The 56,727-nt window shown below is 61.1% G+C and carries 44 protein-coding genes and 21 pseudogenes (1 of these 65 only partly in view); 34 read left to right on the forward strand and 31 right to left on the reverse strand.

Annotated elements, in window-relative coordinates:
• Positions 1-114 precede the first annotated feature (114 nt).
• The 6 genes and pseudogenes from ABIF91_RS45115 to ABIF91_RS45140 form a co-directional block, all read left to right on the forward strand.
• A pseudogene (locus ABIF91_RS45115) lies at positions 115-318 on the forward strand (helix-turn-helix domain-containing protein); the annotation flags it as partial.
• Between the two features lie 95 nt (positions 319-413).
• Positions 414-1,682, forward strand: a complete 1,269-nt coding sequence (locus ABIF91_RS45120) for an IS256 family transposase (protein ID WP_014497957.1) — start codon at positions 414-416, stop codon at positions 1,680-1,682.
• Positions 1,683-1,713: 31 nt separating this feature from the next.
• Positions 1,714-2,256 (forward strand): annotated as a pseudogene (locus tag ABIF91_RS45125) (IS630-like element ISRj1 family transposase); the annotation flags it as partial.
• Positions 2,257-2,363: 107 nt separating this feature from the next.
• On the forward strand, positions 2,364-4,121 hold the full coding sequence (istA, locus tag ABIF91_RS45130) for an IS21-like element IS1631 family transposase (protein WP_424579917.1): 1,758 nt from the start codon (positions 2,364-2,366) through the stop codon (positions 4,119-4,121).
• 4 nt (positions 4,122-4,125) lie between these two features.
• Positions 4,126-4,893 carry an IS21-like element IS1631 family helper ATPase IstB gene (gene istB / locus ABIF91_RS45135; protein WP_038952109.1) on the forward strand — a complete coding sequence of 256 codons (768 nt, stop codon included), beginning with the start codon at positions 4,126-4,128 and terminating at the stop codon, positions 4,891-4,893.
• A gap of 74 nt (positions 4,894-4,967) precedes the next feature.
• A pseudogene (locus ABIF91_RS45140) lies at positions 4,968-5,300 on the forward strand (transposase); the annotation flags it as partial.
• A gap of 45 nt (positions 5,301-5,345) precedes the next feature.
• Here the strand turns inward: ABIF91_RS45140 and ABIF91_RS45145 are convergent.
• A pseudogene (locus ABIF91_RS45145) lies at positions 5,346-5,903 on the reverse strand (integrase core domain-containing protein); the annotation flags it as partial.
• A gap of 247 nt (positions 5,904-6,150) precedes the next feature.
• On the opposite strand from ABIF91_RS45145, the pseudogene istA (ABIF91_RS45150) reads away from it, so the two are divergent.
• Both istA (ABIF91_RS45150) and istB (ABIF91_RS45155) read left to right on the forward strand, forming a co-directional pair.
• Positions 6,151-6,852 (forward strand): annotated as a pseudogene (gene istA, locus ABIF91_RS45150) (IS21-like element ISFK1 family transposase); the annotation flags it as partial.
• Between the two features lie 18 nt (positions 6,853-6,870).
• On the forward strand, positions 6,871-7,632 hold the full coding sequence (istB, locus tag ABIF91_RS45155) for an IS21-like element ISFK1 family helper ATPase IstB (protein WP_011090937.1): 762 nt from the start codon (positions 6,871-6,873) through the stop codon (positions 7,630-7,632).
• Positions 7,633-7,722: 90 nt separating this feature from the next.
• On the opposite strand, the pseudogene ABIF91_RS45160 reads toward istB (ABIF91_RS45155), so the two are convergent.
• The 5 genes and pseudogenes from ABIF91_RS45160 to ABIF91_RS45180 all read right to left on the reverse strand — a co-directional run.
• Positions 7,723-8,252, reverse strand: a pseudogene (locus ABIF91_RS45160) (transposase); the annotation flags it as partial.
• Positions 8,253-8,308: 56 nt separating this feature from the next.
• Positions 8,309-8,470, reverse strand: coding sequence for a hypothetical protein (locus tag ABIF91_RS45165; protein WP_424579939.1), 162 nt, complete (start codon positions 8,468-8,470; stop codon positions 8,309-8,311).
• Between the two features lie 33 nt (positions 8,471-8,503).
• Positions 8,504-8,949: pseudogene (locus ABIF91_RS45170) on the reverse strand (IS6 family transposase); the annotation flags it as partial.
• A gap of 301 nt (positions 8,950-9,250) precedes the next feature.
• Entirely contained in the window at positions 9,251-10,027 is a 777-nt protein-coding gene (locus ABIF91_RS45175) for an acetoacetate decarboxylase family protein (RefSeq protein WP_100213563.1), read from the reverse strand.
• Between the two features lie 1,101 nt (positions 10,028-11,128).
• Positions 11,129-12,472: an IS1380-like element ISBdi2 family transposase gene (locus tag ABIF91_RS45180; protein ID WP_208086440.1), complete on the reverse strand. Its 1,344-nt coding sequence runs from the start codon at positions 12,470-12,472 to the stop codon at positions 11,129-11,131.
• A gap of 567 nt (positions 12,473-13,039) precedes the next feature.
• Here ABIF91_RS45180 and ABIF91_RS45185 point away from each other — a divergent pair.
• The 5 genes and pseudogenes from ABIF91_RS45185 to ABIF91_RS45205 all read left to right on the forward strand — a co-directional run.
• The gene (locus ABIF91_RS45185; RefSeq protein WP_038952271.1) at positions 13,040-14,308 is read left to right on the forward strand and encodes an IS256 family transposase; all 1,269 of its coding nucleotides are present in this window, start codon (positions 13,040-13,042) and stop codon (positions 14,306-14,308) included.
• Between the two features lie 66 nt (positions 14,309-14,374).
• Positions 14,375-15,643 (forward strand): IS256 family transposase, encoded by a 1,269-nt coding sequence (locus ABIF91_RS45190; RefSeq protein WP_038952271.1) that lies wholly within the window; start codon positions 14,375-14,377, stop codon positions 15,641-15,643.
• A 525-nt stretch (positions 15,644-16,168) separates the two neighbouring features.
• Positions 16,169-17,298, forward strand: a protein-coding gene (locus ABIF91_RS45195; protein ID WP_129557670.1) for an IS3-like element ISRj2 family transposase whose coding sequence is annotated in 2 segments (ribosomal slippage) — positions 16,169-16,421 and positions 16,421-17,298 — 1,131 coding nt in all. Because the reading frame shifts where the segments join, the coding sequence is not laid out codon by codon here.
• Positions 17,299-17,418: 120 nt separating this feature from the next.
• Positions 17,419-18,120, forward strand: a complete 702-nt coding sequence (locus tag ABIF91_RS45200; RefSeq protein WP_424579936.1) for an SDR family oxidoreductase — start codon at positions 17,419-17,421, stop codon at positions 18,118-18,120.
• A 45-nt stretch (positions 18,121-18,165) separates the two neighbouring features.
• A pseudogene (locus ABIF91_RS45205) lies at positions 18,166-18,312 on the forward strand (oleate hydratase); the annotation flags it as partial.
• A 15-nt stretch (positions 18,313-18,327) separates the two neighbouring features.
• On the opposite strand, the pseudogene ABIF91_RS45210 reads toward ABIF91_RS45205, so the two are convergent.
• The 4 genes and pseudogenes from ABIF91_RS45210 to istB (ABIF91_RS45225) all read right to left on the reverse strand — a co-directional run.
• Positions 18,328-18,484, reverse strand: a pseudogene (locus ABIF91_RS45210) (IS6 family transposase); the annotation flags it as partial.
• Between the two features lie 30 nt (positions 18,485-18,514).
• Complete coding sequence (locus ABIF91_RS45215) at positions 18,515-19,783, reverse strand: IS256 family transposase (protein WP_014497957.1); 1,269 nt, start codon at positions 19,781-19,783, stop codon at positions 18,515-18,517.
• Positions 19,784-19,879: 96 nt separating this feature from the next.
• Positions 19,880-20,488 (reverse strand): annotated as a pseudogene (locus ABIF91_RS45220) (IS6 family transposase); the annotation flags it as partial.
• 28 nt (positions 20,489-20,516) lie between these two features.
• Positions 20,517-21,038, reverse strand: a pseudogene (gene istB / locus ABIF91_RS45225) (IS21-like element helper ATPase IstB); the annotation flags it as partial.
• 92 nt (positions 21,039-21,130) lie between these two features.
• On the opposite strand from istB (ABIF91_RS45225), the gene ABIF91_RS45230 reads away from it, so the two are divergent.
• A complete protein-coding gene (locus tag ABIF91_RS45230; RefSeq protein ID WP_038952271.1) occupies positions 21,131-22,399 on the forward strand; it encodes an IS256 family transposase in 1,269 nt (422 codons plus the stop codon).
• A gap of 32 nt (positions 22,400-22,431) precedes the next feature.
• Here ABIF91_RS45230 and ABIF91_RS45235 read toward each other — a convergent pair.
• Positions 22,432-22,677: pseudogene (locus ABIF91_RS45235) on the reverse strand (ATP-binding protein); the annotation flags it as partial.
• 14 nt (positions 22,678-22,691) lie between these two features.
• Entirely contained in the window at positions 22,692-24,080 is a 1,389-nt protein-coding gene (gene istA, locus ABIF91_RS45240) for an IS21 family transposase (RefSeq protein WP_424579937.1), read from the reverse strand.
• Here istA (ABIF91_RS45240) and ABIF91_RS45245 point away from each other — a divergent pair.
• Entirely contained in the window at positions 24,015-25,283 is a 1,269-nt protein-coding gene (locus tag ABIF91_RS45245; protein ID WP_038952271.1) for an IS256 family transposase, read from the forward strand. The genes istA (ABIF91_RS45240) and ABIF91_RS45245 overlap by 66 nt on opposite strands.
• 31 nt (positions 25,284-25,314) lie before the next feature.
• Here ABIF91_RS45245 and ABIF91_RS45250 read toward each other — a convergent pair whose 3' ends face one another.
• From ABIF91_RS45250 to ABIF91_RS45265, 4 genes and pseudogenes are all read right to left on the reverse strand, one after another.
• A complete protein-coding gene (locus ABIF91_RS45250) occupies positions 25,315-25,635 on the reverse strand; it encodes a helix-turn-helix domain-containing protein (RefSeq protein ID WP_424579918.1) in 321 nt (106 codons plus the stop codon).
• Between the two features lie 197 nt (positions 25,636-25,832).
• A pseudogene (locus ABIF91_RS45255) lies at positions 25,833-25,943 on the reverse strand (IS6 family transposase); the annotation flags it as partial.
• 266 nt (positions 25,944-26,209) lie between these two features.
• On the reverse strand, positions 26,210-26,500 hold the full coding sequence (locus ABIF91_RS45260; RefSeq protein WP_028181949.1) for a DUF2274 domain-containing protein: 291 nt from the start codon (positions 26,498-26,500) through the stop codon (positions 26,210-26,212).
• Positions 26,497-26,899 (reverse strand): annotated as a pseudogene (locus ABIF91_RS45265) (TrbI/VirB10 family protein); the annotation flags it as partial. The gene ABIF91_RS45260 and the pseudogene ABIF91_RS45265, both read right to left, overlap by 4 nt.
• A 335-nt stretch (positions 26,900-27,234) precedes the next feature.
• On the opposite strand from ABIF91_RS45265, the gene ABIF91_RS45270 reads away from it, so the two are divergent.
• The gene (locus tag ABIF91_RS45270; RefSeq protein ID WP_026192128.1) at positions 27,235-28,299 is read left to right on the forward strand and encodes an IS630-like element ISRj1 family transposase; all 1,065 of its coding nucleotides are present in this window, start codon (positions 27,235-27,237) and stop codon (positions 28,297-28,299) included.
• On the opposite strand, the gene ABIF91_RS45275 is transcribed toward ABIF91_RS45270, so the two are convergent.
• The 10 genes from ABIF91_RS45275 to ABIF91_RS45320 all read right to left on the reverse strand — a co-directional run bounded on the left by ABIF91_RS45275 (position 28,286) and on the right by ABIF91_RS45320 (position 37,231).
• Complete coding sequence (locus tag ABIF91_RS45275) at positions 28,286-28,846, reverse strand: amino acid ABC transporter permease (RefSeq protein WP_424579919.1); 561 nt, start codon at positions 28,844-28,846, stop codon at positions 28,286-28,288. The genes ABIF91_RS45270 and ABIF91_RS45275 overlap by 14 nt on opposite strands.
• Positions 28,843-29,160, reverse strand: a complete 318-nt coding sequence (locus ABIF91_RS45280; RefSeq protein WP_424579920.1) for an ABC transporter permease subunit — start codon at positions 29,158-29,160, stop codon at positions 28,843-28,845. Before ABIF91_RS45280 ends, ABIF91_RS45275 begins: the two co-directional genes overlap by 4 nt.
• Complete coding sequence (locus ABIF91_RS45285; RefSeq protein WP_424579921.1) at positions 29,157-29,510, reverse strand: ABC transporter permease subunit; 354 nt, start codon at positions 29,508-29,510, stop codon at positions 29,157-29,159. The genes ABIF91_RS45280 and ABIF91_RS45285 overlap by 4 nt, the downstream gene beginning before the upstream one ends.
• Before the next feature lie 53 nt (positions 29,511-29,563).
• Positions 29,564-30,439: a transporter substrate-binding domain-containing protein gene (locus ABIF91_RS45290; RefSeq protein WP_028181945.1), complete on the reverse strand. Its 876-nt coding sequence runs from the start codon at positions 30,437-30,439 to the stop codon at positions 29,564-29,566.
• A gap of 44 nt (positions 30,440-30,483) precedes the next feature.
• Complete coding sequence (locus ABIF91_RS45295) at positions 30,484-31,233, reverse strand: amino acid ABC transporter ATP-binding protein (RefSeq protein ID WP_028181944.1); 750 nt, start codon at positions 31,231-31,233, stop codon at positions 30,484-30,486.
• Positions 31,234-31,250: 17 nt separating this feature from the next.
• Positions 31,251-32,267: a glutamate cyclase domain-containing protein gene (locus ABIF91_RS45300; protein ID WP_028181943.1), complete on the reverse strand. Its 1,017-nt coding sequence runs from the start codon at positions 32,265-32,267 to the stop codon at positions 31,251-31,253.
• Positions 32,264-33,577 (reverse strand): hypothetical protein, encoded by a 1,314-nt coding sequence (locus ABIF91_RS45305; protein ID WP_028181942.1) that lies wholly within the window; start codon positions 33,575-33,577, stop codon positions 32,264-32,266. Before ABIF91_RS45305 ends, ABIF91_RS45300 begins: the two co-directional genes overlap by 4 nt.
• Before the next feature lie 206 nt (positions 33,578-33,783).
• The gene (locus tag ABIF91_RS45310) at positions 33,784-34,752 is read right to left on the reverse strand and encodes a glutamate cyclase domain-containing protein (RefSeq protein ID WP_157783820.1); all 969 of its coding nucleotides are present in this window, start codon (positions 34,750-34,752) and stop codon (positions 33,784-33,786) included.
• A 104-nt stretch (positions 34,753-34,856) separates the two neighbouring features.
• Positions 34,857-36,362, reverse strand: a complete 1,506-nt coding sequence (locus tag ABIF91_RS45315) for an aldehyde dehydrogenase family protein (protein WP_245285563.1) — start codon at positions 36,360-36,362, stop codon at positions 34,857-34,859.
• 23 nt (positions 36,363-36,385) lie between these two features.
• Entirely contained in the window at positions 36,386-37,231 is an 846-nt protein-coding gene (locus tag ABIF91_RS45320; protein ID WP_424579922.1) for an NAD(P)-dependent oxidoreductase, read from the reverse strand.
• Positions 37,232-37,323: 92 nt separating this feature from the next.
• Here ABIF91_RS45320 and ABIF91_RS45325 point away from each other — a divergent pair.
• The 10 genes and pseudogenes from ABIF91_RS45325 to ABIF91_RS45370 all read left to right on the forward strand — a co-directional run bounded on the left by ABIF91_RS45325 (position 37,324) and on the right by ABIF91_RS45370 (position 45,616).
• Positions 37,324-38,453 (forward strand): IS3-like element ISRj2 family transposase gene (locus tag ABIF91_RS45325; RefSeq protein ID WP_129557670.1). Its coding sequence is split into 2 segments (ribosomal slippage): positions 37,324-37,576 and positions 37,576-38,453, totalling 1,131 coding nucleotides; the frame shifts between segments, so codons are not numbered across the junction.
• Positions 38,454-38,834: 381 nt separating this feature from the next.
• Entirely contained in the window at positions 38,835-39,752 is a 918-nt protein-coding gene (locus tag ABIF91_RS45330; protein WP_028181902.1) for a LysR family transcriptional regulator, read from the forward strand.
• Between the two features lie 27 nt (positions 39,753-39,779).
• Complete coding sequence (locus ABIF91_RS45335) at positions 39,780-40,724, forward strand: transporter substrate-binding domain-containing protein (RefSeq protein WP_341878356.1); 945 nt, start codon at positions 39,780-39,782, stop codon at positions 40,722-40,724.
• A 24-nt stretch (positions 40,725-40,748) separates the two neighbouring features.
• Entirely contained in the window at positions 40,749-41,414 is a 666-nt protein-coding gene (locus ABIF91_RS45340) for an amino acid ABC transporter permease (RefSeq protein ID WP_424579923.1), read from the forward strand.
• Complete coding sequence (locus ABIF91_RS45345) at positions 41,411-42,061, forward strand: amino acid ABC transporter permease (RefSeq protein WP_028181903.1); 651 nt, start codon at positions 41,411-41,413, stop codon at positions 42,059-42,061. Before ABIF91_RS45340 ends, ABIF91_RS45345 begins: the two co-directional genes overlap by 4 nt.
• A gap of 8 nt (positions 42,062-42,069) precedes the next feature.
• Complete coding sequence (locus tag ABIF91_RS45350; RefSeq protein ID WP_028181904.1) at positions 42,070-42,876, forward strand: amino acid ABC transporter ATP-binding protein; 807 nt, start codon at positions 42,070-42,072, stop codon at positions 42,874-42,876.
• A gap of 234 nt (positions 42,877-43,110) precedes the next feature.
• Positions 43,111-43,873 (forward strand): annotated as a pseudogene (locus ABIF91_RS45355) (IS6 family transposase).
• 103 nt (positions 43,874-43,976) lie between these two features.
• Positions 43,977-44,804 (forward strand): MFS transporter, encoded by an 828-nt coding sequence (locus tag ABIF91_RS45360; RefSeq protein ID WP_051394030.1) that lies wholly within the window; start codon positions 43,977-43,979, stop codon positions 44,802-44,804.
• Positions 44,805-44,806: 2 nt separating this feature from the next.
• Positions 44,807-45,106 (forward strand): hypothetical protein, encoded by a 300-nt coding sequence (locus ABIF91_RS45365; RefSeq protein WP_424579924.1) that lies wholly within the window; start codon positions 44,807-44,809, stop codon positions 45,104-45,106.
• Positions 45,107-45,130: 24 nt separating this feature from the next.
• Positions 45,131-45,616 (forward strand): PaaI family thioesterase, encoded by a 486-nt coding sequence (locus ABIF91_RS45370; protein ID WP_049802050.1) that lies wholly within the window; start codon positions 45,131-45,133, stop codon positions 45,614-45,616.
• A 21-nt stretch (positions 45,617-45,637) separates the two neighbouring features.
• Here the strand turns inward: ABIF91_RS45370 and ABIF91_RS45375 are convergent, their stop codons facing one another.
• On the reverse strand, positions 45,638-46,276 hold the full coding sequence (locus tag ABIF91_RS45375; protein ID WP_028182028.1) for a TetR/AcrR family transcriptional regulator: 639 nt from the start codon (positions 46,274-46,276) through the stop codon (positions 45,638-45,640).
• Positions 46,277-46,546: 270 nt separating this feature from the next.
• Here ABIF91_RS45375 and ABIF91_RS45380 point away from each other — a divergent pair, with 270 nt between their 5' ends.
• From ABIF91_RS45380 to ABIF91_RS45390, 3 genes are all read left to right on the forward strand, one after another.
• A complete protein-coding gene (locus ABIF91_RS45380) occupies positions 46,547-47,485 on the forward strand; it encodes a fumarylacetoacetate hydrolase family protein (protein WP_424579925.1) in 939 nt (312 codons plus the stop codon).
• 76 nt (positions 47,486-47,561) lie between these two features.
• Positions 47,562-48,095: a cupin domain-containing protein gene (locus tag ABIF91_RS45385; RefSeq protein WP_028182026.1), complete on the forward strand. Its 534-nt coding sequence runs from the start codon at positions 47,562-47,564 to the stop codon at positions 48,093-48,095.
• A 23-nt stretch (positions 48,096-48,118) separates the two neighbouring features.
• On the forward strand, positions 48,119-48,994 hold the full coding sequence (locus ABIF91_RS45390) for a 3-keto-5-aminohexanoate cleavage protein (RefSeq protein ID WP_028182025.1): 876 nt from the start codon (positions 48,119-48,121) through the stop codon (positions 48,992-48,994).
• 117 nt (positions 48,995-49,111) lie between these two features.
• Here the strand turns inward: ABIF91_RS45390 and ABIF91_RS45395 are convergent.
• Positions 49,112-49,863: pseudogene (locus tag ABIF91_RS45395) on the reverse strand (IS6 family transposase).
• Positions 49,864-49,872: 9 nt separating this feature from the next.
• Positions 49,873-50,070 (reverse strand): annotated as a pseudogene (locus ABIF91_RS45400) (transporter); the annotation flags it as partial.
• A 68-nt stretch (positions 50,071-50,138) separates the two neighbouring features.
• Between ABIF91_RS45400 and ABIF91_RS45405 the strand changes: the two are divergent.
• Positions 50,139-50,923: pseudogene (locus tag ABIF91_RS45405) on the forward strand (IS5-like element ISBj2 family transposase).
• A gap of 243 nt (positions 50,924-51,166) precedes the next feature.
• Here the strand turns inward: ABIF91_RS45405 and ABIF91_RS45410 are convergent.
• Entirely contained in the window at positions 51,167-52,510 is a 1,344-nt protein-coding gene (locus ABIF91_RS45410) for an IS1380-like element ISBdi2 family transposase (RefSeq protein ID WP_424578699.1), read from the reverse strand.
• A gap of 123 nt (positions 52,511-52,633) precedes the next feature.
• On the opposite strand from ABIF91_RS45410, the pseudogene ABIF91_RS45415 reads away from it, so the two are divergent.
• The 4 genes and pseudogenes from ABIF91_RS45415 to ABIF91_RS45430 form a co-directional block, all read left to right on the forward strand.
• Positions 52,634-52,975: pseudogene (locus tag ABIF91_RS45415) on the forward strand (helix-turn-helix domain-containing protein); the annotation flags it as partial.
• Between the two features lie 63 nt (positions 52,976-53,038).
• Positions 53,039-54,271 carry an IS256 family transposase gene (locus ABIF91_RS45420; protein ID WP_424579926.1) on the forward strand — a complete coding sequence of 411 codons (1,233 nt, stop codon included), beginning with the start codon at positions 53,039-53,041 and terminating at the stop codon, positions 54,269-54,271.
• Between the two features lie 65 nt (positions 54,272-54,336).
• Positions 54,337-54,885 (forward strand): annotated as a pseudogene (locus tag ABIF91_RS45425) (IS630 family transposase); the annotation flags it as partial.
• Positions 54,886-54,972: 87 nt separating this feature from the next.
• Positions 54,973-55,616 (forward strand): annotated as a pseudogene (locus ABIF91_RS45430) (IS3-like element ISRj2 family transposase); the annotation flags it as partial.
• A gap of 34 nt (positions 55,617-55,650) precedes the next feature.
• Here ABIF91_RS45430 and ABIF91_RS45435 read toward each other — a convergent pair.
• Positions 55,651-56,727, reverse strand: partial view of an IS256 family transposase gene (locus ABIF91_RS45435; protein ID WP_014497957.1) — the 3' portion only. It continues 192 nt past the right edge of the window; only the last 1,077 of its 1,269 coding nucleotides appear in the window; the start codon falls outside the window, past its right edge — the gene reads right to left on this strand; the stop codon is at positions 55,651-55,653.

Genomic DNA, 56,727 nt, shown 5'->3' on the forward strand with positions numbered 1-56,727 from the left:
AGAGTCCCGGTTGAATATGAGCCCAAGGGGCTCGGTGAAGCAACGGGGCGGGGCGCGGAGCCCTCGGCATAGTACCCACTTTTCTTGGAACGTGAGTCGTGATTCAAGGTCGGGATGATACCCGAAGCAAGAGAAGTCCACCTTTCGAGGAAAGATCGCAAGGTGCTTGAGGCGTGCTGTCGCTCACCGGTGACGTTGCAGCGCGATTTGAAGCGGGCGCGGATAGTTCTGTTGGCGGCGGATGGGCGCAGCACCCGGTCGATCGCCAAGGAAGTTGGGGTCCAGCCGCGGATTGTCAGCCTTTGGCGGCATCGCTATGAGCTATGCGGGAAACTGGGTGATGACGGAATGAGATAGGCGGCGTATCGAGGCGGGTGTCGAGCCTGCCAGAACCTCAAGGAGAGCGATACGCCATGAACGAGCATAGCAACATTGTCCCACTGCGTCAGCCCGATGAGATCGACGATCCACTGACGAATATTTTGCGATCTGGAGCTCGGCAGCTGCTTGCGCAGGCTGTCGAGATGGAAGCCGAGGCGTTTCTCGCCGCGATGAAGGGCTTGAAGCTTCCCGATGGCCGCGACCGCCTCGTGCGACACGGCCATGGTCCAGTGCGGACGATCCAGACGGGGATCGGCGCCGTCGAAGTCGCCCGGGTAAAGATTCGCGATCGCGCGGTGACCAGCGATGGCGAGCGGATCCGCTTCACCTCGGCGATCCTGCCGTTGTGGGCACGGCGCACGAAGAGCTTGGATGCACTTTTGCCGGTTCTGTACCTGCGAGGCATCTCGACGGGCGACTTCCAGGAGGCGCTGGCGGCGCTCTTGGGCAAGGATGCGCCGAATCTTTCTCCGGCGGTGGTTTCCAGACTGACGACGGAGTGGCAGCTCGAGTACGAGCGTTGGCAGAAGCGCGATCTGTCGGCGCGCCGGTACGTATACGTGTGGGCGGACGGCGTCTTCCTGCAGGCTCGCATGGAAGACCACAGCGAATGCATGCTGGTGCTGATCGGCGCGACGCCGGAAGGCAAGAAGGAACTCATCGGCTTCCAGGTCGGCGTGCGCGAGAGCACGCAGAGCTGGCACGAACTGCTCGTCGAGGCGAAAACCCGAGGGCTGAAGATCGCCCCGGAAATCGCCGTCGGTGACGGCGCGCTCGGCTTCTGGAAGGCGCTCGACGAGGTCTTTCCCGCCACGCGACATCAGCGGTGCTGGGTGCACAAAACCGCGAATATCTTGAACAAAGTCGCAGTGTCGGTACAGGCCAGCATGAAGAAGGATCTGCGCGAGGTCTATTTGGCGTCCAACCGAGCTTCGGCCGAAGTGGCGATCGATGTCTTTGCCGAGAAATACGGAGCGAAGTACGACAAGGCGGTCGAGTGCCTGACGAAAGATCGCGACGCAATGCTTGCGTTCTACGAATTCCCCGCCGAGCATTGGGACCACTTGCGGACGACGAATCCCATCGAAAGCGTGTTCGCGACGGTCCGGCACAGAACGGTGCGCACGAAAGGTTCGTTATCGTCAACGACTGCCAAGTTGATGGTGTTCAAGCTGCTCTGCGCCGCATCAAAGACCTGGCGGCGGCTGAAAGGCACAAATCAGTTGCCGAAGGTCAGCGCAGGTGTCAGATTCGAAAACGGCATCGAGGTCATCCAAGTGCCGGAAAACCACGCCGCCTGATCGCCTCGTCACCCAAAATCCCGCATAGCTCCATCGCTATGCCGACCATGGCCTTGAAGGGCTGCAAGACAAGCCGCGGCCTGGCAAGCAGCCGATCTATACGAAGACGACCGACAAGCGGATTCTGAAGCTGCTGGATAAGCCGCCACCGCAAGGGTTTGCGCGCTGGACCGGCCCCCTGCTGGCCGAGGCGCTGGGCGATGTCGATGTCCAATATGTCTGGCGGTTCCTGCGCAGCCACAAGATTGACCTGGTGGCTCGCAAGTCCTGGTGCGAGAGCAACGACCCGAACTTTACGGCCAAAGCCGCCGATGTTGTCGGCCTCTATGTCGCGCCGCCGGCGAAGGCCATTGTGCTGTGCGTGGACGAGAAGCCCTCGATCCAGGCTTTGGAGCGAGCGCAGGGTTATCTGAAGTTGCCCAATGGCCGCGCCTTGACCGGCCAAAGCCACGATTACAAGCGGCATGGCACCACAACATTGTTTGCGGCGCTCGAAGTCGCCACCGGAAAGATCATCGCGACCCATTCAAAACGCCGGCGCCGCGTCGAGTTTCTCGATTTCATGAACAGCGTCCCCCGTGGGTCGGTCAAAATCCCCCGGGTATGGTCACTTGAAACTCCCCCACCTGATGATCGCCGTCAGCGCCGCTGAACAGCAGTAGCCGGTCAGGCAGGACGTTTATGTTCGACCCCTTTAGCCAGCAAGGGGCCGGGGAGTTGAACGTCTTGAAGCGACATCTGCAAAGCACCGTACTTACATTACTTGATCGCAACACCAGCCAGCGCGAGATTCACCGGCTGACGGGTGTCGATCGCAAGACGATCCGGCGTTATCAGGCGCTGCGGGCCGGTGCGGAGGCAAATTCCCCCGGGGAAGTGACCACCGGCTCGGTGAGCGCGGACGGCCAAATTCCTCCACCCCGACCACCGGCTTTTGGGACATCGGAAGCGACGGTCACCAGCAGCCTGGCCCGTTCGGCTTGCGAAGCGCATCGGACGTGGATCGAAGAACAGGTCCGGCTGAAGCGGAACGCGCAGGCGATTTACCAGGACCTGGTTGATCAATTTGGCTTTCCGTCCAGCTACCAGAGTGTCAAGCGGTTTGTGCGCCGGTTGCGGCACGCTGATCCTGAGCAGTTTGATCGTCTTGAGTTCCTCCCCGGCGAGGAAGCTCAGGTCGACTATGGCGAGGGCGCGCCGACGGTTGATCCGAAGAGCGGGCGGTACCGTCGTCCCCGCCTGTTCGTGATGACGCTACGCTACTCGCGGCGCAGCTTCCGGCGGGTAGTCTGGAAGTCCAGCCAACAAGTCTGGGCGCAGCTCCACGAAGAGGCGTTCCGGTATTTTGGCGGGGTCCCCAGCTATGTCGTGCTCGACAACCTGAAGGAAGGCGTCCTCAAGCCGGATTTGTACGAGCCCCAGCTCAACCCGATTTACAGCGCGATGCTGGCTCATTACGCCGTGGTCGCCGATCCCGCGCGCGTGGCCGATCCAAATCGGAAAGGATGCGTCGAGAATGCGATTCAACATACCCAGGGCACTGCGCTGGCCGGACGGCGCTTCGAGACGCTGGAGGCGCAAAACGAGTTCTTGAGGCACTGGGAGGAGAACTGGGCTTCCAAACGCATCCACGGCAGCACGCGCCGTCAGGTCGAGGCGATGTTCCAGGAAGAGAAGCCGCACCTGCGGCCGCTGCCTGTCGCTCCCTTCCGCATCTTCACCGAAGTCGTCCGGACTGTCTGCGACGACACCACCGTACGCGTCGACAACAGCTATTACGCCGCGCGGCCCGCGCCGATCGGCAGCCAGGTCGTCGTGCGCATCTACACCACCACGATCGAGATCCGTGATCGCCACACCCGTGCGCTGCTGCGTGTTCATTCCCGGATGGCGCACCCCGGTTCTGTCGTCCTGCCGACCAGCGAACGGCCGTTCAACCCGTCGCGGCAAACCGCCGTGCTGCTGGCGAGCGCCGAGCGCATCGGATCGCAGACCAGGGCCTTGTGCCAGCAGGTGTTCGACACCGAAGGGCGCCCCGGACAGCGCGCGATGTGGGGCATTGTCGGGCTGGGCCGGAAGTATCCGGCGCGGCTGGTCGAGCAGGCCTGCGCGCACGCCATCGACAACCGCATCTACCGCTACAAGCACGTGCGTGCGACCGTCGAGCGGTTGTTCGAACAGGCGATCGAGCAGGTTGGAGTGACGCCACAGCCGGCATCGCCGCTCACCCAGGATCATCCGCTGATCCGTACCCCCGCGGAATACGGCGACCTCTTCAGCCGCGCTGTGCGGCGCGACGCCGACGACAATGGTCGGCAGGCCGAGGCTCACGACGATCACGCCACGGCAATCCGCGCTCGTGTCGCCTGCGCAACCCCGGCCAACTCCGGCGCCACGAGCGCTCCCGCTGCACCTTCTCACCTTAAACTGGAGACCTAGCCACATGATGACCATGCCGGAAATTGAGCGTTGCCTACGACAGCTGCGCCTGTCGGGTGTCCGCGACACGCTGCAGACGCGCGTGCTCCAGGCGCAGGGCGCCAACCAGCCCTTCCTCGAGACCTTCTCCCTTATCCTGCAGGATGAACTGGACCGTCGTCAGTCCCGTCTTATCGAGCGGCGATACCAGCAATCCGGGCTCGACGAAAAGCTGACGCTCGCCGAGTTCGACTGGTCCTTCAATCCCAAACTGCCACGTCAGACCTGCTTCCAGCTCCACACCCTGGCGTTCATTGCCGCTGGCGAGAACGCTCTGCTTGTTGGCAAACCTGGCACCGGGAAGTCGCACATCGCCAAGGCGATTGCCTATCAGGCGATCCTGCAAAGCCACAAGGTCCAGTATCTTGAGACCGACGACTTCTTCCACCGCTACGCCCTGAACTCTCCGGCACAACGCGAGGTCCGGCTGCGAACCATCATCGACTGCGATCTCCTCGTGCTGGACGATCTATTCCTCGCACGCGCCATCCCCGACGACGCCGGCACTTTGCTGCAGACCCTGATCCATCAGCGTTACAAACTGCGCCGCAGCGTCATCGTCACCTCCAATCGCGTCGTGCAGGATTGGGGGGCATACCTTGGGGACAACACTATGAGCACGACGATCCTCGATCGCCTTATGCATCATTGCCATCTGCTTGAGTTCGACGGACGCAGCTATCGGCTCAAAGAAGCCGCTGAAGCTCTTGCCCGGGAAACAAACTCAAACTAACAGTCCCTTGTCCTGCCTCGCGGGTGGAGGAATTTGACTGACCACACCCGGAGGAATTTGAAGTGACCCGCGGGGGCGTCACCGCGGCTTTTCCGAACCGCAAGCTTCACGTCATCCTCGACAACCTCAACACCCATAAAAAGAACGAGGACTGGCTCAAGGCCCACCCCAACGTGCAATTTCATTTCACGCCGACAAGTGCGTCATGGCTCAATCAGGTCGAAGTATGGTTTTCCATCTTGCAGGGGCAGTCGCTCAGCGGCACCTCCTTCACGAGCCTCAAGCAGCTTCAGGAACACATCGATGCCTACGTCAACGCATACAACGACAGAGCCGAGCCCTTCGTCTGGACCAAGAAAAAGGTCCGTCAACGCCGTTTCAAAGGCCGCCGTATCACTCAGCTCTGATTCCGGGTAATAGCGCAGCGTCCCGTCCCGTTGCGGCCCAAGAGCGTTGCGTTTGGCGTATTCGGTCGGCGTGAGGTTGCCCAGGGCGCTGTGCGGCCGGGCGTTGTTGTAGTCGTCTTTCCAGGCCGCCAGCACGGCTCGCGCCTGTGCGAGCGAAGTGAACAGCGTCTCATTGAGAAGTTCATCGCGCAGGCGGGCGTTAAAGCTCTCGATGAAGGCATTCTGGGTCGGTTTGCCGGGCGCGATGTAGTGCCACTCGATCTGCCTCTCTTGGCTGAAGCGCAGCACGGCCATTCCGGTCAGCTCAGTGCCGTTGTCGGACAGGCACATCGCCGGCCGGCCGCGCCAGGCAATGATGACATCGAGCTCGCGTGTGACCCGCAGGCCCGACAGCGAAGTATCGGCGACGAGCGCCAGGCATTCGCGAGTGAAGTCGTCGACCACAGCCAGAATCCGGAACCGTCGGCCATCGGCGAACGCATCCGACAGAAAGTCGAGACTCCAGCGCTGGTTGGCGCCTTGCGGGATCGCCATTGGCGCCCTGCTGCCGAGCGCCCGTTTACGGCCGCCACGCCGGCGGACTTGCAGCCGTTCCTCGCGATACTGCGCGTTTCGGGGGATCGTGAGCGCGGATTTCAGGGGATCGTGAGCAGAGATTTCAGACGATCGTGAGCAACGATTTCGCGGGATCGTGAGCAAGGCTTTCGGAGCCTTGCAGCGCTTCGGCCGACAACTCAACCGGCTTAGGGATGACCTCGTGGTTAACGAGGAAGTCCAATGCCTACCCAGAGATTGTCGATGCGCCGGATCAAGGAAGTCCTTCGGTTAAAACATTTTCAAGGCCTGCCAGAGCGGGCCATCGCTCAACGCCGCCATCAAGACACTCGTCGACGAACTCAATGCTCGTCAAATGCGTGGCTTCGGCTCAAGCCGCGCCGAACTGTTTGCCGAACTCGACAAACCCAAGCTAACCCCGCTGCCAGATCAGCCTTATGCCTTCGCACGCTGGAAGCGCTGCCGCCTCGCTCCCGATTATCATGTCGAGGTCGACGGCCATTGGTACTCCGCGCCGTATCGTCTGATTGGCGAGCTGGTCGATGCCCGTATCGACGATCGGACGGTCGAGATCTTCCACAAGGGCCAGCGGATCGCCAGCCATGCCCGCGCGCCCAACCGACGCGGACACACCACCATCGCCGACCACATGCCCAGCGCCCATCGCCGCTACGGCAAATGGACCCCCGCCGCGGTGATCGCCGCCGGCGAGCGGATCGGTCCTTCGACAGCAGCGTTTTTCCAGGCCGTGATCGACGCCCGCCCCCATCCAGAACAAGGCTTTCGAACCTGCCTTGGCATTCTGGCGCTCGTCAAAAGCTACGGCGCCGAACGCCTCGACGCAGCCTGCCGGAGGGGCATCCTCATCAAGGCGCGCTCCGTCGCCTCGATTAGATCGATCCTCCAGAACGGCCTCGATCGCACGTTCTTCGACGAATCTTTCGAGCACCAGCCCCTGCGCCACGGCAACATCCGCGGACGCGACTACTTCCACTGAAGCAAGGAGAGACCCGGCATGCTTAACCACCCAACCCACGAACGGCTGATCGAGCTTGGCCTGACCGGAATGGCCAAGGCCTTCGAGGAGCAGCGCCGATCGCCCGATCTCGAAGCCCTGCCGTTCGAAGATCGCATCGGCCTGTTGGTCGACCGCGAAGCCGCCGAACGCGACACCAGGCGGCTCACCACGCGCCTCAAGATCGCCGCACTGCGCCAGACTGCTTGCGTCGAGGACGTCGATCTGCGCACCCCGCGGGGCATCGACCGCGCCGTTTTCGCCAAACTCGTCGAAGGTCGCTGGATCGATCGCCACGAGAATTTGCTCGTCACCGGGGCAACCGGCCTGGGCAAAAGTTGGTTAGCCTGCGCGCTCGGCCACAAGGCCTGCCGCGACAACCGATCAGTCCTCTATCATCGCGTTCCAAGGCTGTTCGAGGCGCTCGCGCTCGCGCGCGGAGACGGACGTTACGCCCGGCTCCTCAAAAGCCTCGGCCGCGCTCAGCTTCTGATTTTGGATGATTGGGGACTATCGGTGCTCACCGCCGCGGAACGCCGCGATCTGCTCGAAATCCTCGAGGACCGCCATGGCCGCGCATCCACCATCGTCACAAGTCAGCTCCCCGTGGACACCTGGCATGGAGCCATTGGGGACCCCACGGTCGCCGACGCCATTCTCGATCGCCTCGTCCACAACGCCCACCGCCTCCAGCTCACCGGAGAAAGCATGCGAAAACGCAGCGCCAAAACCATCACCCTTGACGGCCAACCAGAACACTGACTCTATCTCCCATCGGCCGTAGCGGGCTGCTCACGATCGTCTGAATTCAGTGCTCACGATCGCGCGAAATCGATGCTCACGATCCGTGAAATCCGCACGATACAGACGTCGAAACTTCTTGTGGTTCATGACCAGCCCCTCGCGGCGCATCAGCACCAGCAGACGACGGTAGCCGAACCGGCGGCGGATGGCCGCCAGCTCGCGCAGGCGGGCGCGTACGGCCGCATCATCGGCTCGCCCGTTGCGATAGCGCACCGATGCGCGATCTGCCCCCAAGGCTTTGCACGCCCGCCGTTCGCTCACTTCGAAGTTGGTCCGCAGATGAGCGACGGCCTCTCGCCTCGCGGCGGGCGTCACCATTTTTTTGACGCAACGTCCTTGAGCATGGCGTTGTCGAGCATTGCCTCGGCCAGGAGCTTCTTCAGCTTGGCGTTCTCGTCCTCCAATGCCTTCAGCCGCTTGGCATCGGATACCTCCAGGCCACCGTACTTGGCCTTCCATTTGTAGAATGTTGCGCTCGAGATCCCGTGTTTGCGGCAGACATCAGCCGTCGCCACACCCGCCTCCTGCTCCCGCAAAATCCCGATGATCTGCTCTTCCGTGAACCGACTTGGCTTCATGGTCCATCTCCTCAGAGGTGACGGACTCTACCCATTCTTGGAGGAGTTTGCGGGGCTCAGACCACTTGCGCCAGCTCCGCCAGTGTCTTGTCGCCTTTGACCGCAGCCAAAGCAACCTTCGCCTTGAATGCCGGAGAATGCGTCCGGCGGCTCTTCTTCGTCATCTTCGCTCCTGATTCGCAGCAAGAATCCTCGCCGCTGTCAGGCAGAAAATCCACTCAAGCTACTGTCCGAATTTGCGGGGCCAGCTCTCCCATCTTCGCCCTCGCAGCGCCGTACGAACGGAGCTTGTCCGTGATCATCACGCGCGGCGGCGTGCCGGCGGATTTCAAGAGCTTCTTCATGAGCCGCTGGGCAGCGGGCGAGTCTCTTCGGCGCTGGATCAAGACGTCGAGAACGAAGCCATTCTGGGTCGACAGCAATGTTGTTCGCCCGCGATCGAGATAACGACTTCGTCCAGATGCCATTTGTCACCGCGAGCGGGTGCACGCTGGCGGATCCGATCGGAGAACGGCTTGCCGAATTTCCGTCCCCACTGGCGCACGGTTTCATAGGTCACGCCAATGCCACGCGCCGCCAGCATTTCCTCGACCATGCGCAAGCTTAAGGGAAACCGGAAATACAACCAAACGGCATAGCTGATCACTTCCGGTGGGAAGCGATGGCGGCGATAAAGAGGGTCCTTGGCAGTCCGCATGCCGCTCGTCTACCCCCTCCGCCGCTCCAATTCGTTAACTTGACGGTACCGCTGTGACTATTCTCCAGCCATCATGGCCGATACGACCACCACCCCCGGATGGGCCACTCATCATGCAGGCGCCTGGTGCGAGCATGCCTGTTACATATGGCACACGCGGCAGGCGAGGCGTCGTCCCTGCTTTGCGATGTCATGCAGTGAGTCAAGGACTTTAGCTCACATTGCAATAACCGCCCGTGAGCCGGCAAACCGACAGCCCTGGCAGCAGTTTAGGATTGGATGAATTCTTCAAGCTCGTCGATCATCTGTTTACCGGGTTTGATTCCTCCGAAAGGATATCAATGGCCTCGAGCCTTGCGTCATACTCCTCGTATGTGCCGAGCAGGGCTTGGCCAACTGTCAAGTTGTGCACGGGATCGATAATCGAGGGGGAGTCGTAAGTTAGGGAGGTTGGTCCAGTAAATAGAACTTCTTCGCCACGCTCGTCGCGTCGCAGCGTTCGGTCCGTACACCATTTGACGAGTTGCGTGACCTCTCCCTTCCCGGACTCAATAATGGGCGGCAGCTGCCGAACCGAGTAGAAATTCGTCCGCGCAGCATATATCTGTCGCGAATCCGAGCTCATGCGCTCGTCTGGTTGAGCGGTAAGGGTCAGCAGGCGCTTGCCTTTCGGACGCTCGAGCGTACCCTGAATTAGACCGCCTTCTCTGATCAGTCTAATGTGCGCCAGCTTTTTTGGAGCACCAAGAACCTCTCGTCCCGAGGCGAGAGCTGCATCATTTACCGTCACGTAAATGTAAGGGATGTAGTAGCCAGTCTCACCGCCGGGATCACGAACTTGAATTCCTGAATAGCACTCCAAGTATGGCCCGACAGTGCTTGAGCGATAGCTCGCGACCCCCACAATGGCGATTGCAGGGTTTGCTGCAGGTGCTAGCTCCTTCGGCAATAAACAATTCGCCTCGTGCCCCACGCTGAACATAAGGTTTATGGCTTGGCAGCCGAGAAACGCACTGCCACGATTTTTGCCCCCATGGTAAAGCGGCGCATCAAGCGGAATGCCTTTGACGTCGGGCATCGCATCCTCCTCGATCTCAGAACAATTTCGCGCGGTTGGAGATTGAGCTATTCATCTCACCTCGCCTCTCCGGTTGTTGAAGCGCCCCTGAAGCGACTGTACTGCGCTGGCAGCGATGTGGGTTCGGTAGTCCGTACGGCACATCGATCCGGTGATAGCGATCTGCGCTACGCGAGGCCGCAGTGCCGTTTCTGCGCCTTGCACCTCAATCCGCCGGATTAAACGATCCGAAAACATCCAACACGCTTGACCTTTTCCATTCTAGAAGCCGGCAGCTGTCCTGTGCTGCCGAATGCGCCTGATTGTCCATCCATTCCGGCGGAGCGTGCTCACCGATGATGACGTCAAGGCGAGTGGGTGATTCCTATTTGTCTATCAGTCGTTATGCAACGTCGATGCCAGGCACCTCGTGCGGTTATACGGCTCACCGGCTGACGTCAAATTGGGTACGAGTGACCCGACAACTTTCGACTCTTGTTCTGTTGTCTTCCTCGCTCGTCCGATTGACGACGCGATGTCGAAAGCCCGACATGATCAAGTATCCGGACAGAAAGTTGATGAGGCTCTCTCACGAGTTTTCGCAACAGCATGGCTATCGCCATTGTGTCTCGATTAAACCAGATCAGCGTAACATTATCGCTGCGGATGGTAGAAAACGCAGGCCCTGACATCACCGTCTCGGTAGAGAGTCGGAAGACCTCCAGCGCCTGTGCAAGAGTCACGTGAGGCTGACTTCCCATCAGAGTCTCGGCGCGCCGATTGCACGGAATGGATACTCCAATTCGCAAGACTTAGGAGAACCTCATGCGTTCTGCGCCCCACTTTTCGATCCACAAGGAGCTCAGCACCGTTCGGCACCGGTATCGCTCCGCTCGCGGGTACCGATCCTATCTCCGAAACCGGAGGAAATTCGGTCGCAAATTGTCGGCGTCTAGCCCGTCCTATTCGTGAGAGTGCGGCTTTTGGGCCCGATTGATGCGGCCGCACATCTTGTCTGACGAGGCGCACAGGATTGCCTTCGGCTTTTCGCCGCCTGACGACCGGTACTTTGCAACGCGCTTGAGGGATGGGTTGGGCGAACGGGGGCGGACGCCCCGCCGGTCAAGGACCGAGCGGCAGCAGCGCGCCGGGCAAGCCGCAGATCAGGTCGGCTTCGGGACATGCCGCGGCAAACGCAAGGCGAATGCGGCTCGTGGTCTCGACGACACGGGCGGCGATTTTCAAGAGCCGAAGACGCAGCGTCGCGAACTCGGCAGCGGCCAATTCCCGGGCTTTGGGAATGGCGTCGCGCACGGTCAGCATCAGCCAATAAGCGGCCGTATGGAGCACGAGACGGACCTGGTTGGCGAGCGCCGAACGGCAGCTGGTGCGATCGGAGGCGAGCTGCGTCTTATGCAGCTTGATCAGATTCTCGGCTTGGCCGCGCGCGCAATACAGGCTGTCGTAGATCCACTCGGCCGAGCCGACATCGAGGCTGGTGACGACGAAGCGGATGTCGAGGCCGAGCATCGTCGCCTCAATACGGGCGACAGTGCGCCGTTCGCGATCCCAGGACTTTGCCTTGTGGCGCGTCTCGGTATAGCCACGCAGAACCGGCAGGTTCTCGATGGCGCGTCGCGTGCGGATGTCGTCGGCGACCTCGTCGACTTTTCTGGCGAGAGGCTTGGTGCCGGACAGACCGAAGATGTAGTCGATGCCGTTGGTCTCGCACCACGCCATTGCCTCCGGCCGGGCATAGTGCCCGTCGCCACGGAACGTAATTTGCGTGTTGTGCCATCGCGTCCGGATATGCCGTACCAGGCGGCGCAGATGGGCACGCACCTCGACGCCGCCCGGCGTCTTGCCGGGCCGCAGCACGACGGCCACGGGCCGGCTCTTCTCCGTGTCGTAGACGTGGATCGGCAGGAAGCAGCGTTCGTCATAATGAGCGTTGAACAGCGAGAGCTGCTGATGGCCGTGGACGACGTCGCAGGTATCATCGATGTCGAGCGTGACGGATGCCGGCTCGCGCGGGTAGCTATCCATCCATGCGTCGACCAAAGTGTAGGTCAGCCGGATCACGTCGCGCAGGCGCGGAGCATTCTCCAGCCGCGACAGCGTCGGCTGGGAACACAAATCCCGGCCCGTGTCCGGCAGCCGTCCGCAGGCCAGCTTGAATGCCGGATCGGACCTCAGATGATCGAGGTCGTCGGCGTCCTCGTAGCCGCAGCAGATCGCGAACATGCGAGCGCGGAACATATCGACCAGGCTGTGCACGACCCGCGTCGGATCGCGCCGATCCGGGAACACCCGGGCCAGATTGTTGGCCAAGCCGAGACGCCGCTCGGCCATCGCCAGAAGCATCACGCCCCCGTTCGAGGTCAGGCGACCGCCATCGAAGGCAGCTGTGACTTTCTTGGCGTGAACGGCTGGAAACGAGAAGGGCGGAATCGTATCGTCGGTCATGGCGGGCGTGGCGTTCGCGGTTGAAGGTGATGGGGTGGCTTCGCAACCGAATCCTACGCCGCATCAGCGCTTTACCCCTCAGGCGCACTCTTACGAATAAGACGGGTTAAGTTGAAGAAAGATTGAGTGACTCCCGATCATTTCTGTGCCGAAACGTGGAGTCGCGGTCGTGCCGCGTCCAAAGAAACCGGCGCGAGCGGCCTATTAGACGCGGTAGGTGCTCAGCCTCCGAAACGAGACTATCAAGCATGAAGAGATCGAGCGCGAGGCAGAGGTTTTATTTGTGTTGAATTCTTGCTTCTCGATAGTGGTCTGAAATCGTATCATCGGTCATGGCGGGCGTGGCGTTCGCGGTTGAAGGTGATGGGGTGGCTTCGCAACCGAATCCTACTCCGCATCAGCGCTTTACACCACGCTCGCCAGCCTCTCAGGCGCCCTCTCGCGAATAAGACGGGCTAGAAGGTGGGGTAGAGCTATGGCGGAATCTGGGTGATGACGGTGTGAGGAAGGCGGCGTATCGAGGCGGGTGACGAGCCTGCCAGAACCTCTCGAGGAGAGCGATACGCCATGACCGAGACTACCAATGTTCTTGCTTTCCGTCAGCCGTCCGCGGTTGATGATCCACTGACCGATATCGTTCGTGCCGGCGCGCGGGACCTGCTTGCCAGGGCGATCGAGATCGAGGTTGGCGCGTTTCTGGCCAGCACGGCCAATCTGACGCTGCCCGACGGTCGAGCGCGCCTGGTCCGACATGGGCACGGTCCGGTGCGCGAGATTGCGACCGGCATCGGTCCGGTGGAGGTCGCTCGTCCCAAGGTCCGCGACCGCGGAGCGAGCGGGCCAGGCGACCGCCTCCGCTTCAGTTCGGCAATCCTGCCGCTATGGGCGCGGCGGACGAAGAGCCTGGATGCCTTGATCCCGGTCCTCTATTTACGCGGCATCTCGACCGGCGACTTCCAGGAGGCGCTCTCGGCGCTGCTCGGCAAGGATGCGCCGAACCTGTCGCCTTCGGTGATCGCCGGCCTGAAGGCCGATTGGCAGGTCGAGTACGAACGCTGGCAGAGACGCGATCTGTCGGCGCGTCGCTATGTCTACATCTGGGCCGATGGCGTGTACCTGCAGGCCCGCATGGAAGATCACAGCGAATGCATGCTGGTGCTGATTGGCACCACGCCGGAAGGCAAGAAGGAGCTGATCGGCTTCCAGGTCGGCGTGCGCGAGAGCGCGCAGAGCTGGCGCGAACTCCTGATCGACCTGCGGCAACGCGGGTTACGGATTGCCCCGCAACTCGCCATCGGCGACGGCGCCCTCGGCTTCTGGAAGGCACTGGACGAGGCCTTTCCCGGCACGCGGCACCAACGATGCTGGTGCCATAAAGTGAGCAACGTACTCGACAAGGTCGCCAAATCCGTGCAGGGCCCCATGAAGAACGACCTGCGGAACATCTATCTGGCCCCACACCGGGCCGAAGCTGAAACCGCGATCGACGTCTTCGTCGAGAAATACCACGTCAAATACGGACGTGCGGTGGAGTGCCTGATCAAGGATCGCCATGCGCTGCTCGCCTTCTTCGACTTCCCTGCTGAGCACTGGATCCACCTACGCAGCTCGAACCCGATCGAGAGCGTCTTCGCCACGGTGCGCCACCGAACGGTGCGGACCAAGGGATCGCTGTCGCAACAAACTGCGAAGCTGATGGTGTTCAAGCTCATCGACGCCGCATCGAAGACCTGGCGGCGATTGAAGAGCACGAACCAGTTGCCGAAAGTCATCGCCGGTGTAAAGTTCATCGACGGAATCGAAGTCATTCCGAACACTGAAAGCCACGCCGCCTGATCAGGCCGCGTCACCCAAAATCAGCCATAGCTCCCTGCCAGAACCTCTCGAGGAGAGCGATACGCCATGACCGAGACTACCAATGTTCTTGCTTTCCGTCAGCCGTCCGCGGTTGATGATCCACTGACCGATATCGTTCGTGCCGGCGCGCGGGACCTGCTTGCCAGGGCGATCGAGATCGAGGTTGGCGCGTTTCTGGCCAGCACGGCCAATCTGACGCTGCCCGACGGTCGAGCGCGCCTGGTCCGACATGGGCACGGTCCGGTGCGCGAGATTGCGACCGGCATCGGTCCGGTGGAGGTCGCTCGTCCCAAGGTCCGCGACCGCGGAGCGAGCGGGCCAGGCGACCGCCTCCGCTTCAGTTCGGCAATCCTGCCGCTATGGGCGCGGCGGACGAAGAGCCTGGATGCCTTGATCCCGGTCCTCTATTTGCGCGGCATCTCGACCGGCGACTTCCAGGAGGCGCTCTCGGCGCTGCTCGGCAAGGATGCGCCGAACCTGTCGCCTTCGGTGATCGCCGGCCTGAAGGCCGATTGGCAGGTCGAGTACGAACGCTGGCAGAGACGCGATCTGTCGGCGCGTCGCTATGTCTACATCTGGGCCGATGGCGTGTACCTGCAGGCCCGCATGGAAGATCACAGCGAATGCATGCTGGTGCTGATTGGCACCACGCCGGAAGGCAAGAAGGAGCTGATCGGCTTCCAGGTCGGCGTGCGCGAGAGCGCGCAGAGCTGGCGCGAACTCCTGATCGACCTGCGGCAACGCGGGTTACGGATTGCCCCGCAACTCGCCATCGGCGACGGCGCCCTCGGCTTCTGGAAGGCACTGGACGAGGCCTTTCCCGGCACGCGGCACCAACGATGCTGGTGCCATAAAGTGAGCAACGTACTCGACAAGGTCGCCAAATCCGTGCAGGGCCCCATGAAGAACGACCTGCGGAACATCTATCTGGCCCCACACCGGGCCGAAGCTGAAACCGCGATCGACGTCTTCGTCGAGAAATACCACGTCAAATACGGACGTGCGGTGGAGTGCCTGATCAAGGATCGCCATGCGCTGCTCGCCTTCTTCGACTTCCCTGCTGAGCACTGGATCCACCTACGCAGCTCGAACCCGATCGAGAGCGTCTTCGCCACGGTGCGCCACCGAACGGTGCGGACCAAGGGATCGCTGTCGCAACAAACTGCGAAGCTGATGGTGTTCAAGCTCATCGACGCCGCATCGAAGACCTGGCGGCGATTGAAGAGCACGAACCAGTTGCCGAAAGTCATCGCCGGTGTAAAGTTCATCGACGGAATCGAAGTCATTCCGAACACTGAAAGCCACGCCGCCTGATCAGGCCGCGTCACCCAAAATCAGCCATAGCTCGGTGGGGTAGTCGGCAAAGCCAATGCAACAATCCGAAGGATGGCTAACGCCTGAGCGGCGGAAGCACGTTCGCGATGTGAAATCGTTATCGAAGTGCTTTAGCGCCAATTTACACGGGTACTGCGCACAGGCTTTGGGCATCAAAGATGATGCGTAGCAGAGGGCAGATCGGCAAGAGTCCGGGGCGTGGTGCAGACCGCAACTCTTGGCTTGCCCGACTTTCAACGCTCGTTCTCAACCATTTTGATCAACATGCCCGTCATCCTTTTTGATGCTGAAAAACCCTGCACCGCCACTGATCGAGGGAACCAAGAGTTATGGGACGTGTGAGCGAAAAAGTCATTTTGGTAACCGGCGGGGCTCGAGGGATGGGGGCCGCTCATGCGCGCCTGCTGGTAGCCGAGAGAGCTGGCCCCGCAAATTCGGACAGTAGCTTGAGTGGATTTTCTGCCTGACAGCGGCGAGGATTCTTGCTGCGAATCAGGAGCGAAGATGACGAAGAAGAGCCGCCGGACGCATTCTCCGGCATTCAAGGCGAAGGTTGCTTTGGCTGCGGTCAAAGGCGACAAGACACTGGCGGAGCTGGCGCAACTGTTTGATGTTCATCCGAACCAGATCACGATCTGGAAAAACCAGCTCCTGGAAGGCGCCGCCGGCGTGTTTGGGCATGACAAGACATCGGCCGAGACGCCGGTCGATTTGAAGGCGTTACATGCCAAGATCGGCGAGCTGGCGTTGGAAAACGATTTTTTGTCCGGCGCGCTCACCAAGGCGGGCCTGCTGAGCGCAAAGCGATGATCGACCGCGATCATGATCTTTCTATCGTGCGCCAGGCGAAGGTCCTGAAGCTGGCTCGCAGCACGGTCTACTATGAACCTCGGCCAGTTTCGGCCGAGGACCTTGCCTTGATGCGTCGGCTCGATGAGCTGCATCTCGATTATCCCTTCGCGGGAGCGCGTATGCTGCGATCGTTGCTGCGGCGGGAGGGCGTATACGCCGGTCGCCGCCACATCGCGACGCTGATGAAGCGCATGGGGATCGAGGCGGTCTATCGTCGCCCGAACACGAGCAAGCCGGCTCCGGGTCACAAGATCTACCCGTACCTGTTGCGCGGATTGAAGATCGAGCGGCCCGACCATGCGTGGGCAATGGACATCACCTACATTCCGATGCGGCGTGGCTTCGTCTATCTCGCGGCGGTCGTCGATGTGTTCAGCCGACGGGTCCTGGCCCATCGCGTCTCGATCACAATGGAGGCGGCCTTCTGCGTCGAAGCGGTCCAGGAGGCGTTGGCGAAGCACGGCAGGCCCGAGATTTTCAACACGGATCAGGGCAGCCAGTTCACCAGCCTCGAGTTCACCGATGTGCTGCTGGACGCGAAGATCGCCATCAGCATGGACGGCAAGGGCGCCTGGCGCGACAACGTGTTTGTCGAGCGGCTCTGGCGCACGGTCAAATACGAAGAAGTATATCTCCGCGCCTACGACAGCGTGTCCGAGGCGCGAGCGTCAATTGCCAAGTATCTGGCCTTCTACAATCAGGGACGCCCTCACTCGAGCCTTGACGGGCGCACGCCCGACGAGGCTTACTTCGGCACGCAAGCTATGGTGATGGCCGCATGACCGTCGCCGACGGTTTTGTCGTCGCTCTGGTCGGGCTACGCCCTCCCGACGCAACGACAAAACCGTAAAGCCCCGCGTTCAGCATAACCCGGCAGGAATTCACTTAAATCCAGCGGGGCGCTGTCCAAACAACCGGGGCCAGCTCTCGAGGGCGCGAAAGTCGTGATCACCGATATTCTTGACAATGAAGGAGCGACTTTCGCGGCCGAACTTGGCCCATCCGCGATGTATGTGCATCAAGACGTCGCTCAGCCAGAGGAATGGTGCCAGGCGATAGCGGCTGTTGAGAGCAAGTTCGGCGCGCTGCACGGCCTCGTCAACAATGCAGGCATAGCCAGCATGGCTCCCATCGAGCTGTTTCCGCTCGAGCAGTGGGAGAAGACCCTGGCTGTCAATCTCACTGGTGTGTTCTTGGGAATGCAGACTGCCCTACCTGCCATGCGCCGCGCGGGCGGAGGGTCAATCGTCAACATCTCGTCGGTCGAGGGGCTGAGGGGTAGTGCTGGGCTTCACGCCTATGTTGCTTCCAAGTTCGGCGTGCGTGGCATAACGAAGTCCGCTGCCTTGGAGGCCGCCGCGTCCGGCGTTCGCATAAACTCTATCCATCCGGGCTTCATCAACACTCGGATGACAGAGAACATCGATCTTTCCAGTTTTCCAATTCCGCTCGGGCGGCCGGCCGAGCCGCAGGAAGTTTCACAGGCAGTCTTGTTCCTGCTTAGCGACGAGTCCTCTTATTTTACGGGCTCCGAAATCGTCGTCGATGGCGGTCTGACGATCGGCGTCCCGCAAAAGTGTCAGGCGGTCGAAAACATCTTCTGACTATCAGCGGACGGATTGTCACATCAAACGAGATGGAATGTCGCGATGTATTACACCAGTGGAAATTACGAAGCTTTTGCTCGGCCCCGCAAACCCGCCGGCGTGGATAGCAAGACAGCTTGGTTCGTTGGTTCGGGGTTGGCTGCGCTCTCCGGCGCGGCCTTCTTGATCCGCGACGGGCAGATGCGTGGCGACGGCATCGTCAACTTAATCGACCGCCGAGCCGAAGGAGGCGCTTCTCAAAGGTTCGAGAGCTCGCGATGGCGCTTGTTGTGGAGATCTCGCGCCAAGTCGCAAAGGCTCGCTCGCGCGAAGCACGACGGAAGTCGGCAGTGACGGCTCCGGGATAGGGGATGTGGAAAAGAGCTATGCGGGATTTTGGGTGACGAGGCGATCAGGCGGCGTGGTTTTCCGGCACTTGGATGACCTCGATGCCGTTTTCGAATCTGACACCTGCGCTGACCTTCGGCAACTGATTTGTGCCTTTCAGCCGCCGCCAGGTCTTTGATGCGGCGCAGAGCAGCTTGAACACCATCAACTTGGCAGTCGTTGACGATAACGAACCTTTCGTGCGCACCGTTCTGTGCCGGACCGTCGCGAACACGCTTTCGATGGGATTCGTCGTCCGCAAGTGGTCCCAATGCTCGGCGGGGAATTCGTAGAACGCAAGCATTGCGTCGCGATCTTTCGTCAGGCACTCGACCGCCTTGTCGTACTTCGCTCCGTATTTCTCGGCAAAGACATCGATCGCCACTTCGGCCGAAGCTCGGTTGGACGCCAAATAGACCTCGCGCAGATCCTTCTTCATGCTGGCCTGTACCGACACTGCGACTTTGTTCAAGATATTCGCGGTTTTGTGCACCCAGCACCGCTGATGTCGCGTGGCGGGAAAGACCTCGTCGAGCGCCTTCCAGAAGCCGAGCGCGCCGTCACCGACGGCGATTTCCGGGGCGATCTTCAGCCCTCGGGTTTTCGCCTCGACGAGCAGTTCGTGCCAGCTCTGCGTGCTCTCGCGCACGCCGACCTGGAAGCCGATGAGTTCCTTCTTGCCTTCCGGCGTCGCGCCGATCAGCACCAGCATGCATTCGCTGTGGTCTTCCATGCGAGCCTGCAGGAAGACGCCGTCCGCCCACACGTATACGTACCGGCGCGCCGACAGATCGCGCTTCTGCCAACGCTCGTACTCGAGCTGCCACTCCGTCGTCAGTCTGGAAACCACCGCCGGAGAAAGATTCGGCGCATCCTTGCCCAAGAGCGCCGCCAGCGCCTCCTGGAAGTCGCCCGTCGAGATGCCTCGCAGGTACAGAACCGGCAAAAGTGCATCCAAGCTCTTCGTGCGCCGTGCCCACAACGGCAGGATCGCCGAGGTGAAGCGGATCCGCTCGCCATCGCTGGTCACCGCGCGATCGCGAATCTTTACCCGGGCGACTTCGACGGCGCCGATCCCCGTCTGGATCGTCCGCACTGGACCATGGCCGTGTCGCACGAGGCGGTCGCGGCCATCGGGAAGCTTCAAGCCCTTCATCGCGGCGAGAAACGCCTCGGCTTCCATCTCGACAGCCTGCGCAAGCAGCTGCCGAGCTCCAGATCGCAAAATATTCGTCAGTGGATCGTCGATCTCATCGGGCTGACGCAGTGGGACAATGTTGCTATGCTCGTTCATGGCGTATCGCTCTCCTTGAGGTTCTGGCAGGCTCGACACCCGCCTCGATACGCCGCCTATCTCATTCCGTCATCACCCAGTTTCCCGCATAGCTCTGTGGAAAAGGTTCGCGACCTGATCGTGAACTGACAGAAACCGTTGAGCCTGATCGGACGATTTGAAACGCTTCATGATCCGCTCGCGTCGCCGCGTCGGCTGATGAGAATTCTCGGCCCGATTGTTGAGAGCTTTGTGCTGGCGATGTTCGACGTGAAAGCCCATCTTCGCGCTCGCAGCGCCGTACGAACGGAGCTTGTCCGTGATCATCACGCGCGGCGGCGTGCCGGCGGATTTCAAGAGCTTCTTCATGAGCCGCTGGGCAGCGCGCGAGTCTCTTCGGCGCTGGATCAAGACGTCGAGAACGAAGCCATTCTGGTCGACAGCGCGCCAGAGCCAATGTTGTTCGCCCGCGATCAAGATAACGACTTCGTCCAGATGCCATTTGTCACCGCGAGCGGGTGCGCGCTGGCGGATCCGATCGGAGAACGGCTTGCCGAATTTCCGTCCCCACTGGCGCACGGTTTCATAGGTCACGCCAATGCCACGCGCCGCCAGCATTTCCTCGACTGTGGATTCCAACGAAGCCGGCCATGCATTCCAATTCGAAGCCGGCCGGGTATTCCGATCTGAAGCCGGCCACCCGTGGCGTCGTTCGCATGGGTCAATTTCATGATGTCGTCGAGGGCTGGGAAGGTCAAGAGACCGGTTGATCTTGAGCGGGTTGCTTCTGCTTCCTGAGGCTCTCTCCTTTGAGTTCGATGCGGTAGGCATTGTGGACGAGGCGATCGAGGATCGCGTCGGCGATGGTGGGGTTTCCGATGATTTCGTACCAGCGATCGACGGGCAGCTGGCTGGTGACGATGATCGAACGGGCTTCGTATCGATCCTCGACGATTTCGAGCAAATCACGGCGCTGGTCGGCGTCGAGAGGTTCTGGTCCCCAGTCGTCCAGGATCAGCAGATCAAGTCGTGCGATCGCCCGCAGCATCCTGGTATAGCGTCCGTCGGCGCGTCCCAGTGCGAGAGCGGCGAACAGACGCGGGACGCGATGGTAGGCAACGGCGAAGTCGTCCCGGCAGGCCTTGTGGCCGAGGGCGCAAGCAAGCCAACTCTTGCCGACGCCGCATGGCCCAGTGACGAGGAGATTATGCCTCGCTCGGATCCAGTCGCCGGCGGCGAGTTTTAGAAAGAGCGTGCGGTCGAGCCCGCGGGAGCTATGGCGGAATCTGGGTGATGACGGTGTGAGGAAGGCGGCGTATCGAGGCGGGTGACGAGCCTGCCAGAACCTCTCGAGGAGAGCGATACGCCATGACCGAGACTACCAATGTTCTTGCTTTCCGTCAGCCGTCCGCGGTTGATGATCCACTGACCGATATCGTTCGTGCCGGCGCGCGGGACCTGCTTGCCAGGGCGATCGAGATCGAGGTTGGCGCGTTTCTGGCCAGCACGGCCAATCTGACGCTGCCCGACGGTCGAGCGCGCCTGGTCCGACATGGGCACGGTCCGGTGCGCGAGATTGCGACCGGCATCGGTCCGGTGGAGGTCGCTCGTCCCAAGGTCCGCGACCGCGGAGCGAGCGGGCCAGGCGACCGCCTCCGCTTCAGTTCGGCAATCCTGCCGCTATGGGCGCGGCGGACGAAGAGCCTGGATGCCTTGATCCCGGTCCTCTATTTGCGCGGCATCTCGACCGGCGACTTCCAGGAGGCGCTCTCGGCGCTGCTCGGCAAGGATGCGCCGAACCTGTCGCCTTCGGTGATCGCCGGCCTGAAGGCCGATTGGCAGGTCGAGTACGAACGCTGGCAGAGACGCGATCTGTCGGCACGTCGCTATGTCTACATCTGGGCCGATGGCGTGTACCTGCAGGCCCGCATGGAAGATCACAGCGAATGCATGCTGGTGCTGATTGGCACCACGCCGGAAGGCAAGAAGGAGCTGATCGGCTTCCAGGTCGGCGTGCGCGAGAGCGCGCAGAGCTGGCGCGAACTCCTGATCGACCTGCGGCAACGCGGGTTACGGATTGCCCCGCAACTCGCCATCGGCGACGGCGCCCTCGGCTTCTGGAAGGCACTGGACGAGGCCTTTCCCGGCACGCGGCACCAACGATGCTGGTGCCATAAAGTGAGCAACGTACTCGACAAGGTCGCCAAATCCGTGCAGGGCCCCATGAAGAACGACCTGCGGAACATCTATCTGGCCCCACACCGGGCCGAAGCTGAAACCGCGATCGACGTCTTCGTCGAGAAATACCACGTCAAATACGGACGTGCGGTGGAGTGCCTGATCAAGGATCGCCATGCGCTGCTCGCCTTCTTCGACTTCCCTGCTGAGCACTGGATCCACCTACGCAGCTCGAACCCGATCGAGAGCGTCTTCGCCACGGTGCGCCACCGAACGGTGCGGACCAAGGGATCGCTGTCGCAACAAACTGCGAAGCTGATGGTGTTCAAGCTCATCGACGCCGCATCGAAGACCTGGCGGCGATTGAAGAGCACGAACCAGTTGCCGAAAGTCATCGCCGGTGTAAAGTTCATCGACGGAATCGAAGTCATTCCGAACACTGAAAGCCACGCCGCCTGATCAGGCCGCGTCACCCAAAATCAGCCATAGCTCAGCCCGCGGATGGCACGGTAGTCGACATCCTCGACGCAAGCGGCATGACGTAGCTTGGCGGCGCGAGCTCTGCTCTCAAACCGCTTTTGCTGTCGCTGCGTTTTCTCCTGTTCCAGGAGCAGGGCCAGCCATTCGGCATGTTCGAGGCTGCGTGCTTCGGGCTGGGCATCAAGCTCCTTGAAGCCTTTGGCCATGCCGTGGAGACCGAGATTTTGCAGCAGGTCGAGCGTGGGATGGGTCAGCATGCTGGATTTTCCTTTCAATGGAAGTAGCCGGGGCCGCGCAGATTGGGATGGTCGACGACGACGTCATCGGTGGGGCGAGCGCTGCGGTCGAGCTTGTTGGCGATGATCGAGGCGATGCTCTTGTAGGTCAGCGCGCGGACCGCAACCGCGCGGGCCGCGATCAACTCGGCGCGTTCCGGATCGAGATCCTTGAACAGCCGAAGCACACCCAGACAGGTCCGGAATCCTTGTTCGGGATGAGGCCGATTGGCCAGAATGGCGAGGACGAGACCCTCAGTGTTTAGCCCGATCGATCGTCCCCAGCGACGGAACCGCTCGGGAGTCCACTCGGCGTAACGCCGATGCGCGCTGGGCATGTGGTCGGGATCGGTGCCGTGCCGGCGGCCGCCGTAGCGGCGCTGGTGAGCCGCAACACGCGAACCCCGATGGAACAGCTCGATGGTCCGGGTGGTGGCGCGGACGTCGACCTGCTCCCGGATCAGGCCGTGTGGAACTGAGTAGAAGAAGCCGTCGATCTCGACATGATAATCGAGCGAGACGCGGGCCACGCGCCATTCCGCAAACTGATAATCGGCGTCCGGCAACGACGCCAGGACCGACATCTCGACCGTCTCGAACAATTGACGGCGACTGACACCGAGCCGGCGCATGATGTGCGCGTTGATCCGCTCCAGCGCAGCGGCAATGGCTGCGTTCGCCTCGGCCAACGAGAAGAAGGTCTGGCGACGAAGCCGCCCGAGGATATAGGTCTGGGCAAACCGAACCCCGGCCTCCACTTTTGCCTTATCCCGCGGCTTTCTTGGCCGTGCCGGAAGGACGCCAACGCCGTAATGGGACGCCATCATCCCGTAGCTGCGATTGATTTCAGGGTCGTAGAACGAAGCCCGGTGCACGCCGGACTTCAGATTGTCAGGGACGACGAGGCGCGGCACCCCGCCAAAGAACCGGAACATCCGGACATGGGCCTCGATCCAGTCCGGAAGTGTCTGCGTCCAGGTCGCCTCGGCGTAGGTGTAATTCGAGGCGCCAAGCACGGCGACGAAGATCTCCGCATCGCGTACAACCCCGGTTTCGCGATCAACGATCATGATCTTCTTGCCGGAGTAATCGACAAAGACCTTGTCGCCGGCCGGATGGTCCTGCCGCATCGTCGGAGACAGCCGCCGGTCGAATTCTCGGAATAAATCGCAGAACCGGCTGTAGCCATAACCTTCCGGGTGGACCGCCCGGTACTCCTCCCGAGCTATGGCGGAATCTGGGTGATGACGGTGTGAGGAAGGCGGCGTATCGAGGCGGGTGACGAGCCTGCCAGAACCTCTCGAGGAGAGCGATACGCCATGACCGAGACTACCAATGTTCTTGCTTTCCGTCAGCCGTCCGCGGTTGATGATCCACTGACCGATATCGTTCGTGCCGGCGCGCGGGACCTGCTTGCCAGGGCGATCGAGATCGAGGTTGGCGCGTTTCTGGCCAGCACGGCCAATCTGACGCTGCCCGACGGTCGAGCGCGCCTGGTCCGACATGGGCACGGTCCGGTGCGCGAGATTGCGACCGGCATCGGTCCGGTGGAGGTCGCTCGTCCCAAGGTCCGCGACCGCGGAGCGAGCGGGCCAGGCGACCGCCTCCGCTTCAGTTCGGCAATCCTGCCGCTATGGGCGCGGCGGACGAAGAGCCTGGATGCCTTGATCCCGGTCCTCTATTTGCGCGGCATCTCGACCGGCGACTTCCAGGAGGCGCTCTCGGCGCTGCTCGGCAAGGATGCGCCGAACCTGTCGCCTTCGGTGATCGCCGGCCTGAAGGCCGATTGGCAGGTCGAGTACGAACGCTGGCAGAGACGCGATCTGTCGGCGCGTCGCTATGTCTACATCTGGGCCGATGGCGTGTACCTGCAGGCCCGCATGGAAGATCACAGCGAATGCATGCTGGTGCTGATTGGCACCACGCCGGAAGGCAAGAAGGAGCTGATCGGCTTCCAGGTCGGCGTGCGCGAGAGCGCGCAGAGCTGGCGCGAACTCCTGATCGACCTGCGGCAACGCGGGTTACGGATTGCCCCGCAACTCGCCATCGGCGACGGCGCCCTCGGCTTCTGGAAGGCACTGGACGAGGCCTTTCCCGGCACGCGGCACCAACGATGCTGGTGCCATAAAGTGAGCAACGTACTCGACAAGGTCGCCAAATCCGTGCAGGGCCCCATGAAGAACGACCTGCGGAACATCTATCTGGCCCCACACCGGGCCGAAGCTGAAACCGCGATCGACGTCTTCGTCGAGAAATACCACGTCAAATACGGACGTGCGGTGGAGTGCCTGATCAAGGATCGCCATGCGCTGCTCGCCTTCTTCGACTTCCCTGCTGAGCACTGGATCCACCTACGCAGCTCGAACCCGATCGAGAGCGTCTTCGCCACGGTGCGCCACCGAACGGTGCGGACCAAGGGATCGCTGTCGCAACAAACTGCGAAGCTGATGGTGTTCAAGCTCATCGACGCCGCATCGAAGACCTGGCGGCGATTGAAGAGCACGAACCAGTTGCCGAAAGTCATCGCCGGTGTAAAGTTCATCGACGGAATCGAAGTCATTCCGAACACTGAAAGCCACGCCGCCTGATCAGGCCGCGTCACCCAAAATCAGCCATAGCTCACTCCTCCCACAGCACCATCAGATTGACGCCAGGCCGCTTCAGCTCACAGGCCAGCGAGGCCCAATCCGGCTCCCGGCGCCGGCGAAAGCCGCGCCTGACGCCGGCATGGGCAAACAGACGTTGTTCAAGAACGGCGTCGGTCAGATCGCCCGCCAAAGGCCACGCCAGCCCGGCAGTCGAGGCACGCTTGAGGTTGTCCTGGATGGTGCTGCGCGCCACGCCGAGCGTGCGCCCAATCTCCCGGGCGCTCACCCCATCACGGGCAAGCCGCAGCATCTGTCGTATCTGTCGCATGGTCAGTTCTCTCTTGGCCGGCATCCGCTTCCCCACGTTGATCAACGCGGGACTTGATGCCTGAGGGACTGATCCAAACGAAAACGCCGACTTCCAAAAACCCGGCCGACTTCAAATCGGAATGCCGGCCGGTTTCATTTCGGAATCGTGGCCGGCTTCAAATCGGAACGATGGCCGGCTTCAAGTCGGAATACCCGGCCGGAATAAATCGGAATCCGCACCTCGACCATGCGCAAGCTTAAGGGAAACCGGAAATACAACCAAACGGCATAGCTGATCACTTCCGGCGAGAAGCGATGGCGGCGATAAAGAGGGTCCTTGGCAGTCCGCAGGCCGCTCGTCTACCCCCTCCGCCGTTCCAATTCGTTAACTTGACGGTACCGTTCCGGGGGCATCATGCATCGTCGTCACCTAGCACGCGTCACCAATGCTGGAAAGCACTGAAGTTCTTTGCCCGCTTTCTCGCCGATAGCGGCAGGGTTCAGGCGCCGGCCGATTTGACGACCGAATTGTTCGGCCAATACATCTTATGGCTGGACGCCTTGCCTTTCCGAACCGGCAAACCCGGTGCTCAGCTTTCGCGCTTACTGGCGGCAGGCTAACGGCAATCCATCGTTGCGTCCGTTTCTTGACCTGCGTCGTGAACGCTATACCGAGGTGCGAGCTGAGTGGCATTTCGCCGTGCTTTCGCGAAGGCGCGGTCGGTCGCCATGAGACGCTCGATCATCGGCGCAATCAGTTTAGCAGGCTCGGTCCGCGTCATCAGACCTACGCTATGCGTCAGGATCTCGGCGTAGCTTCTGAGATCCCTAAAGACCGCCGCCGGCAGCTCGATCGTGAGCTTGACTGGCTTGTCGTCTTCAAGCGGCCCAAGCTTGAGCTTCGTCATGGCGTTCCTCCATTGCTGTAGGGCGCCAGCACCAAATCGCGCGTGCCGATCACGCGGACCGGGAAACCTGGCCGGATGGTCAGCGTCGGCTGGATGTTGAGCTGACGCTGCACGACCAATTGGCCGGTCTGGCTGATGCTGTTGGACGCACCGCTACGAATCGCTTGAACGAGGTTGTTCTCATTTGGCTCGTGCCGCCTCCGCTCCGACGCTGAGCATGGTCGAGAGAACGGCGGCCTTGAATAGCATGCCCCAGTGGTTGTCGACATCGTCCTCGAGTCCGGCATAACCACCAGTGTCGGCGCCCGGCTGGCGCTCCAGCACGATCGAGTTGCCGTCCGGTATGATGATGCGAGTCCAGACCAAGAGGATTCGACTCTGGCCGTCCGCACGGCCGCTTTTCAGGCGATGATCTGACTGGCGTGGGCGCGCTCTCGGTGCAGTTTGGGCTTTGCTTGAACTAGAACATGTCTCCGCGCAAAGCGCTCGATGGAGTCGAGCGGGTTCGCTCAAACGGCGCAATTGCCTTTCCCTCGAAGGTTTCGATCGACTAGGAATTGTTTTCAGACTCGAAGACGGCGTTCGATCATACTGGCCAGCCCGGTCAACGCGTAGCAGATCACAAAGAATATACTCAGCACGCCCAGATAGATCTCGATGGCGTGTGAGTCTCCGGTTCCGACATACGCTAGTACCCACTTTTCTTGGAACGTGAGTCGTGATTCAAGGTCGGGATGATACCCGAAGCAAGAGAAGTCCACCTTTCGAGGAAAGATCGCAAGGTGCTTGAGGCGTGCTGTCGCTCACCGGTGACGTTGCAGCGCGATTTGAAGCGGGCGCGGATAGTTCTGTTGGCGGCGGATGGGCGCAGCACCCGGTCGATCGCCAAGGAAGTTGGGGTCCAGCCGCGGATTGTCAGCCTTTGGCGGCATCGCTATGCCGACCATGGCCTTGAAGGGCTGCAAGACAAGCCGCGGCCTGGCAAGCAGCCGATCTATACGAAGACGACCGACAAGCGGATTCTGAAGCTGCTGGATAAGCCGCCACCGCAAGGGTTTGCGCGCTGGACCGGCCCCCTGCTGGCCGAGGCGCTGGGCGATGTCGATGTCCAATATGTCTGGCGGTTCCTGCGCAGCCACAAGATTGACCTGGTGGCTCGCAAGTCCTGGTGCGAGAGCAACGACCCGAACTTTACGGCCAAAGCCGCCGATGTTGTCGGCCTCTATGTCGCGCCGCCGGCGAAGGCCATTGTGCTGTGCGTGGACGAGAAGCCCTCGATCCAGGCTTTGGAGCGAGCGCAGGGTTATCTGAAGTTGCCCAATGGCCGCGCCTTGACCGGCCAAAGCCACGATTACAAGCGGCATGGCACCACAACATTGTTTGCGGCGCTCGAAGTCGCCACCGGAAAGATCATCGCGACCCATTCAAAACGCCGGCGCCGCGTCGAGTTTCTCGATTTCATGAACAGCGTCACCGCGGCTTTTCCGAACCGCAAGCTTCACGTCATCCTCGACAACCTCAACACCCATAAAAAGAACGAGGACTGGCTCAAGGCCCACCCCAACGTGCAATTTCATTTCACGCCGACAAGTGCGTCATGGCTCAATCAGGTCGAAGTATGGTTTTCCATCTTGCAGGGGCAGTCGCTCAGCGGCACCTCCTTCACGAGCCTCAAGCAGCTTCAGGAACACATCGATGCCTACGTCAACGCATACAACGACAGAGCCGAGCCCTTCGTCTGGACCAAGAAAAAGGTCCGTCAACGCCGTTTCAAAGGCCGCCGTATCACTCAGCTCTGATTCCGGGTACTAGTCTTTCTATCATTTGACGCGCCGATCCCAAGAGATCCGACACGCCGACAACGGACGTCAGTGCACTCGCCTGGACGAGAACGGTGAGCTGCCCGACGTAGGGCGGCAACGCACGCCGAAATGCTTGTGGCAAAATGACGAACACAAGCGCTTCCGTTGCGCTCAAGCCAAGCGCTCGGGCGCCCTGCTCTTGGCGATGTGGAATTGAATCCAAGGCGCCTCGAAAGACCTCACCGATGTTCGCCCCGCCCCAGAGCCCCAATCCGATTATTGCGGCCGTGAGTGGGCCCGTGCGGAGACCAATTTGCGGAAGGGCAAAGAACACGAAGAGGAGTATCATAAGCGACGGCACGCCGCGGAACAACTCAACGTAAAGCCGTCCGACAAAGCGCGCGAACGTGAGCGTGCTTTGCGACAGCGCCGCGATCAGGAGACCAAGCATTGTCGCCAAAATGACGGTGAGCAGCGAGATCCACAAAGTAACCAAAAGGCCCTTACCAAGGTAAAGGGTGACAGGCCAAACCCAGTTGTTCATTTAACTACTCCCAGCCCCGGAATCGCGAGCCTGCGCTCGAACGTACGAGACAAAGCGCTTAGGATGCTGCACACCAGCAGGTACATGAGACAAGCGATGCCGAAGGTCTCAAACACTTTAAACGTATCTGACACGATCCGGTTGGCGACATAGGTCAATTCCTGATAGCCGACGACGATCATGAAGGAGGACGACCTGAACTGCGTGATCGCCGTGGTTGTTGTTCCGGTGATCGCGACGCGCAACGCGATCGGGAGTGTGATGTCAAGAAAGGTCTGGAACGCCGGCAAGCCGAGAGCGCGAGCTGCCGTCACTTCGCTTCGAATTTCGGCACAGCTTCGAATGCGGCCCTGAAGACCTCCGTTTGATAAGCACCGCCCCACAATGCGAGCGCTAGCCAGGAAGTCTCGAACGGCGTCAGACGGATGCCTATGTCGGGTAGCGCGTAGAACAGAAGGAATATCTGTACGAGGAGCGGCGTGCAGCGGAATGCATTTACGAATCCAACGATTGCAATGTTGGTGATGGGAATCCGTGCATAGCGTATTGCCCCGAGCACGAGCCCGATCCCAATTCCGAGCGCGATGCCGATCGCGCTGATGAGGAGGCTGTTGCCGAGGCCCGCTAGCAGCTCAGTTACCTCTTTCATGAGATCGTTCTGCACGATCCGCACCTCCGCCCAAGCCGAATTGGGACGCTATCGCGCTGCCGGGACCCTCAAGATTTGCACTCCATGGGATCGACGCCGGCATAGTCGAGCTTGACCTTCGGTCCCGGGACGACATTGCGATACTTCGCGACCATCGTCGGATCCCTGACTTCTTCGGCGAAGGCTTTGTAGAAGGCATCTTCTTCGCGCATCTTGGCGATCACTGCGTTGATCCAGGCAAGCATGGCCGCATTGCCCTTCTTGACGCCAATACCCTGGATCGCAGGTGAAGCGAGTTCGCCAACGACTTTGAAGTTTTTGTTGTTCTGCACGAAGTTGTAGTCGTAGACGTCGATATAGGCGAAGGCGTCAGCACGCCCCTGGATCAGCATCGTGGAGGAATCGGCCGGGCTTTGGGCCGTGATCAGGTTCGCCTTCGGATGACACTTCTGTAACCAGGTCTGGTAGGTGCTCCCTGTCGGCGTCACGACCGTGCGACCGGCGAGGTCGGCGTAGTTGTTGATGGGAGATTCCTTCTTCACAACGAGCTGGAGATTGCTCAACCAGATCGGATCCGAGAAGTCGATTTGCTCGGCGCGCGCCGGAGTTCTGGCAAGCGAGGCGAGCACGAGGTCGACCTTGCTGGACTGCAAGAACGGGATACGGTTGCTGTCGTTCATACATTGGGTCTGGAGACCGGCTTCGGTGCCGAAGGCAAATTCGGCGATGCGCTTGACGAGCCCATACTCAAAGTCGGCAGGCTTTCCATCGAGCCCGACATAGCCTGCAGGCGGATACTGGCAATTGATGCCGATCGTCAGAACCTTTGGCGTGGCGAGGTCCGTGGGCAGCGGCACGTCCACCTTCGACTGCGCGATGGCCGGCAACGCCACTATCGAAAATGACAGGGCCGCGATCGCGGCTAGGCATTTCAGCATGTTCATAATCTCCGCTTTCCTGTTGATCTTGGTATGGCGAAAAAAGTAGGTCAGACGTCAGTGTGCGACAGGAATTGGCGCGTGCGGTCGTGACCTGGTCGATCGAGGACGTCGGCCGGATGCCCTTTCTCAACGACCACACCGTCGGCCATAAATACGAGTGTGTCGCCGACCTCTCGCGCGAAACTCATTTCGTGCGTCACGACAAGCATAGTCATGCCGGAGCGCGCGAGATCCTTCATGACGTTCAAGACCTCGCGTACGAGCTGAGGATCGAGCGCCGATGTGACCTCATCGAACAACATCACGTGAGGGCGCATCATTAGGGCTCGGGCAATCGCGACACGCTGCTGCTGGCCTCCCGAAAGCTGGTCGGGATAACTGCTCTCCTTGTCTGCCAAACCGACCTTCGCGAGCAACTCTCGGGCGCGCGCTTCCGATTCCGCAGTCGGCTCCTTCAAGACGCGACGCGGAACCAAGGTGAGATTCTTCAAAACGGCGAGATGCGGAAACAGGTTGTAGTGCTGGAACACCATTCCCACGCGCTGGCGGACCTTATTCACGTCCTGCTTGCCGGAGAGCAAGTCCTGGCCTTCCAGCACGATCTCACCGCCGACGACCGGCTGAAGCATGTTAACCGTTCGCAGGAGCGAGCTCTTGCCGCTGCCGCTCGGGCCAATGATGACGACGACCTCGTCTTGACGAACCGAGAGATCGACGCCCTTCAGAACCTCGTTTGATCCGTACGAAACGCGTATGCCACGCAGATCGAGGAAGGGTGCAATCGGTTCGGTTGACACTGGGCGCCTCTCTGTTCTCAGCGCAACGCTGGTCGAACGACCGCGGAGATCAGGTCGGTCATCGCGACATGCGTCTGGAGAGGAATCCCATCGACGTCAGCATCGACGACGTTACCGACCGAGTTGATCAAGCCGATGTCGACACCGCGACGCAGCAGGTGTTCTTCCATTTTTGGCGCATGGAGGAGGTCGGGCCTCTTCAGACGGGCCGCAAGCGCCCCCAGGATGGCGTAGCAACCCCAGTTCGAACAGGCTGCGGTGACTAGGACATCGGTGCCAGTCACCGCTCCGATGCCGGCACCGCCTTCCGGCCGCGCGTCGCCGAACTTCACATGGCGCCGCACGGCGTCGGCGACGACCCCCATGCCTATCTCATTGCCCCCGTCGCCCACGCAGACGCTAGGAATCCCGCGGGCGAGCGCCTCGTCGAACAAGTAGTCAATCCGGGCCCGCCCCATGCCGTAGTCGATACCGCGCATCGAGCAATAGATGCCGTCGGCGTTACGGCCGACCCGCTCCGTTGAGAAGACCAAGGCAGGCTTGAATTCATCGAGCAAGGCGGCGGAGGCGGCCTTCGCCTCGGCGTCCGTCACGGGAAAGGAGCGCGTGCTGGCGACCGCGAGGCTTCCGTCGCCGCTCGCAATCCGCGCCTGCTCGTAGGGGAGCACCGACAGGCCGGCGCTGGTAAGGATCTTGGCGGTGCCGTCGAGCAGGGTCTCCTCCGCGACAACGACACAGGTCGCTCGCTTGGATAGGGCAAGCGCTCGCACGACCGCGGCGGCGCCGGCAGGCCCGTCGTTCTCGCCGATAGTGGGCGAAATCCAGGCCCGCGAGACGGAGCCCGTCGTCACCACGACCGTCGCCCCCACCGGGATAGCGGCGAGCGCCTCGGCGGCCGCGCCGCACAAGGCACCGCCTTGCCGCGCGCGAGCCGCCTCGTAAAGATGTTCGACGCCTCGGCCCCCGAGATCGAGATTGACCAGTCGGTCGAGCCGGTCATCCATGCCCGCAAAGGCAGTGTTGGCGTTGCTCATGTCTGGTCTCCGAGAACGAGCTGTGAGATTGCGGAGACATCGTCGATGCGCGAGGCGAGATGATCGAGTGCAGTATCGACGGCGGCGACGACGGCATCCTGGCCGCCAACTCTCCCGATCGCGTCGAGTGTCGGCTTCAGGCGCAGCGACACACGCGCCCCAGGCTGTCCGTGGGTGTTGACCGTGAGGATTCCAGCGTCGCGCAGGAGGACCATACCGAGCGCAGAGGAGACCTCGCAAGGAACGAGCCCGAGGCCTTCGGCGGAACGGCCGGCGCGCCGCAGGACAACGGCGAGCACATCTTGCTCGTCGACCATTGGTCCGAGATCGCTGACAACCACGAGGTCGCGACCCAGCTTCTCGGCGAGTGCGACAGCGAGCGCCTGTCCGGAGCGAGCCTCCTCCCGCAGGTCCTCAGGCCGAAAAGCCTGGAGAGACCGCATGGCGCCAGCGGCGATCGGCGCGCGTGCCTCCATCCCAAATTCAGCGCCCTTCGCTGACGCCGCCGTGACAAGATTGGGGCGGCCGGCAAGGACGCCTGCGCGCGGTCCGGCGAGACCCGCCTTGTCGCAATTGGTAATCGCGAGATCGGCGCCGAGGGCGAGGCCCGGCTTACCGCCATGGAGCACAGGACGCAGACGGGCGCCATAAGCGTCGTCCACGAACGCAATGGCGCCGACCGCGTGAGTGGCTTTGACGACAGCCGAGGTCACGGTGTCGTCCAGAAGCTCGAGGGCGCTCGTTACGGTGGTGACGACGACGAGGTTGGGTTTCGCCTTGGTCAGAGCTGCCTGCCAGTCGCGATCGCCCCCGATTTCGACGAGTTCCACCCGAGCGATGGAACAGCCTCGGATCACCGAAGCGTGCGATCGCCCACCCGGAGGGACGATCGAAATCACGGGGCTGTCGCCGGCATGAGCGACGATGGTAGCAATGATTCCCGCGCTGGTGCGGTTGAATACAGCGACGCCATCCCCGTCCTCACCACCAAGGTGATTGATCGCGACTTCTCGGAGGTCTTCGGCGAAGAGGCCCGGGCCAACCCATTCCTCGCAAAGTGTCGCGAGATCTTCCGCCTTGAGCGGAAAGTCTCGCTGATTTCCTGTGAACACGCCGATGGAATGCGGGCCGAGCCTGCGGACACGATTGGCCGCTACGACCTGCCCCTGACGAAGGCGACGCGCTTCGTCGACACTGGATCGGATGATGGTACCACGCGCAAAGCCGACAATGGGATCGATGGGATTACCGAAGCTATCTGTGGGCTTCGGGGATTGCGTTTTCGACTCCGAGGCGACGGCTGTCATCATCTTCTCCTAGAACCAGTGTGACTTGGCGATGCGGACAACCAGGGAGCCAAGGTGACCAGCGACGCGCGATGAAATGGGCGTTCTTGTCAGAAGCGTTCGGCGAAAGCGTCTTGCCGCGCGAATACGCCAGGCGAGGCATTCTCGATGCTTCAAGCCCGGTACAAGACCGACGAAGTCGGGCCCAACAGCGGGGTCGTAGCTCGGCGTCATTGGGTCACCTCGCGAGATCGCTGACGCGACGACGAATCCGGACCAAGCTCGCTTGACGAACTTGCAACGATGCTTTGGAGCAGACTGACAAAACCCCGATGACCGCTCTCAGAGACACCATCAACGAGGGGTTCGGTGCTTGCCGTCGCGCCATCACGAGCGCCGGCCTTAACGCAGGCTCTGATCAGCTCCCCTTCGAGAGTTTCGTCGTGTAGCAGGTCAGGACTGCCAAGCCCGACAGCAAGTCCGGCGCAAACGGCGTAAGCGCCCCAGTTCGATATTGCAGCGCTGACGATCACGTCCGTCTCGACCGCCGTGACAACGAAGCCATTTGGATGAAAAGCGGCAAGCGCCGTCCGCACCGCGCCGAAGCCGACCTCGTTACCGCCGTCGCCAATTCCTATCGTCAACCGCTTCGCCGCGTGTCCGGCCTCTGCGAGCAAATGGAGGTGCGCCATCGTGCCGGCAGGGCGACGGTCGCCGCGGACGCCGTGGAAAAAACCATCCGGGTTGGGGCCATCGAGCTCGACGAAGACGATTGCCGATGGCTGGTGTCGTGCCAGCAGCGCCTCGACGGCCTTGGGCCCATACTTGGAATGAGGCGGGATAGTCTCCACCTTGATCGGCCTTGCCCTGAAGGATCCAACGAGCGCAGCGCAAGCTTCCACTGGCTTAGAATGAGCCTCTTCCGAGACGATCGTGACCTGGGCGCCAAGACCGAGGGCCATAGCCCGTGCAAGGACAGCGGCGCCTGGCGGTCCGTCGGTCTCGCCCTGCGGGAGTTTAGGCGGAACGCCGGCGCCCGTCGCCACGATGACGTGGTCGCCGTAGGCGACGCGCGACATCAGGGCTCTGGTTGCCAACGTAGACAACGGCTCGCCGTGATGACGACGGCAGATCTCGTACATCGGAACGACGAGACCCGGTGGAAGCCCGCCCGCGAGAGGACGGGATTCAATCGTCATCAGGCGATCGAACCGCTCGCCCGCCGTGGCCAGAAGAGGGTCCGGACCTGTGGAGTCTTCCGTTAAGAGCATAACGATGGAGACCTCTTGGCCTGTCTCTCGGCTCACACCGTGACGGTCACGCTCTTGCGATAGGTGTAGCTCTCGAGGGCCCCTTCGATAGAATATTCGGCGCCGATGCCGCTCTGTTTGGCACCGCCGTAGGACATGCCTGGGATCTGACCGCCGGCACGGTTGATCTGGAGCCAGCCAGCATCGATTCGCTCCGCTGCGCGCAGGGCAGTGGTGATGTCGTTCGTGAAGATGTAGGCAGCGAGACCGTAATGGGTGTCGTTCGCCCAGCCGATCATCTCGTCTTCGTTCGTCCAGGGGATCGCAACCAGGACAGGCCCGAAGACCTCCTCGCGCACAACACGCCAGCTATTGTCGACACCCGTCAGCACGACGGGGCCCGGCATGAAGCCGTCGGTGTCGTTAGCGGGAGCTGGGACCTGACCGATCTCCACCTTCGCGCCACGATCGACGGCCTCGCGGATAAAAGCGCAAACCTCTCCGTAGCGCTCGGCGTTGATGATCGCGCCGATGTCGGAGGCCTCGTCGAGCGCGTCGCCGACTTTCATGGCCTTCAGCTTCTCGACAACCTTTGCAACCACCGGCTCGAACACGTCCCGGTGGATGAAGAGCCGCGAGCCCGCCGTGCAGGACTGCCCTTGGCGCGCGAAGCGCATGGCATTGATGACGTTTGTCGCGCAGGTATCGAGTTGCTCCGGCGTCGCCGCATCTGGATAGACGACGCAGGGGCTCTTGCCGCCGAGCTCAAGGGTGACCTTCGCAATGCGGTCGGCGGCGGCATGCGCCACGAGCTTTCCCACCTCGACCGAGCCTGTGAACGAGATCTTCGACACGTCGGGATGGTTCGAAAGCGGCGCACCGGCCTCGGTGCCCGTTCCCGTGACGACATTGAAGACGCCGGCCGGGAACATGTCGGCTGCAAGTTCCGCGACCTTGATGACCGCTAGCGGCGCGTCCTCGGCAGGCTTCAGAACCAGCGTGTTACCGGTGGCGAGCGCCATGCCGATCTTCACGGCTGCGAGTACGAGGGGCGAATTCCAGGGGATGATCGCGCCGACGACACCAAGCGGCTCTCGCGTAGTGTAGCTGAATATCCCCGGGCCGAGCGGCAACGTCTCGCCCTTCTGCTCGGATACCACGCCGCCGTAGTAGCGCAGGACCTCGGCAGTGCTCGCGACCTCAGGTCGGCTTTGCGTGCGCAGCGCGTTACCCGTTTCGGCCGCGAGGACCTTGGCGATCTCTTCGGCATGCGCCGATACGCGATTGCCGAGTTCAGTCAAAAGCGCGCCGCGGGCTCGTGCCGCCATGCGGCGCCAGTTCGGAAAGGCCGCCTTGGCCGCCGCGACTGCGGCATCGACGTCTTGCTTGTCCGCAGCCCCGACCATGGCGATGGTGTCGCGTCGGCAGGGATTCTCGACTGCCATCGTGCGGCCCGAGACCGGCTTGATCCACTTTCCACCGATGAAGTTGCCAAGCAGCCCGGAGCGGGGCAACGTCAGTTCGGAATCGTAGCTGGTGGTGGCGAGTTGCGCTCTCATTTGTTCGTTCCTGTTCTTCGAAATCATGCTGCGGGCTGACGGAGAGTGACCTTGAGCAGTCGCTCGTAGACCTCCGAGACGCTAGTGGAATCCTTTCCGCCCAGACCGTCCGCGCGGGCGGTATTGTAGATCTGGCGAACGAGCTGCCCGAGATACATCGGTGAAGCCGTGAACTCGTCGAGTGCGAGCGAGATGTCCTTGTGCATCAGGTCGAGCGCGAAGAAGGCTGGCCGCTCCTGCGTAAAGAGCGTCTTGCCGAGCCAATCCAGCATCTTGCTGCCGGCGAGACCTCCGCCGAGAACCTCGAGCAACACGTCGAGCTTCGCGCCGGACTTCACGCTAGCTGCCAGCACCTCGCCGAGTGCTACCGTGTTGATCGCGGTCAACAGGTTGTGGCTCAACTTCATAAGTTGTCCGGAACCGACCGGGCCGCAATGAATGATCTTGCCAGCCAGCGTCTCAAGCACAGGGCGCGTCGCATCCAGCACGGTCTGGTCGCCCCCGATCATGATCAGGAGCTTGCCATTTTCTGCGCCGGCGACGCCGCCGCTGACGGGCGCATCGAGATAGTTGATCCCGGCTTTGTCGCAGATCGCAGCGACCGCCTTGGTGGTTGCGGGGTCTACCGTACTGAAATCGACCACAGTCGCGCCCTTCTTCGCAGCGGCGAGGATCCCGTCCTCACCGGTTACGGCCGCCGTCAGGACCACTGGAGAAGGGAGGCTCGCCAGAATAAAATCGGCTCCAGCGGCAGCGGCCTTGGGGCTTGCGGCAGCTTCCACGCCAGCCGGGGCAAGCTTGGCGACGGCCGGCGCGTTGGGATCGAAAGCCCGCACCTTATGTCCGGCTTCGGCAAGCCGACGCGCCATATGTAGAGCTGGCCCCGCAAATTCGGACAGTAGCTTGAGTGGATTTTCTGCCTGACAGCGGCGAGGATTCTTGCTGCGAATCAGGAGCGAAGATGACGAAGAAGAGCCGCCGGACGCATTCTCCGGCATTCAAGGCGAAGGTTGCTTTGGCTGCGGTCAAAGGCGACAAGACACTGGCGGAGCTGGCGCAACTGTTTGATGTTCATCCGAACCAGATCACGATCTGGAAAAACCAGCTCCTGGAAGGCGCCGCCGGCGTGTTTGGGCATGACAAGACATCGGCCGAGACGCCGGTCGATTTGAAGGCGTTACATGCCAAGATCGGCGAGCTGGCGTTGGAAAACGATTTTTTGTCCGGCGCGCTCACCAAGGCGGGCCTGCTGAGCGCAAAGCGATGATCGACCGCGATCATGATCTTTCTATCGTGCGCCAGGCGAAGGTCCTGAAGCTGGCTCGCAGCACGGTCTACTATGAACCTCGGCCAGTTTCGGCCGAGGACCTTGCCTTGATGCGTCGGCTCGATGAGCTGCATCTCGATTATCCCTTCGCGGGAGCGCGTATGCTGCGATCGTTGCTGCGGCGGGAGGGCGTATACGCCGGTCGCCGCCACATCGCGACGCTGATGAAGCGCATGGGGATCGAGGCGGTCTATCGTCGCCCGAACACGAGCAAGCCGGCTCCGGGTCACAAGATCTACCCGTACCTGTTGCGCGGATTGAAGATCGAGCGGCCCGACCATGCGTGGGCAATGGACATCACCTACATTCCGATGCGGCGTGGCTTCGTCTATCTCGCGGCGGTCGTCGATGTGTTCAGCCGACGGGTCCTGGCCCATCGCGTCTCGATCACAATGGAGGCGGCCTTCTGCGTCGAAGCGGTCCAGGAGGCGTTGGCGAAGCACGGCAGGCCCGAGATTTTCAACACGGATCAGGGCAGCCAGTTCACCAGCCTCGAGTTCACCGATGTGCTGCTGGACGCGAAGATCGCCATCAGCATGGACGGCAAGGGCGCCTGGCGCGACAACGTGTTTGTCGAGCGGCTCTGGCGCACGGTCAAATACGAAGAAGTATATCTCCGCGCCTACGACAGCGTGTCCGAGGCGCGAGCGTCAATTGCCAAGTATCTGGCCTTCTACAATCAGGGACGCCCTCACTCGAGCCTTGACGGGCGCACGCCCGACGAGGCTTACTTCGGCACGCAAGCTATGGTGATGGCCGCATGACCGTCGCCGACGGTTTTGTCGTCGCTCTGGTCGGGCTACGCCCTCCCGACGCAACGACAAAACCGTAAAGCCCCGCGTTCAGCATAACCCGGCAGGAATCCACTTAAATCCAGCGGGGCGCTGTCCAAACAACCGGGGCCAGCTCTTGTGAACCCATGCGGCCAACACCCAAGAAGGCGATCGTCGGCATCGATAAATCCTCGCGATATTGGCCGATAGGCCGGTCAAAACTCGGCGATCGCAGCCTCATCTTCGCGATGATCGCGATCACAAGGGTGATGCCGGCGGTTTTGGGCCGGTTCGACCGGCCCCGGAAGACCAGTCCAATTGACGCGAGGCGAAAGAAATTCTTACTCTCGGGTTCTTTGGAGATATGCCAGTTTGGCCCTCAGTCTTTCACGACTACGTCTCTTTCATGAGCTTTCCGAGCTCGGCACGATCTCGGCGGTGGCACGAGCGCTCGGCCAGACACGGCCAGCCGTGTCGCAACAGTTGGCGCTGCTCGAACGCGAGGCGGGAGCGGTACTTTTCGAGCGTTCGGCAGGAGGGCTGCGCCTGACAACCAAAGGGCAGCAACTCCTGGATCGCGTCACGCCGCTGCTGCAACTGGCAGAGCGCATCGAAGCCGAGCTCGACGAGAAGGACGGACCTCCTGCGGGCGAACTACGACTTGCCGCATTCGGGAGTGTCGCGACCAGCATCGTTCCAAGAGCCTTGGGCTATCTCCACAAGACACACCCCCTGATCGATGCAAGCTTCGTCGAACTCGAGCCGACCGAAGGCCTCAAGGCAACCGTCGCCAAGCAGGTCGATATCGCAATTGTCGACGATTATGCCGATGCAAGTGCGTACCAACAGGCCCTCGAATTCCACCCCCTCTATGTCGACGCCTTGAGTGCGATCCTTTCGTCAGACCACCGCTTCGCGAAGGCCGACTTGACAAGCATAGAGCTCAAGGATCTCTCGAACGAGAAGTGGGCGATCAACCAAACGGCGGTCGCCTATCAGCAGAACTTGACTAACGCGTGCTTGGCTGCCGGATTCGAAATGAAGATTGGCTGCAGCGCTCGTAATATTTCTGCCACCCTTGAGATGGTACGCACCGGACAATTCGTAACAGTCCTGCCCGGTCTTGCGGTGCAGCCCCTCGACAAGGATCCCGACTTTCGCGTTCTTCCCATTGCGCCCGCCTTACACAGACACATATTCAGCGCCGTTCCCAAGGGCACATCCCGGCGCCCTATCGTTGCCGCTGCATTGGCGGCCCTGGAGCGAGCGGCCCTCAATTGCCGCCTCTAAAACGTTGGCAGCGTAACTATTTCTAACGTGCTCCGACAGGAACCGTGTTCTTTCGCCGCGGCAAGACGAGCGCTAGTCGTTGAGCAAAGGCCACACTTCTATCTTTCCAACAACCAATGGAGCATGGACATGCGAAGCTATGGACTGCGGTTCGTCACCGATCTGGTTGCGGCATTCTGCGGGTTCGCGCTCGCGGCCGGGGCGAGCCACGCTCAGGAGAAGTCCAGGCTGGATGAAATCCTGGCGCGGGGCAAGCTGGTCGTCGGCGTGTCGAGCGAGTCACCTCCTTTCGGCTTCGTCGACGAGAAGGGGGAGCTGGTGGGCTTCGACATCGATGTTGCCCGGCTGATCGCCAAAGCGACTTTCGGTGATCCCAACAAGGTCGAGTTCATTCGCCAGAGCGCAGCCCAGCGCTGGCCCAATGCCCAGAACGGCACGATCGACTTTGGCGCGCAGACGACAACCATCTACGCCGACCGCGCGCAGCGGGTCGCGTTCACCCGCAACTATATCGATGGCGGCATCGTCCTCATCGTCCGCAAAGATGCGCCCTTCAAGACGCTCGACGATTTGAACAAGCCGAACGTCACCATCGCCAATCTGACCACGCCGACCCAGGAGGAGCGCGCCAAGCGCCTCTTCCCGCAGGCCAAGCTCCAGACCTTTGACGGCATCGCCTCGCAATTCAACTCTGTGAAGCTTGGCCGAGCCCAGGCCGCTCAGCTCGATGCTCCCGTAGCCGCATGGTATGTCAAGTCCAACCCGGACATGCGCGTGATGGAAACTCGCCTGACGGATGTCGTCAACACGGGTATCTTCATGAAGCCGGGCGACTTCCGGCTCTGGCAATACCTCGATCTCGTCGTGTCCGAGATGACCGGCGGGTATCTCTTCGCCGAGTACAGCGCGATCTACGAGAAGTGGTTCGGCGAAAAGCCGAAGAATGCGAAGTGGTATCTCAACAATAACTGATCGACTGCGCAGAGAGGGCGGGTGATGGATTGGTCACAGTTTGGCAACTTCGCCGTCCGCTACCTTCCGCAACTCTGGAACGGGATGCTCGTTACCATCGCTGTCGCGGCGCTCGCGGCGCCGACGGCTCTCGCAATCGGCGTGCTTCTCACTGTGCCGCGCGTTGCCGGCTGGCGGCTACCCAGCGCTCTTGTACGAGCCTATGTCGAGGTGATGAGGAATACACCGCTCCTCGTCCAGATGTACCTCCTCTTCTTCGGCCTGCCACTCGTGGGATTCTTCTGGGGTGAGATCACCTGCGGTGTCCTCGCCGTCGCGCTTCAGCACGCAGCCTTTTTGTCTGAGCTCTTGCGCAGCGGCATCGCGGCCGTGGGCGCCAAGCAGTGGGAGGCGGGACAGGCGATCGGCATGCGCCGCTGGGCGATTTTTCGCCAGATCGTTCTTCCACAGGCCGCTATCAAGGTCATGGCACCCGTCTCGAACCAACTGATCGTCCTTGTGAAGGACACGTCTCTCGTATCGGCGATCGGTGTGCTTGACCTGACACTGTCCGGCAAGGTCATCATCGAAAGATCAGGAGCGTCCTTTGAGGTCTTCATCCTCGTTGCGGCGCTCTATCTAATCCTGACTTCCGTCATCGGCGCCGGGTTTCGAGTCAGCGAGATGCGCTTCTCGCGGAGGCTCGGATGAGCATATCCGTCCTTATCGCAAACCTGCCCTACCTGTTGCAGGGTGCGCTGGTCACGCTATGGCTCGCCTTCGTCGTCGTCATAGCCGGCACGCTTCTTGGCGCGGTCGTCGGAACGATCTCGAGCGGAGGTGGACCGATCCTTCGGTCCCTCGTCACGGCTTACGTCTTCGTGTTTCGGGGCATTCCGGTATTGGTCGTGATGTTTCTCGGCTTCTACACTTTCCCGGCATTTGGAATCCGTCTCAGCGCCTACGCCGCAGTCATGATATCGATGGTCTTCTATGTCGGCGCCTTCGTCACCGAGGCAGTGCGCGGCGCCATCGCAGCCGTGCCGACCGGCCAGATCGCAGCAGCTAAGAGCCTTGGCATGCGGCGGCTGACGATGCTCCGTGAGGTCGTCCTCCCTCAGGCAGCCCGTCTCTCGATTGCGCCGATCCTCAACATCTCGCTTATGGCGATCAAGCAGACCTCTTACGCCTCGGTCGTCGGAGCCTGGGAACTCTCTTTTGCGGCTCGCGAGGTCGTGGAGAGAACACTCGCGGCTTTCCAAATCTTCCTGGGTGTCATGGTGATCTACTTTTTGATCTGCTACCCGATTTCGCTGCTCGCGAACTATTGCGAGCGGAAACTCTCCTTCGATCACTGAGGGTGCCCATGACCATCTCCGCCGGATCGCCCATTATCGTATCAGTGAATGGCCTCGTGAAATCCTTCGGGGCGCATCGTGTCCTGAACGGGGTTTCTTTCGATGTCCGGCGCGGTGAAGTCGTTGTCGTTCTGGGCCCGAGCGGATCAGGCAAGTCCACGATGCTGCGCTGCGTCAACTTCCTTGAGACATTCGAGGACGGCACAATCACGGTCAATGGGGCACCGGTCGGCTATCAGAGCGACAGCGCAGGCCGTCGCCGCATGCTCGATGAGAAGGTAGTTGCGAAGAACCGTGAGCATGTCGGAATGGTCTTTCAAAGCTTCAATCTGTTCCCGCATCGGACCGTCCTTCAGAACGTCATGATGGGGCCCGTGTCGGTCCAGCACCGAGACAGGACTGAGGCGAGGAAGCACGCGCTGGAGTTGCTAGAGAAGGTCGGCTTGACCGACAAGGCCGACCAATATCCCGCCCGCCTCTCCGGCGGCCAGCAGCAGCGCGTGGCAATCGCCCGCGCGCTCGCGATGCGACCCGCTGTCATGCTCTTTGACGAAGCGACGTCGGCCCTCGACCCCGAGCTCGTCGGCGAAGTGCTCCGCGTCATGCGGGAACTGGCCAACGAGGGCATGACGATGATCGTCGTCACGCATGAGATGGGCTTCGCCCGTGAGGTTGCCGATCGCGTTATTTTCATGGACGGCGGCGTGATCATGGAGCACGGCGCGCCGCACGACATCATGGCCAATCCTCAAACTGAGAGGTTTCGGTCGTTTCTCGGAATGGATCGATCCGTCAACAAAGTTCAAGACACCTAGCGACCATTCTTTACGGGAGCCACTGGCGCTGGTGCGGAGGACGGAGAGATGAGGAATCACCGCGCCAGTTTCACGCCAGAAACACCCCAACCAGAGCGCAACGAACGCAATCGAATTTCAAACAAGACCGCCCTGCCCCTGATCCCACCGCGTATAGCGAACCGGTTGCGGATACGAGTCTCGTGCGCCGACAAATAGTGCCAAGGTGGCCGTGAAGCGGGGTAGACGAGCGGCATGCGGACTGCCAAGGACCCTCTTTATCGCCGCCATCGCTTCCCACCGGAAGTGATCAGCTATGCCGTTTGGTTGTATTTCCGGTTTCCCTTAAGCTTGCGCATGGTCGAGGAAATGCTGGCGGCGCGTGGCATTGGCGTGACCTATGAAACCGTGCGCCAGTGGGGACGGAAATTCGGCAAGCCGTTCTCCGATCGGATCCGCCAGCGTGCACCCGCTCGCGGTGACAAATGGCATCTGGACGAAGTCGTTATCTCGATCGCGGACGAACAACATTGGCTCTGGCGCGCTGTCGACCAGAATGGCTTCGTTCTCGACGTCTTGATCCAGCGCCGAAGAGACTCGCGCGCTGCCCAGCGGCTCATGAAGAAGCTCTTGAAATCCGCCGGCACGCCGCCGCGCGTGATGATCACGGACAAGCTCCGTTCGTACGGCGCTGCGAGGGCGAAGATGGGCTTTCACGTCGAACATCGCCAGCACAAAGCTCTCAACAATCGGGCCGAGAATTCTCATCAGCCGACGCGGCGACGCGAGCGGATCATGAAGCGTTTCAAATCGTCCCGTCAGGCTCAACAGTTTCTGTCAGTTCACGATCAGGTCGCGAACCTTTTCCACATCCCCTATCCCGGAGCTGTCACCGCCGACTTCCGTCGTGCTTCGCGCGAGCGAGCCTTTGCGACTTGGCGCGACATCTCCACGACAAGCGCTATCGCCGAATCTCGAACCTTTGAGAATCGCCTCCTTCGGCTCGGCGGTCGATTAAGTTGACGATGCCGCGCGGAGGGCTTCTCTTGACATAAGTATTTTCGAAACGATACGTTTAATAACTATAAAAAGCCTGCTACGGGCCTATTGGGAGGAAAAGGATGGACGGCGAAATCAGCTCGCGACGCGAGCTTTGGCGGGGCCGGAATCTGATTGTGGGTTGCCTGCTCGGCATGATGATGAGCGTCTCATCGATCTATTTCTATACTTCGGGCCTGTTCTTGAAGCCGCTTGCCGCCGAGTACGGCTGGACGCGCGGGATGGCGTCTCTCGGTCCACTGATCGGAATACTGACCATCGGTGTGGCTAGTCCCTTTGCGGGGCGGTTGGTGGACAGGTTCGGTGCATTTCGAATGGCGCTCTTGTCGGGAGGCGCGTTAGCGCTTTCGTTCCTTTTATTGGGTCTGGTAACCGGCGGGCTCGTCAGCTTCCTTCTTCTCACGTTCGTTCTGGCTGTTCTTGGTAGCGCGACGACTCCCGTCTCTTACGGCCGCATGATCGTCGGCAATTTTCCGCGACGCTTGGGGCTTGTCTACGGGATCGTGTATTGCGGGCCTGGCCTCGCTGCTCTGACGTTTCCATCGCTGGTCGGGCGGTTACTCGACGCTTACGGATGGAGGGGAGCCTATATCGGGCTGGCTATACTGACTTTCGGCATGATTCCGATCATCGCGCTGCTGTTGAAGAGCCAGGCTGGGCACGAAAGATCCAAGCCCGGCGCGGCACGGCAGAACTGGGGTCTGTACGCCGATCGACGCTTTCTGCTGCTCGCCATCATCTTCCTGCTGGCATCGACGGGAATCTTCGGCACGATCGTCCATTTCGTCCCGATGCTGACTGACCGCGGTACTCCAACCTGCTTGCGGCCGCGATTTTTCTGTTGTCTGCCTGCGGTGTGCTCATGTTGGCGTCGGGCAACTCGGAGCTGATCTTGCCGGGAACGCTGGCCATGGGTTTCACCATTGGCTCGGAGTTTGATCTCGCTCTTTTCCTGGTCGGAAGACGCTTCCCGCCAGCTCACTTCAGCACGCTGTTTGGCGGCATTTATCTCGCGGTGTCGGTCGGTGGCGGCGGTGGGCCGATCCTGGCCGGGATGCTCTATGATCGGGCCGGCAACTACCTGCCATGGTTTGTTGTCGCCGCTACCTGCCTGCTGGTCTCGTCCATTCTTTGCCTGATTGGTCGATCTTCGGTCTTTCGCGACAGTTCGATCGCGCCGAGCGTGGCATGACTCGATAGCGATTTGGAATCAGCAATGAACCTGGATCAAAAGCTTCTGCGTCAATACCAGTCGGGGGAGGGGTTGCCGGTTGCTGTCAAATCGAGCTCCCTTGCCGAATCATTGAAAATCAACCTCGAAAAAATCGACCTCGCGGGGCCACGCATCGAGCTGTCCTTTATTGTCGGTCAGCAATTTTTGCAGGCCGAGGACGTCGTTCACGGGGGCGCGGTCGCGATGATGCTCGACTTCGCCATGGCCTATGCGGCGCTGTTGGCAATTGCTGATGGACTTTCCGTTGCAACGATCAACATGAACGTCTCGTATCTCAGGTCGGCTAAGCCGGGCCAATACAGAGCAGTCGCCGAAGTCGAACGCTGCGGAAAGGCCGTCGTGTTCACGCGTGCACAGCTTCTGGATCGCGAAAGCAAGGCAGTGGCCACCTCTGTGTCCTCGCTGGCCGTCGTGGCGCCGCGCCGCAAGTCGGGCATCGAGCCATTTGCTGGCGCCGAGATCGCGTGAGATTGTGAAGTCCAGCGAGAGTTATGCTTTTGATTTCTGTCGCGACGTCTTGGACTTGACATCCGTGGAAAACATAGAGTCGACGCTCCCGCAAAGGAGCTCGATGAACTCTGCATCCAGCGGCTGGCCGAAGATCAAGCGCCGGTAGATCGGCGAGTACAGCATCTCGACAGCCCAGGCTGCATCGATGCCGCGCCTGAATAGTCCCTCCTGCTGTCCACGCTCAAAGGTTTCCTGAACGAGACGCCGACGGTTCTTCGCGAACCGTTCATTGAACTCTGCCAAAAGTGCATCGTTGTCGTGGCCTTCGCACAGGATTTGAACGACCAGCTTCCCGGCGCGGCCGCTGAAATATTGCGCGAGGGAGGTGAGGTGCCGCTTGATAGCGGTCCGCGGGTCGACCGCCGTTGGCATCGGAGTATTGCTGAAATGGGACTCCATGAACGCGTCGATGACCAGCGCGCCCTTGCTGTCCCACCAGCGATAGATCGTGGCTTTTGAAACCCTGGCGTCGCGCGCCACTGTTTCGATCGCGAGATCGGCGACCGAGACCGTTTGCAGAAGGCCCATTGTGGCCGACAAAATCGACCGCTTGGAGGCGAGATCGCGCGGTCTTCCGATCGGCCTTGAATCCGATGGTTCGGTATCTTGAGAACTCATCGGTCCGCCTGCAGTAGCGCGTTTGGTTGATGCCATAGCCAGTGTCGAGCAATTCAATGGATATCGAGCCAGTGCGTTTCCGTAGCACGGCGTCACGTCCTTCGACAAACGAGTTCCATTAAGGCCGGTCGGAAAGACGGCAGCGGCCCGCTTGACTCTCCGCAGCAGAAACGATACGAAACGTCTCGTATTATAAATAAGGAGGACGACGTGAAGCTCGGACGAATTTCAGTCGGAACGCCGTTCGGATCGGTCGCGCGCCTCGTCGCGGTGGATACCGCGGAGAGCAGGGTCATCGACCTCGCGACCGCGGAGATCCTGCGACGGCAAGCGAAGGGGGCCACGCAGGAGGGCGCCCAGCGGTTGGCGTCGGCGATCTTCCCAGGGAGCATGTCGGCTGCGATCGGTCTTGGCGACATTTTCCTGGAGGCTGCTCATGAGGCCGTACAGGCGCGCGCCGATGATGCCTCTACCGCAATCTCAAGCGTGAACTGGCTGAGCGCGATCGATCCGCCGGTCATCCGGGATGGCCTCACCTTCGTCAAGCACATCAAGCAATTCCACGAGCGCATTGGGGCCGAGCCGACCGAGGCGCTGCTTGAGATTCCGGGCTACTTCAAGGGTACCCCGTTCACCGCCGTCGGGCACGATGCCGAAGTGCCCAAGCCGTTCTATACCGATTATTTCGACTACGAATTGGAGCTTGGCTACATCGTCGGACGCGTCTGCCACAACCTGACGCCCGACGAGGCGCAGCGCGCGATCTTCGGCGTGACGATCTTCAACGATTTCAGCGCGCGCGACATCCAGAAGCTCGAGATGAAGATCGGCATGGGCCCCGGAAAGGGCAAGGATTGTGCCTTCGGTATCGGTCCGTGGATCGTAACGATGGATGAGATCGGCCGTCTCGATGATCTTGAGATGGCGGTTCGCATCAACGGCAAGGAATGCTCGCGCGGAGATAGTGCCGAGACTATTTGGACGCCGGGTGAGTCGCTGGCTTACATGTCGATCTCGGAATACGTGCAGCCGGGAGACCTGTTTGCTTCGGGCACCGTCGGCAACGGATCCGGCCTGGAGATCGGCCGGAAACTTGAAGCCGGTGACGTCCTTGAACTCGAGGTCTCTCGGATCGGTACGCTCCGCACCAAGATCGGCCCTCCGGAAGAAAAGCGCTGGTGGCCCGAGAGGCGCCAGAAGTTCTGGTGATCCGCTTGGGACAGCCCAGTCAGGGCAGGAGCGCCCGAACCCAACCCGCTCAGATCCAATCGAGAATTACATCATCATGGCAAAACCCGTTCGCCGTATCGTGACCGGCCATCGCGCCGATGGCCGGTCAGTCATTGTCTCGGATGGTGCAGCACCCAACGTGCATGTTGTGCCGGGGACACCGGGGTTGGCAGGAACCGTAATCTGGGTTGCCGACAAAACTCCCGCGGACATCGTGCAGCAGGAGGAACCCGCTCCAGGGGATCGCAAGCTCGCCATCGAGCCTCCAGCCGGAGGGAACGTTCTGCGTATCGCCGAATTCCCGCCGGACAGCCTCTACTCTCGCGACGAGCTCGAGAAGTTCAGGGCGGGGATCGGCAGCCCCGAAGCCTTCGACACCAAGGCGCGGCACTTCTTCTTCCACAAGACGCATACGCTCGACTACGCGATCGTGCTGGAAGGAGAGATCTGGGCCTTGCTCGACGAGGGCGAGACGCTGATGCGGCCCGGCGATGTATTGATCCAGCGCGGCACCAACCATGCGTGGTCCAATCGTTCCGACCGGATCTCCAGGGTCGCGTTCGTGCTGATCGATGCCGAGCACCAATAGAAAGCTGGGAGCCGCGCAATTCGATGTCCAATCCGACCATCATTACCTGTGCCCTGACCGGTGCGGGGGACACCGTCGGCAGGAGTCCGGCGGTCCCCGTCACGCCAAAGCAGATCGCCGATCAAGCCATTGACGCGGCGAATGCTGGAGCTGCGGTCGTCCACATTCATGTGCGCGACCCCGCGACGGGCGCACCGTCGGTCGAATTCGAACTTTACGCGGAGGTCGTGGAGCGCATCAGGGGGGCATCGACGGACGTCATCATCAACCTGACCAGCGGACCCGGCTCCCTATTTGCCCCAGATGGTTTGCGGCTGCAGCCAGCCCCCGGAGTCAATCCACCCATGACGCCGCAGCAGCGGCTCGACCATATCCTCAAGCTCAAGCCGGAAATCTGCAGCCTCGACGTGGCGACGTTGAACTTCGGACGAATAGCAATGGTCAACCTTGTGAGCGATCTCGAGTTCATGGGGCGAACGATATCCGACGCCGGCATCAAGCCGGAGATTGAGGTCTTCGATCTCGGCCACATACGATTGGCCAAACATCTGCTGGAAATTGGGGTGCTGAAAGCACCCACCTTCTTCCAGTTCTGTCTCGGCGTATCCTGGGGCGCGCCGGCCCAAGCCGATGTGCTGCAGCTGATGCGCAGCATGCTGCCATCCGGAGCGCTCTGGAGTGCCTTCGGCATTTCGCATGACCAGTTCAAGATCGCCGCCGCAGCGTGCGAGCTTGGCGGGCACGTGCGCGTCGGCCTCGAGGACAATCTCTACATCGCCAAAGGTAAGCTCGCCGGGAACAACGCGGAGCTTGTCGAAGAGGCGGCTCGGATTGTGATGCGGCACGGGTCGAGGCCGGCTTCGCCGAGCGAGGCGAGGAAGCTGTTGCTCGGCAGCTAACTCGCTTGCCGGCGAAAACGGTGCGAGAATGAGGGTCCAGAGCTGATCGATGGAAACCCGGAAAAGCCTCGAGCAGTTTCGTGAAGCGATCAAACCGGTTCGGGGGGCATCATCAACTTAATCGACCGCCGAGCCGAAGGAGGCCATTCTCAAAGGTTCGAGATTCGGCGATAGCGCTTGTCGTGGAGATGTCGCGCCAAGTCGCAAAGGCTCGTTCGCGCGAAGCACGACGGAAGTCGGCAGTGACGGTTCCGGGATAGGGGATGTGGAAACGGTTCGCGACCTGATCGTGAACTGACAGAAACCGTTGAGCCTGATGGGACGATTTGAAACGCTTCATGATCCGCTCGCGTCGCCGCGTCGGCTGATGAGAATTCTCGGCCCGATTGTTGAGATCTTTGTGCTGGCGATGTTCGACGTGAAAGCCCATCTTCGCCCTCGCAGCGCCGTACGAACGGAGCTTGTCCGTGATCATCACGCGCGGCGGCGTGCCGGCGGATTTCAAGAGCTTCTTCATGAGCCGCTGGGCAGCGCGCGAGTCTCTTCGGCGCTGGATCAAGACGTCGAGAACGAAGCCATTCTGGTCGACAGCAATGTTGTTCGCCCGCGATCGAGATAACGACTTCGTCCAGATGCCATTTGTCACCGCGAGCGGGTGCGCGCTGGCGGATCCGATCGGAGAACGGCTTGCCGAATTTCCGTCCCCACTGGCGCACGGTTTCATAGATCACGCCAATGCCACGCGCCGCCAGCATTTCCTCGACCATGCGCAAGCTTAAGGGAACCCGGAAATACAACCAAACGGCATAGCTGATCACTTCCGGTGGGAAGCGATGGCGGCGATAAAGAGGGTCCCGGGCGATCGGCATGCCGCTCGTCTATCCCCTTGGCCGCTCCAATTCGTTAACTTGACGGTACCTCTCGTCGAACACGTTGACCGTGAGATTCCATCCATCCTTCAGGTAGGAGAAGGCCAGGTTGGGTTGAAAGGTCCACCACGGATCCCCCACATTGGAGAGCCCCGCAGGTCCCTGCAAAGTGCCGGTGGGTATATACATGCCCAGAGCGGCTTTGACGAAGAACCCGCTATCGCCGAGTCTCTAGGGTCTGTACCTAAATAGCGCCACGTGATTCTCTTGCCTACGTGTTGATTCGGGGGCGAGAGAATGCGCGCTGGTTTGTTTTGGCTGAACGACAGGCAATGGGCGCGTATCGAACCGCATCTGCCGAGGGGACTGACGGGGCCGGATCGGGACGACGACCGACGCATCGTCAGCGGCATCATTCACATGCTGCAATCGGGTGCACGATGGCGTGATTGTCCACGTGAATACGGCCCTTACACGACGATCTACAATCGCTTCAATCGCTGGGCCAAGCGAGGACGATGGTGCGCAATCTTCGAAGCGCTGGCCAAGCCTGGCGAAGACGGCGTCGTACTGTCGCTCGACTCGACCTCGATTAAAGCTCACCGCGGTGTGCCTCCGGCGGAAAAGGGGGGAGCACAATCAAGCAATCGGCCGCTCGCGCGGAGGCCGCACGACAAAAATCCATGCGCTGAGCGATCCGCTCTGCCGGCCGGTCGTCCTGCATCTGACTCCAGGCCAGGATGCCGATATCGCTGCGGCTCCCGATGTCCTGGCGCTCGCGCCACCCATGAGCGTGCTCCTCGCCGACAAAGGGTATGATGGCGACAAGCTTCGCGGCGAAATCATTCGTCGTGGCGCCAAGCCCGTAATCCCCAATAAATCTAACCGTGTCGTCATCCATCGCTTCAACAAACGCGCCTACAAAGGACGAAATGTCATCGAACGCTGCTTTTGCAGGCTCAAGGACTTCCGGCGCATCGCCACGCGATATGACAAGCTCGCCCGTAATTTTTTGGCCGCTGTTCATCTCGCCGCTCTCGTCGCATATTGGCTCAATTGAGTCTGGACCCTAGTCATCTGGAACGCAAGTTCGTCACATTAGTTGATAGCTCGAATCTCTAGAGAGGAGAGTGCTAGCCCGTCCTATTCGTGAGAGTGCGGCTTTTGGGCCCGATTGATGCGGCCGCACATCTTGTCTGACGAGGCGCACAGGATTGCCTTCGGCTTTTCGCCGCCTGACGACCGGTACTTTGCAACGCGCTTGAGGGATGGGTTGGGCGAACGGGGGCGGACGCCCCGCCGGTCAAGGACCGAGCGGCAGCAGCGCGCCGGGCAAGCCGCAGATCAGGTCGGCTTCGGGACATGCCGCGGCAAACGCAAGGCGAATGCGGCTCGTGGTCTCGACGACACGGGCGGCGATTTTCAAGAGCCGAAGACGCAGCGTCGCGAACTCGGCAGCGGCCAATTCCCGGACTTTGGGAATGGCGTCGCGCACGGTCAGCATCAGCCAATAAGCGGCCGTATGGAGCACGAGACGGACCTGGTTGGCGAGCGCCGAACGGCAGCTGGTGCGATCGGAGGCGAGCTGCGTCTTATGCAGCTTGATCAGATTCTCGGCTTGGCCGCGCGCGCAATACAGGCTGTCGTAGATCCACTCGGCCGAGCCGACATCGAGGCTGGTGACGACGAAGCGGATGTCGAGGCCGAGCATCGTCGCCTCAATACGGGCGACAGTGCGCCGTTCGCGATCCCAGGACTTTGCCTTGTGGCGCGTCTCGGTATAGCCACGCAGAACCGGCAGGTTCTCGATGGCGCGTCGCGTGCGGATGTCGTCGGCGACCTCGTCGACTTTTCTGGCGAGAGGCTTGGTGCCGGACAGACCGAAGATGTAGTCGATGCCGTTGGTCTCGCACCACGCCATGGCCTCCGGCCGGGCATAGTGCCCGTCGCCACGGAACGTAATTCGCGTGTTGTGCCACCGCGTGCGGATATGCCGTACCAGGCGGCGCAGAAGGGCACGCACCTCGACGCCGCCCGGCGTCTTGCCGGGCCTCAGCACGACCGCCACGGGACGGCTCTTCTCCGTGTCGTAGACGTGGATCGGCAGGAAGCAGCGTTCGTCATAATGAGCGTTGAACAGCGAGAGCTGCTGATGGCCGTGGACGACGTCGCAGGTATCATCGATGTCGAGCGTGACGGATGCCGGCTCGCGCGGGTAGCTATCCATCCATGCGTCGACCAAAATGTAGGTCAGTCGGATCACGTCGCGCAGGCGCGGAGCATTCTCCAGCCGCGACAGCGTCGGTTGGGAACACAGATCGCGGCCCGTGTCCGGCAGCCGTCCGCAGGCCAGCTTGAATGCGGGATCGGACCGCAGATGATCGAGGTCGTCGGCGTCCTCGTAGCCGCAGCAGATCGCGAACATGCGCGCGCGGAACATATCGACAAGGCTGTGCACGACCCGCGTCGGATCGCGCCGATCCGGGAACACCCGGGCCAGATTGTCGGCCAAGCCGAGACGCCGCTCGGCCATCGCCAGAAGCATCACGCCCCCGTTCGAGGTCAGGCGACCGCCATCGAAGGCAGCTGTGACTTTCTTGGCGTGAACGGCTGGAAACGAGAAGGGCGGAATCGTATCGTCGGTCATGGCGGGCGTGGCGTTCGCGGTTGAAGGTGATGGGGTGGCTTCGCAACCGAATCCTACGCCGCATCAGCGCTTTACACCACGCTCGCCAGCCCTCAGGCGCACTCTTACGAATAAGACGGGCTAGTGGCGAATGCAGGTGTGCGGGGCCGGCCGATTGCGCCGTTAGTGCTGAGTGCGCAGGAGCGGGCGTACTTGGAGAGGCAAGTTCGTCGTCATCGTGTAGCCCGATCGCTATCTGAGCGGTGCCGCGCGATCCTGCGGTGTGCAGATGGTCTGCCAAGCAAGTCTGTGGCTGCCGAACTTGGCATCCATGAACACACCGTTGGCAAGTGGCGCCGCCGATTCTTGAAGGATCGCTGTGATGGCCTGCTTGACGAAGCCCGCCCTGGCCGCCCTCGAACCATCGACGACGATCAGGTTGCTGAGGTAATCGAGCGGACATTGCGTACGACGCCGCGCGACGCGAGAGGGTGTCAGTAACTCGGTGTAAGATGGTTTCTGTGAGTTTACCTTTGACAGGAGACTCACATGGCTACGGATTTTTCACCTGAGATTTTGGACCAGCTTCTTGCCGGGGGCAGCCTCAAGCCAGAAGACTTAGCCGGCGAAGACGGGCTTTTCAGACGACTGAAGAAGGCGCTTCTGGAGCGCGCACTGGGTGCGGAGCTGACCCACCACCTTGGCTATGAGAAGGGCGACCCGGCGGGCCGCGGGTCGGGCAACAGCCGCAACGGCACAAGCAGCAAAGCGCTGTTGACGGACGACGGCGAGATCGAGATCGAGATCGAGGTGCCGCGCGACCGCGCCGGCACGTTCGAACCGGTGATCGTCGCGAAGGGCCAGACCCGCTTCGACGGCTTCGACGAGAAGATCATCAGTCTCTACGGGCGGGGCATGACGGTACGGGAGATCCAGGGCCATCTGGCCGAGCTCTACGGCACCGAGGTGTCCCCCGATCTGATCAGCAAGGTCACCGACGCGATTCTCGACGAGGTCCGCGAATGGCAGAGCCGGCCGCTGGAAGCGATCTATCCGGTGGTCTTCTTCGACGCGCTCAGGGTCAAGATTCGCGATGAGGGGATGGTCAAGAACAAGGCAGTCTACGTCGTGCTGGGCATCACTGCATCGGGCGAGAAAGACGTGCTCGGGCTTTGGATCGAGCAAACCGAAGGCGCCAAATTCTGGCTCAAGGTCATGAACGATCTGAGGAACCGCGGCGTCGCCGACATCCTGATCGCCGTCGTCGACGGTCTGAAGGGCTTTCCCGAGGCGATCAACAGCGTCTTTCCCAAGGCGATGGTCCAGACCTGCATCGTGCATTTGATCCGCAACAGCCTATCCTTCGTGTCCTGGAAGGATCGCAAGGCGATCCTTCCCTCGATCAAGGCGATCTATCATGCCGAGAATGCCGACGCCGCTCTGCTCAGGCTCGAGGACTTCGAAGCCGAGTGGGGCAAGCGCTATCCCGCGATCGGGGCGGCCTGGCGCCGGGCGTGGGAGCACGTCATTCCGTTCTTCGCCTTCGCGCCGGAGATACGCAAAATGATCTATACCACCAACGCGGTCGAGGCGCTGAACCGTTCGCTGCGCAAGATCATCAAAACACGCGGCAGCTTCCCCAACGACGAGGCGGCGATGAAGCTGCTTTACCTCGCCATCAGAAATGCCGGCATCCATTGGCGACGACCGGTTGCATGGACGGCCGCAATGGGCCAGTTTGCCATCCAGTTCGGCGAGCGCTTTGCAGGCTCAGCGGACTGACCCCATGGGGTCAGTCCGCTGACCCCGCAAACCCCTCACAGAGACGCTCTTACACAAAACTTCTGACACTCCCCGACGCGACGCACTGGTCGATCCACTCGATGGCTGCGGAAGCTGGCTTTTCTCACACCACGATCCGCCGAATGTGGGCGGCGTTCGGCTTGCAGCCTCACCGCAGCCAGACATTTAAACTGTCGAGCGATCCACTGTTCGTCGACAAGGTCCGCGATATTGTCGGGCTTTACCTGTCCCCACCGACCCGAGCCGTTGTCCTCAGCGTCGATGAGAAAAGCCAGATCCAGGCACTCGATCGCGAGCAGCCGGTCTTGCCGATGATGCCTGGGGTGCCGGAACGTCGCACGCACAGCTATGTGCGGCATGGTACGACCACGCTGTTTGCCGCGCTCGATGTCGCTTCCGGCTTTGTCATTGGCAAATGCTACAAGCGCCATCGGGCGGTCGAGTTCTTGAAGTTCCTCAAAGAGATCGACGCTCAAATCCCTGAGGGGCTCGCTGTCCATATCGTCATGGACAACTACGCCACCCACAAGACACCCAAGATCAAAGCGTGGCTCGCTCGCCGGCCGCACTATCATGTCCACTTCACGCCGACAGAGCTGGCCCCGCAAATTCGGACAGTAGCTTGAGTGGATTTTCTGCCTGACAGCGGCGAGGATTCTTGCTGCGAATCAGGAGCGAAGATGACGAAGAAGAGCCGCCGGACGCATTCTCCGGCATTCAAGGCGAAGGTTGCTTTGGCTGCGGTCAAAGGCGACAAGACACTGGCGGAGCTGGCGCAACTGTTTGATGTTCATCCGAACCAGATCACGATCTGGAAAAACCAGCTCCTGGAAGGCGCCGCCGGCGTGTTTGGGCATGACAAGACATCGGCCGAGACGCCGGTCGATTTGAAGGCGTTACATGCCAAGATCGGCGAGCTGGCGTTGGAAAACGATTTTTTGTCCGGCGCGCTCACCAAGGCGGGCCTGCTGAGCGCAAAGCGATGATCGACCGCGATCATGATCTTTCTATCGTGCGCCAGGCGAAGGTCCTGAAGCTGGCTCGCAGCACGGTCTACTATGAACCTCGGCCAGTTTCGGCCGAGGACCTTGCCTTGATGCGTCGGCTCGATGAGCTGCATCTCGATTATCCCTTCGCGGGAGCGCGTATGCTGCGATCGTTGCTGCGGCGGGAGGGCGTATACGCCGGTCGCCGCCACATCGCGACGCTGATGAAGCGCATGGGGATCGAGGCGGTCTATCGTCGCCCGAACACGAGCAAGCCGGCTCCGGGTCACAAGATCTACCCGTACCTGTTGCGCGGATTGAAGATCGAGCGGCCCGACCATGAGCTATGCGGGATTTTGGGTGACGAGGCGATCAGGCGGCGTGGTTTTCCGGCACTTGGATGACCTCGATGCCGTTTTCGAATCTGACACCTGCGCTGACCTTCGGCAACTGATTTGTGCCTTTCAGCCGCCGCCAGGTCTTTGATGCGGCGCAGAGCAGCTTGAACACCATCAACTTGGCAGTCGTTGACGATAACGAACCTTTCGTGCGCACCGTTCTGTGCCGGACCGTCGCGAACACGCTTTCGATGGGATTCGTCGTCCGCAAGTGGTCCCAATGCTCGGCGGGGAATTCGTAGAACGCAAGCATTGCGTCGCGATCTTTCGTCAGGCACTCGACCGCCTTGTCGTACTTCGCTCCGTATTTCTCGGCAAAGACATCGATCGCCACTTCGGCCGAAGCTCGGTTGGACGCCAAATAGACCTCGCGCAGATCCTTCTTCATGCTGGCCTGTACCGACACTGCGACTTTGTTCAAGATATTCGCGGTTTTGTGCACCCAGCACCGCTGATGTCGCGTGGCGGGAAAGACCTCGTCGAGCGCCTTCCAGAAGCCGAGCGCGCCGTCACCGACGGCGATTTCCGGGGCGATCTTCAGCCCTCGGGTTTTCGCCTCGACGAGCAGTTCGTGCCAGCTCTGCGTGCTCTCGCGCACGCCGACCTGGAAGCCGATGAGTTCCTTCTTGCCTTCCGGCGTCGCGCCGATCAGCACCAGCATGCATTCGCTGTGGTCTTCCATGCGAGCCTGCAGGAAGACGCCGTCCGCCCACACGTATACGTACCGGCGCGCCGACAGATCGCGCTTCTGCCAACGCTCGTACTCGAGCTGCCACTCCGTCGTCAGTCTGGAAACCACCGCCGGAGAAAGATTCGGCGCATCCTTGCCCAAGAGCGCCGCCAGCGCCTCCTGGAAGTCGCCCGTCGAGATGCCTCGCAGGTACAGAACCGGCAAAAGTGCATCCAAGCTCTTCGTGCGCCGTGCCCACAACGGCAGGATCGCCGAGGTGAAGCGGATCCGCTCGCCATCGCTGGTCACCGCGCGATCGCGAATCTTTACCCGGGCGACTTCGACGGCGCCGATCCCCGTCTGGATCGTCCGCACTGGACC

The sequence above is a fragment of the Bradyrhizobium sp. USDA 241 genome, assembly GCF_049739505.1.
Taxonomy (GTDB): domain Bacteria; phylum Pseudomonadota; class Alphaproteobacteria; order Rhizobiales; family Xanthobacteraceae; genus Bradyrhizobium; species Bradyrhizobium liaoningense.

What these genes read in the sequence shown, in the direction of transcription:
- ABIF91_RS45185 (WP_038952271.1), top strand. Translation starts at nt 13,040, where the DNA reads ATGACCGAGACTACCAATGTTCTTGCTTTCCGTCAGCCGTCCGCGGTT.
- ABIF91_RS45390 (WP_028182025.1), top strand. Translation starts at nt 48,119, where the DNA reads ATGTCCAATCCGACCATCATTACCTGTGCCCTGACCGGTGCGGGGGAC.
- ABIF91_RS45315 (WP_245285563.1), bottom strand. Translation starts at nt 36,362, where the DNA reads ATGAGAGCGCAACTCGCCACCACCAGCTACGATTCCGAACTGACGTTG.
- ABIF91_RS45420 (WP_424579926.1), top strand. Translation starts at nt 53,039, where the DNA reads ATGGCTACGGATTTTTCACCTGAGATTTTGGACCAGCTTCTTGCCGGG.
- ABIF91_RS45250 (WP_424579918.1), bottom strand. Translation starts at nt 25,635, where the DNA reads ATGCCGGCCAAGAGAGAACTGACCATGCGACAGATACGACAGATGCTG.
- ABIF91_RS45305 (WP_028181942.1), bottom strand. Translation starts at nt 33,577, where the DNA reads ATGATGACAGCCGTCGCCTCGGAGTCGAAAACGCAATCCCCGAAGCCC.
- ABIF91_RS45350 (WP_028181904.1), top strand. Translation starts at nt 42,070, where the DNA reads ATGACCATCTCCGCCGGATCGCCCATTATCGTATCAGTGAATGGCCTC.
- istB (WP_038952109.1), top strand. Translation starts at nt 4,126, where the DNA reads ATGATGACCATGCCGGAAATTGAGCGTTGCCTACGACAGCTGCGCCTG.
- ABIF91_RS45310 (WP_157783820.1), bottom strand. Translation starts at nt 34,752, where the DNA reads ATGACGATTGAATCCCGTCCTCTCGCGGGCGGGCTTCCACCGGGTCTC.
- ABIF91_RS45270 (WP_026192128.1), top strand. Translation starts at nt 27,235, where the DNA reads ATGATACCCGAAGCAAGAGAAGTCCACCTTTCGAGGAAAGATCGCAAG.
- ABIF91_RS45345 (WP_028181903.1), top strand. Translation starts at nt 41,411, where the DNA reads ATGAGCATATCCGTCCTTATCGCAAACCTGCCCTACCTGTTGCAGGGT.
- ABIF91_RS45215 (WP_014497957.1), bottom strand. Translation starts at nt 19,783, where the DNA reads ATGAACGAGCATAGCAACATTGTCCCACTGCGTCAGCCCGATGAGATC.
- ABIF91_RS45230 (WP_038952271.1), top strand. Translation starts at nt 21,131, where the DNA reads ATGACCGAGACTACCAATGTTCTTGCTTTCCGTCAGCCGTCCGCGGTT.
- ABIF91_RS45260 (WP_028181949.1), bottom strand. Translation starts at nt 26,500, where the DNA reads ATGACGAAGCTCAAGCTTGGGCCGCTTGAAGACGACAAGCCAGTCAAG.
- ABIF91_RS45340 (WP_424579923.1), top strand. Translation starts at nt 40,749, where the DNA reads ATGGATTGGTCACAGTTTGGCAACTTCGCCGTCCGCTACCTTCCGCAA.
- ABIF91_RS45360 (WP_051394030.1), top strand. Translation starts at nt 43,977, where the DNA reads ATGGACGGCGAAATCAGCTCGCGACGCGAGCTTTGGCGGGGCCGGAAT.
- ABIF91_RS45410 (WP_424578699.1), bottom strand. Translation starts at nt 52,510, where the DNA reads ATGACCGACGATACGATTCCGCCCTTCTCGTTTCCAGCCGTTCACGCC.
- ABIF91_RS45190 (WP_038952271.1), top strand. Translation starts at nt 14,375, where the DNA reads ATGACCGAGACTACCAATGTTCTTGCTTTCCGTCAGCCGTCCGCGGTT.
- ABIF91_RS45370 (WP_049802050.1), top strand. Translation starts at nt 45,131, where the DNA reads ATGAACCTGGATCAAAAGCTTCTGCGTCAATACCAGTCGGGGGAGGGG.
- ABIF91_RS45180 (WP_208086440.1), bottom strand. Translation starts at nt 12,472, where the DNA reads ATGACCGACGATACGATTCCGCCCTTCTCGTTTCCAGCCGTTCACGCC.
- ABIF91_RS45245 (WP_038952271.1), top strand. Translation starts at nt 24,015, where the DNA reads ATGACCGAGACTACCAATGTTCTTGCTTTCCGTCAGCCGTCCGCGGTT.
- ABIF91_RS45375 (WP_028182028.1), bottom strand. Translation starts at nt 46,276, where the DNA reads ATGAGTTCTCAAGATACCGAACCATCGGATTCAAGGCCGATCGGAAGA.
- ABIF91_RS45120 (WP_014497957.1), top strand. Translation starts at nt 414, where the DNA reads ATGAACGAGCATAGCAACATTGTCCCACTGCGTCAGCCCGATGAGATC.
- ABIF91_RS45385 (WP_028182026.1), top strand. Translation starts at nt 47,562, where the DNA reads ATGGCAAAACCCGTTCGCCGTATCGTGACCGGCCATCGCGCCGATGGC.
- istB (WP_011090937.1), top strand. Translation starts at nt 6,871, where the DNA reads ATGCTTAACCACCCAACCCACGAACGGCTGATCGAGCTTGGCCTGACC.
- ABIF91_RS45320 (WP_424579922.1), bottom strand. Translation starts at nt 37,231, where the DNA reads ATGGCGCGTCGGCTTGCCGAAGCCGGACATAAGGTGCGGGCTTTCGAT.
- ABIF91_RS45290 (WP_028181945.1), bottom strand. Translation starts at nt 30,439, where the DNA reads ATGAACATGCTGAAATGCCTAGCCGCGATCGCGGCCCTGTCATTTTCG.
- istA (WP_424579917.1), top strand. Translation starts at nt 2,364, where the DNA reads ATGTTCGACCCCTTTAGCCAGCAAGGGGCCGGGGAGTTGAACGTCTTG.
- ABIF91_RS45300 (WP_028181943.1), bottom strand. Translation starts at nt 32,267, where the DNA reads ATGAGCAACGCCAACACTGCCTTTGCGGGCATGGATGACCGGCTCGAC.
- ABIF91_RS45275 (WP_424579919.1), bottom strand. Translation starts at nt 28,846, where the DNA reads ATGAACAACTGGGTTTGGCCTGTCACCCTTTACCTTGGTAAGGGCCTT.
- ABIF91_RS45175 (WP_100213563.1), bottom strand. Translation starts at nt 10,027, where the DNA reads ATGCCCGACGTCAAAGGCATTCCGCTTGATGCGCCGCTTTACCATGGG.